This window comes from Bacillus sp. FSL W8-0645, assembly GCF_038007905.1.
In the GTDB taxonomy this organism is placed as follows: domain Bacteria; phylum Bacillota; class Bacilli; order Bacillales; family Bacillaceae; genus Bacillus; species Bacillus pumilus.
Genome location: NZ_JBBOYC010000001.1, coordinates 1499273 through 1556943, shown reverse-complemented (window position 1 = coordinate 1556943; position 57671 = coordinate 1499273). Strand labels below are relative to the sequence as shown.

Sequence of the window (57671 nt, the reverse complement as noted above, 5' to 3'; positions counted from 1 at the left end):
CTCTGTTGCTTGTACCTTTGATTGAAGACTATATAATTCTTTTTCGAGTTTCTGATTTGCCTTTTCTTGCGTTGTGAGCTGACTTTTCAGAGAGTATTCTTTTTTCCATTGCTCTGTTCGAATGACATCTGCCTGATGCTGCTTTGTATATTGGTATGAAAAAGAAATCAGAAAACCAAGAACAAGCATGACAATCGAGAATATAACTGTTTTGCCTCTCAACGCTCATCTTCCTTTTTCTTAGATTTAAACGCTTCGAAATACGTAGCGACTTCCATATGGATTGTGCCTTTTTCAGATGATGAAAGTTCTTTTACAATGGCTGGATAGGTTTTCATTTTATCACCGAACGTTTTAATTGATGCAATCACAGTGTTTCCGTCATTCATATAAAATTTAACTAGCCAATTGTTTGAATTTGTTGGCACATAATATACTTCTGAGATGAGTTCCTGAATAGAGGCTGGCAGTTGATTTAAAGATTTAACAGTTTGCTTCAGCTTCTCCTTATTGTCCCAATCGACAAAAATAGGACCTGCATGACTCGGTGTCACTTCTTCTGGTAAAGCGGTCCCATTTTCAAGAAGCTCATAATATAGATTTCCCTTTTGAAGATACGCAATATTTGCATATTCTTTGACAGCAATACTCACTTTATTTGGGAAATGCTTTTTGATACTGACACTTTTAATCAGTTTATTTTGTTTCATATGATCTGCTGTTAAATCTTTATTTAAATTCCAAAACTCTGTTTCGCCTTCTTTAATTTGTGAAAGTTTAACAAGCTGTTTTGTTGAGACATGCTCATTACCTGTGATGGTTAAAGAAGAAATTTTGCTGATAGGTGTCTGCAAATAAATAATAATTAAAACCATGATAAAAAACAGTAGTATAAAAGAGATCAGTCTCCGATTCGCTTTTTGCTTCCTTTGTTCTTTAATTTTAGGAATTCGCTCTTCTATATTGACGATCTTTTCATTTTCATGATCAGGCCGCATATATACTCTTCACCTCATTCAAAGCTGCTTGTCCACATCTTTGGGTCATCATTTTGATGAGAAAACAAACGGCATTCTTTCATGCCGTTTGTTTTCCTCTGATGTCATCATTCATAAAAACTACCTGTTAATTTTCTTCACCGATAATTTCTACTTCTGTATGCATCTCTACGTTGTAGTCTTCTTTAATTTTCTTTTGGATGAACTGAATTAAGTCCAACACGTCTTGAGCAGTGGCTCCACCAGCGTTGACAATAAAGTTGCCGTGCATATCAGAAATTCTAGCTCCGCCGATTTGGTATCCTTTTAAATTCGCTTTTTCTACAAGCTGTCCTGCATATTCAGGCAGCGGATTTCGAAAAATACTGCCGGCACATGGCCGATTATAAGGCTGGGTTTCTTTACGATAATCTTTATTTTGCTGCATCTTCTTTGTGATTTTCTCGCGGTCATCCTGCTTGAGCTTAAACACAGCTTCTAGAACAATGCCAGGTCGTTCCTTTTGTAGGACTGACGTTCGATAGCTAAAATTCATTTGTTCATTTGTGAGCCACTCGATGCTTCCATCTTCAAATAAGATTCTGGCTTTCACAAGAATCTTACTGATATCAGATCCATGTGCACCTGCGTTCATATAAACAGCGCCGCCAATAGATCCCGGAATACCAGCTGCGAATTCCAGTCCTGAAAGACCCTGTTTACTAAGTGATGTCGCGAGCCTTACGACAGAGTAGCCGCCGCCGACTGTAATTTCTTCATCATTTACAGTTAGGTGATCCAGTCCAGCACCTAGCTTTAGGACAACTCCTCGAATTCCTTTATCAAGGACAAGTAAATTCGATCCTCTTCCAATGACCGTCCAATTTGTATGGTGTTTTTTCACATGATCCATGATGGTTTTCACTGCATCGATATCTTTTGGGATGATCAAAAGATCTGCTGGTCCGCCTATTTTCATTGTTGTATGATTCGAAAGCGGCTCATTTTCAAGTACTTTACCAACTTGCGCTTCTAATAATTCATTCTTCAAGTTCTCCATATTACCCTCCGCCTTACCTAATATCATTCCATCATGTAGTCGTTATTTCTTTTAACACATTATATAAACGTGTAGCCGCATCTGGTACTCCGAGTTCTTTCGTTAAACGGCTCATTTGGTTGAGTTTTTCTTCATTACCAGCAATTTCATCAATGGCATGCAGCAAACGATCCCCTGAAAGCTCTGATTCTCTTAAAACAATCGCAGCATCATGTTTTTCAAGTGATCTTGCATTGATTTCCTGATGATTTGCCGTCACGTATGGGCTCGGAATAAAAATGGTTGGGATTCCAAGAGCCGTTACTTCAGCAATTGTTGTAGCTCCTGCTCTTGCAACAATCACATCGATCGATTTCAGGTACTCTGGCATTTGATGCAAGAAAGGTTTTGTGATCATGTTAGGTGCTGCACCTTTTTCCTTTAGTTCATTCAACACTTTTTCATAATGAACCTCACCTGTGATATATAAAAGCTGGTAGTTTTTAGCCTTTAAATCATCTTGCATTTCGATCACTGCTCTATTGATAGGAGCAGCACCTCGACTCCCGCCGAAAATAAGAACTGTTTTTTTCTTTTCATCGAGCCCGAATTCTTTAAGAGATTTCCCCTCTTTTATAGAGACGACTTCAGAGGCTCTAGGGTTTCCCGTAAATACAACCTTTTCAGAAGGAAAATGTGCCTTTGCTTCATCAAAGCATACGGCTACCCTATTAACATATCTCGCTAGGAACTTATTTGTAATACCAGGCAGGCTGTTTTGTTCGTGTATAATAGTCGGGATCTTCAGCTTAGAAGCCGCATAAACAACAGGCCCACACACATAACCGCCTGTTCCAATAACCACATCAGGCTTGAATTCTTTTAAGTAAGATTTGCTTTTTTGAACGCCTTTCAAAAATCTCATCACCGTTTTGACGTTATCAAAGGAAAGCTTTCGCTTAAAACCTGAAATTTCTATCGCCTTGAAAGGGATATTTTCTCTTTCTACAATTTTCTTTTCAAGTCCATTTTCAGTACCGATATATAAAAATTCCACATCAGGATGCAGTCTCTTCACTTCTTTAATAAAGGCTAAGGCCGGATAAATATGGCCGCCTGTTCCGCCTCCACTGATTACTATACGCATTATACCATTTCCCCTCAATTTTTTTCTGCTCTGAACAAAGTATAAACCCTGTTTTAAACAACAGGGCTCCGTTAAAACCTGTAAAGAAGAGTCAAAATACACGTTTTCGAAACAAAAACTGTCATTTTCACTCTTCAAATCATTTTTTTATACTTTTGCAAAATAAACGTCAACATGGTTTCATTAGCTTCAGCACGCTAATATCTTGCGTACCTGCTTACATTCAGAAGTACGCCAATCGCCATCAGCATTAATGTCAATGATGAGCCGCCATAACTAAGGAATGGGAGCGTGATACCTGTCACAGGAATAAGTCCAGTGACAACTGCGATGTTAATCATTACTTGAATGGCAACCATTGAAATAATACCAACTGCTAGGAAACTCCCATATAAGTCTGGGGCTCCAAGTGCTATTCGTATGCCTCTCCATAATAGAACACTAAAGAGGAGTAAAATGAGTGATCCTCCTATAAAGCCAAGCTCTTCAGACAATATCGCAAAGATGAAGTCCGTTTGGGGCTCAGGTAAATAGAAGAATTTTTGTCTACTTTGACCAAGTCCCATTCCGAACAGACCACCTGGACCAACAGCGTATAAGGACTGAATAATTTGAAACCCACTGCCTAGTGGATCTTCCCAAGGATTTAAGTATGATGTAATTCGTTTTATTCGGTAGGGTGCTGATAAGACAAGTGCAGCAAACCCGCTGAGCCCTATAAGACCGAGAAATATAAAGTGAGTTATTCTCGCACCTGAAACAAATATCATAATAATACAGGTTCCAACCATCACCGTTCCTGTTCCCAGATCCGGCTGAAGCATGATGATGGCAAATGCAGAAAATACAATGCCTAAAGCTGGGGCAAAACCTTTGCGAAAGGATGTGATATTTTTTTGTTTTTCAGATAAGAATTTTGCAAGAAACGCAATCATCGCAAGCTTCATAAATTCAGAGGGCTGAATACTAAACGCACCGACACCAATCCAGCTTCTTGATCCATTTCTCTCCATACCAATGCCAGGAATAAGTACAAGCAGCAAAAGGAGAAAACAAACAGCAATCAATATCTTTGACCAAGTCCGCCACGTCCAATAATCGACTCGCATAATGAAAAACATTGCGATAACTCCGATTCCGGCAAACAAAAGCTGTCTTTTTGCAAAATAAAACGAATCATCAAATTTATACGATGCCCACACAGCACTAGCGCTGTACACCATAATTAAACCAATCGTCAATAAAAGTAACGTAATGACAACAAGCAAAAAATCCGGAGAAGTTTTCTTATTCGTCAAGAGACCGACACCCCAAGCATAATTTCATTTGGGCTGTCAGTCATATGAGAGACAAGCCCTTATTTAAGCATATGCACGGCGTTTACAAACATGTCTCCACGTTCTTCAAATGTTTTATGTTGATCCCAGCTTGCACAAGCCGGAGATAATAAAATCACGTCTTCTTCTTCAGATATGTTAAACGCCGCATGTACTGCTTGTTCAACATTATCGACATGTTTTACGTGATGTATTCCAAGCTCTTCACCAAGCTTCACAAACTTAGGTGCAGTCTCACCAAATGTGATAATTCCTTTTACATGTTTCATAAAAGGTTTCAACTCATCAAATTCATTGCCTCGATCAAGTCCACCTGCTAATAAAATAGTTGGTTGTTCGAAGGCTGACAATGCTTTACTTGTTGCCAAAATATTGGTTGCTTTACTATCGTTATAAAATTTCCGACTCTGAATTGTATCTACAAATTGCAGACGATGCTTCACTCCACCAAATGTCGTGAGAACGTGAACGATTGCTTCATTTGAGCAGCCTGCATTTTTCACAACACAAATAGCTGCCAGAATGTTTTCTTGGTTATGCTCACCAGGAAGGACAACATCCTTTACATCAATGATATGTTCATTCATGTAGTAAATTGCACCATGTTGAATAAACGCACCATGTTCTACTGGCTCTTTCACTGAGAAAAATACTTTTTTTGCTTTTGAACCTTCTGCTAGTTTTACAACGGAAGGATCATCTAAGGTAATTACAGCAATGTCATCTTCATGTTGATGTGCGAATACTTTCTGCTTTGCTTTTTCATATTCTTCACGAGTGTGGTGATAGTCTAAATGTGCATCAAAAATATTTAATATTAAGCTGATTTTAGGTCTAAATTCAACTGTTCCCATTAACTGAAAAGAAGACAGTTCCGTTACGATCCACTCATCGCCAGCTGCATTTGCAGCGACTTCACTGGCAACTGTTCCAATATTACCCGCCACTAATGTTTTTTGGCTGTCTTTTTTCAGCATTTCATAAATCAATGTCGTGGTAGTGGTTTTTCCATTCGATCCAGTAATCCCAATAAAAGGAGATGAGGTTAAATGATACGCTAATTCTATTTCCGTCCAAACTGGAATTTGGCGGCGAAGCGCTTCTTGAACCATCACATTTTCATATGGAATTCCTGGATTTTTAATTAAAATTGTAATGTCTTTATCTTCGAATATACGAAGAGGATGACTGCCACAAATGACATCAATCCCCTTTTCAGAAAGTAGCTGAGCAGGTTTATTTTCTTCAAACGGTTTTTGATCATTTACCGTCACATTTACTCCATGTTCATGAAGAATTGAAGCTGCCGCATATCCGCTTTTAGCAAGACCTAATACTAGTACATGTTCGTTTTTTAACATTTGCATCTTATTCAATTATAACCACACCTCGATGTAAATTCCTAAAACAGCAAGTAATAAACCAGCTGTCCAGAAGGTGACAACTACTCTCCACTCTGACCAGCCAACTAACTCATAGTGGTGGTGAAGCGGACTCATCTTAAAGATTCTTTTGCCGGTTGTTTTAAAGGAGATGACTTGAAGAATAACGGATAACGTCTCAACAACAAATACTCCACCAATAATGACAAGTAAAATTTCAAGCTTCGTTAAAATCGCAATTGCTACAATGGCTCCGCCTAATGCTAGAGAACCTGTATCCCCCATAAATACTTTTGCAGGATGTGCGTTAAACACAAGGAAGCCAAGGACGGCTCCTGCAACAGCTACTGAAAAGATCGCTACATCATACTGGGATTGATTCCAAGCCAGTATAGCAAATGCTCCGAAAGCAATAGCAGCGGTTCCAGATAAGAGACCATCCAGTCCATCCGTTAAGTTCACAGCATTAGAACCTCCGACAAGCATGAAAACAACAAGGATAAAGTAAGCCCATCCTAAATCAAAGCTGACGTCTGTTCCTGGAATGCGAATCGTTGTTGCAAACTGATAATAATGGAAAACTGCATAAAAGATCACAGCGATCACAATTTGACCGATTAATTTCTGTTTCGATGTTAATCCAAGATTTCGTTTCATCGCTACTTTAATATAATCATCTAAAAATCCTAATAGGCCGTAACCAAGTGTGACAAATAACAGTAAAAACATTTCTGGACTAATCTCAGAAAATTTGTTGATCATCACAATTGTTGTAATAGTGATAGAAAAGATAATCATGATGCCGCCCATTGTCGGTGTCCCAGATTTCTTTTGGTGGGACTGCGGGCCCTCTTCTCTAATACTTTGACCAAATTTTAGTCTTCTTAAAAACGGTATAAAAATCGGGGATAAAAGAACACTGATTAAAAATCCCATTATGATTGTAAACAATATCACCTGTTCAAGCATCGTTCTTTACTCCTTCCGAATTTCCAAAGCCGTTTTCCATCAGAAAATTGCATTCATTATTATGGTATTCATTCACGTTCTTCGTATGTTGTTTTTGTACAAAATGCTTCATTTCATTACACTCTTTTCATCATTTTAAGATTTGTTTAGATCTAAAATAGCGTCAATAGCAACCTTTGCATCATCAAAGTCATAGACTTGATCACCAATAATTTGATAGGTCTCATGGCCTTTACCCGCTATTAAGACTGTATCGCCTTTTTTCGCATTGGCAATGGCAAAGAAGATCGCTTGTTTCCGATTCACAAAGCTATGATAATATGCGTCTGGCACCCCGTGTTCCATATCTTTTAAAATGGCTGAAGGATCTTCGCTTCTTGGGTTGTCTGATGTAAATACAGGTTCATCTGCATATTTCACAGCGATTTGAGCCATTTGAGGACGCTTTGTTTTATCACGGTCGCCGCCACAGCCAATTACACAGAAAATTTTGCCCTCTGTTAATTCTCTACATGTTGTGAGGACATTTTCTAAACTATCAGGTGTATGTGCGTAATCGACGATGACAGGGAAGTCTTGATCGCAGTTTACAAGTTCAAATCTGCCCTTGACTCCTTCCAGCTCTTCAATCGCACTCACGATCGTCTCAAATGTTAAGCCAGATACGATCCCAACTGATACAGCTGCGAGGATATTATACACATTGAACTTTCCGACGAGGGCAACCGTCACTTTCTTGGTGCCGATTGGAGTGACCAAATCAAATTGAGTTCCCTTTGGCATGATTTGAATATTTTTTGCCATGACATCTGCTTTTCGCTCTAGGGCATACGTCATGACTTCAGCAGCTGTGACTTTTTCAAAATAACTCGAAGCCTCATCATCTGCATTTAAAATCGCATGCTTCGGTTTATTATGATGAAAGGCACTTCCGAGCTGAGAAAACAGTAAGCTTTTCGCATGTTTATATTCTTCCATTGTGTTGTGGTAGTCAAGATGGTCCTGCGTAAGATTTGTGAAAACAGCAATATCATAATCACACCCATGCACCCTGCCAAGATGGAGGGCATGTGATGATACTTCCATGATGGCTGTGTCTACATCTTGATCAAGCATCTGTTTAAACGTTTTTTGAAGTGTGACACTTTCAGGTGTGGTGTTTTTCACGTCGAGAATGTCATCATTCACCTTCATATACATCGTACCGATTAAGCCTGTTTTCTTCTCGGCTTTTCTCATCATTTGTTCGATCATGTGTGTTGTTGAGGTTTTTCCGTTTGTGCCTGTGATCCCGATGAGATTCAGCTTATGAGTGGGCTGTTCATAAAACGCATCAGCTATTCTTGCAAGTGCTCTTTGAGAGTGTTTCACAATAATGACTGGTACCTCTGTTATGTTAAGAGGGTGTTCTGCTACAATGGCAGCAGCCCCGCTTTTCACCGCTTTTTCAGCATAATCGTGTCCATCTACTGTATAGCCTTTTATACAGACAAAAAGGCTTCCCTTTTTCACCTCTCTTGAATCCATTTCAATGGAAGTGATATCAGGATTTTCGTTTATCAATTCGTTGTTTTCACTTTTAAAGTATGTAAGCAGTTCTTGTAATTTCATTTTCATATCAAACCTCTCAAATTCGTTCACGTGCATGTCTTGTGAAAAAAACACACAGTCTATATTTTATCGTAAAAAAAAGGATACATCCAGCGTATTCCTTAAGTTTCTGTTGGAAAAAACACACTTTGGACTCTTTTTTTCAAACTGGCCTTCTCTTTCAACAAAAAGAGGCAGCCAAATGAGTGCGGCTACCCTCTGTTCATTCTTTATTATTCGTCGTTTAAGTATAATCTGATCGTGGAGCCTTCTTTGACCTTTGTCCCAGCAGCAGGTGATTGCTTCACTACTTTACTGCCAGTTCCTGAGGCATCGATCTTTAGGTTGATCAAGAGGGATTCAAGATCTGAAACAGATCCTCCTACAAGATTCGGTACTTCAATGGTTTTTGTGTCCAGCCACTGATACTTCTTTTCAATTTGGCCTTTTCTTTTTTTCACACCCATCTCAGGCAGGCTATCCCGCATAATATGACCAACAATTGGTGCGGCAACGGTACCACCAAATTGAATGGTGCCTTTTGGGTTATCCACAGCTACATAGACTACGATACTTGGGTCATCTGCAGGCGCAAATCCGATAAACGACACAATGTGGTTATTCTCCATATACTTTCCGTCCTTTACCTTCTGTGCTGTTCCTGTTTTTCCGCCGACCCGATACCCTTCAACAAATGCATTTCGGCCAGTTCCTTGAGCGACTACACTTTCAAGTGCATACCTGATTTCTTTAGATGTCTCTGTTGAAATCACTTTCTTTTTGGCAATCGGTGATTGCTTTTTCACGACCTCTTTTGTGATTGGATCTATCCATTCTTTTGCAATATAAGGCGTGTAAAGTGTCCCGCCATTTACTGCAGCTGCTACTGCAGCTACTTGCTGAATTGGCGTAACAGATACACCTTGACCAAAGGCCGTGGTCGCCTGCTCTACAGGACCTACACGATCAAGCGGGAACAAAATTCCCCGCCCTTCTCCTTGAAGGTCAATTCCGGTTTTTTGGCCAAATCCGAAATTTTTGATATAAGAAAATAATTTTTCTTTACCAAGACGATCTCCTAGCTCTACAAAGCCGGGGTTACAGGAATTTTGAACTACTTCCAAGAATGACTGTGATCCGTGCCCGCCTTTTTTCCAACACCTGAGTCTTGCACCATCAACTGTCACAGATCCGCTGTCAAAAAATGAATCGCGTTTTAAATTCACTTTCTTCTCTTCTAATGCTGCTGCAAGTGTAATAATTTTAAATGTCGAACCCGGCTCATATGTGCTCCACACCGGAAGATTTCGGTTAAACACTTTTGAGTCAACTGATTGATAGTCAGCTGGATCAAAATCTGGTCTGCTTGACATCCCTAGCACTTCACCATTTTTCGGATTCATCGCAATCGCGATCATACCATCTGGATTATACTTTGCCTGCGCGTTGTCTAATTCCCGTTCTATGATGGTTTGTACTTTTGCATCGACTGTTAATTTCATATCAAGACCATCTTTAGGCGGAGTATAATCGTCTGCTTCATCTGGCATTTTCTGCCCTTTTGCATCGGAATAAAACTTCACAGACCCTTTTTCGCCTTTTAGGTCATCGTCATAGTAGGCTTCAAGTCCAAGTAAGCCTTGATTATCGATTCCAGCAAAGCCCAGTACATGTGAAAGAAAGCTGCCAAACGGATAATGTCTGATGCTGTCTTCTGCTACATACACGCCTTCTAAATCAAGCTCTCTTACTTCTTTTGCTTTTTCATGAGATACCTTTCTGCCCTCAGGAGAAATTCGTTCAATTGATGTTTTCTTCGTGACGTGCTTGTACGCTTTCTCTTCAGACATATTCAGCACAGCTGCCAATTTCTTGCTTGTTTCGGCGGGGTCTTTAATTTGCCGAGGGACGACCAAAATAGATGGAGCACTTTTGTTCGTCGCAAGCTCTACCCCATTCCGGTCCAAAATATCTCCTCGTTCCGGTTCGAATGGAAGGTTTCGGCTCCAGGAATCTTTTGCTAAGCTTGTCAGCTTCTCACCCATAATAAACTGCACATATCCTAATCTAGTATCTATGATGAAAAAAATGATCACCCCAAACAGTAGCACGAAAAGCAATCGTTTTCTCACGGTTACACTCGACACTCGCACGCCCGGTTCACTCCTTACATATGGCTTGTTTTCATCATATGCAGGCCCGTCCTTTTGTAGAACGCACCGTGATATTCTGCTGGCTGGAGCAAAAGAAAAAACCTAGCAAGTGATTTGCTAGGTTTACAGTTAATTTGGGCTTTTAAATGTCACAGTGACGACTTTGTCTGAAATCTCTGCTCCACTTTTGACACTTTGTTTCACAGCATATCCTTGTCCATTTGTTTCTATATGCACACCGGCAATCGAAGCATATTGAAGGACTTCCCTTCTGGACCAGCCTGTCATATCAGGCATCTTAATGGTTTTCCCTGCTGTTTTCAAGAACACTTTCTGGCTTTCAGAGAATTCAGAGCCCGCACTCGGCCACTGGCGTTTAATGGACAGACCGTCCCCGATGACAACAGGTGTTAAGTGTTTATTTTTGACTTCTGTTTCTGCCTGCTTCACTTCTAAATCCAGGAATGAAGGCATCGTTTCTTGTTTCACTTTTTGTTCGCCTGATTTTTTATCGTCTGCTTTTGTTGGTGCAATATTTAAATATAGCAAACTATTTTTCATGACAGGGTTAAAGATCTGAGAAACTGGAGCTGACCCCGTTTCTGTTTCAGACAGCTGCGGCTGCTGAACAGCCACATAAACAAGCAGCTTCGGATCATCTTTTGGCGCCATTCCCATAAATGAAAAGACGTAATCGTTTCGTCCTTGGAGGTAACCGCCGGCACCGCCAATTTGTCCCGTTCCTGTTTTTCCAGCAACGTCGAAGCCTTTGATTTGATAAGGCTGACCTGTTCCAATTTTCGAGGAAACAACCTCACCTAAAATATCACGAACTTGCTTCGCTGTATCAGATGAAATCGGTTTTCCTGCTGCTGTTGGTTCGTGCTGCAAAATCGTTTTGTTTGTGTTCGGGTCTGTAATATGATCAATGACATATGGTTTCATCATTGTTCCGCCGTTTGCTATCGCAGTGGCTGCTTCGATTTGTTGAATCGGTGTGATGGCTGATGCTTGACCATAAGCTGTCGATGCTTTGTCATATTCATATCTAAAATTGATTTTACTAGACGCTTCGTTCGGCAAATCAATCCCCGTTTTGTCATAGAAATGGAACTTCTGCAAATATTGTTCGTATCGTGTGAAGCCTAGTTTTTCTTTTGCCAGCTTTGCAAAGGCCACATTTGACGAGCGAAGAACTCCTTGATGAAAGTCAATTTTCCCCCAGCCATTTCCGTTGTTGTGGTCTCGCACAAGGCCGCCGCCTACTTTATAAGTACCAGATTGATATTTTTCACTGCCTTGGTAGACCCCTTCTTGGATCGCCGCAGCGAGGGTAAAGATCTTCATCGTTGAACCTGGTTCAAACGCATATGAAATCACATCATTGTTATAATTCGTAATGTCTAGTTCATTTAAATTAAAGCTTGGCCGCTGCCCCATCGCAAGAACCTTCCCAGTTTTCGGATCAACGACTGTGGCAATGATTTTCTTCGGCTTATACTTTTTGGCAACCTGCGTCATACTTTCTTCAAGAAACGCTTGAATTTTCTGATCGATGGTCAGCGTGACATTTTTCCCGTCTTTCGGGGCGACAATGTCTTCTTTACTATTCGGCAATGCCCATCCGCTTCTGTCACTGTTATATGTCACATAGCCGTCTTTTTCTTTTAAAAATTTGTTCAGTGCCTTCTCAAGTCCCATTGCACCTGACATGTCCTTTGTCGCCTCATTTAATCTGGCATAACCGATTAGGTTAGAAGCAAACATGCCGTTTGGATAATATCGCTTCGTGTCTTTTTCAAAAGCAACACCTGGAAGCTTTAGCTTTTCAATTTTTTCCTTCGTTGAAAAACTAATATCCTTCCCCGCTTTACCAAACTCCACTTGGAATGCATCTTTTGTATTGAGACGCTTTAAAATTTCGCTTTCACTCATATCGATGACTTTCGAGAGCTCTTTTGCTGTCTTTTCTTTATCGACGACATGCATTGGATGCTTAGGGTCCACTGTCATTTTCTTGCTCATGACCGCAATGAGCTTATACACAGATGTATCCTCAGCAATCACATTCCCATTCCGGTCTAAAATAGATCCTCTTTTGGCTTCAAGTGTTTTCTTCGATTGATATTGTTCATTTGCCTTGGCAGCTAATACTTGTCCATCAACTGTTCCTGTAATTTGAATATAGATAAAACGTGCTAGGATGATAAAGAAAAACAGGGCGAAGCAAATACTTGCAATTGCCGCGCCTCTGTTCATCATTTTATTCTTTTTAGGCATCGCCATGTTAATCGACCTTCTTAACATCTTTCGAAATAGTTAAGCCTGCTTTTTTCGCAGCATCAATGATTCTTTCTGGTTCACTCAGCAAATCTTTTTCCTTTTGTAGCTCAGTGATCTTCTTCGATTCTAAAGATACTTGCTGTTCTAGCTTCTGCACTTCGATATTGGCGTGATAGACAGCAAAGGCTTTAGAAATGATGAGAATCGAGCTGCACATAAGAGCCATGACAAACATGACAAGTAAGATTTTTTCACCAAGTGTGATAGAACCTCTTCTTTTAATGAAAACCGATTGGCCTTGCTGCTCTGTTTGATGTTGCTTCACTTCTCTTTGATAAGCCAAATTACTCATAAGAAACCTCCTTTTTATCATCATCTATGGTGTCGTTTTACTTTTTTTCTGCAATTCGGAGCTTCGCTGAACGGGCACGGTTGTTATGTTCCAGCTCTTGTTCTGATGCAACGATCGGTTTTCTCGTGATCAGCTTCAGCTTAGGTTCAAGTCCTTCTGGAATCACTGGTAGTCCGTGCGGAAGTTCTGGAAGAGAAGACATTTCTCTAAATGTACTTTTACAAATCCGGTCTTCAAGTGAATGGAATGTAATGACAGAAATTCTCCCCTTCGGATTGAGTAACTCTATTGCTTGTTCTAGTGCTTCTTCAAATACTTTCAATTCATCATTTACGGCAATTCGGATCGCTTGAAACACTCTTTTCGCTGGATGTCCGCCAGTTCGTCTTGCAGGTGCCGGAATTCCTTCTTTGATAATGTCGACAAGCTCACCCGTTGTTTCAATTGGCGCTTTTTTTCTTGCTTCTTCAATTTTGCGTGCGATTTGCTTGCTGAACTTTTCTTCCCCATATTTGTAGAAAATCCGAACTAGATCTTCAAATGGCCATTCATTCACCACTTTTTTTGCCGACAATGCGGCTGATTGATCCATTCGCATGTCAAGAGGTGCATCATGGTGATAACTAAAGCCTCTCTCTGGTGTGTCGAGCTGAGGAGATGATACCCCAAGGTCAAAAATCACACCGTCTACACTTGTAATACCTTGTTCATTCAGACGTTCTTTTAAATATCGGAAGTTGCTTTTTATGAAAAGAATGTTCGCTTTAGAATCCGCGAGCTTCTCTCGTGCATGATCCAGTGCAGCATCGTCTTGGTCAAATCCAATCAATGTTCCTTTTTCTGATAATTGAGATAGTAAATATGAGCTATGACCTGCTCCGCCTAGCGTGCAGTCCACATATGTACCGTCTTCTTTTACGTTTAAACCGTCAACTGTTTCTTTTAATAATACTGTCTCATGTTGAAACATGATGTTATGGTCCCACCTTTTTCAAATAGAAATGAATGTGTAGAAAGCTTGCTGCACAAGGGATTATTATATATCAAATCCAATCATGTTTTCAGCAATTTCAGCAAAAGAATCTTCTTGCTCTTCTGTATATTGTTCCCAGATCGACTTACTCCACAACTCAATTCGATTTGAAACGCCGATGACCACACATTCTTTTTCGAGTTTTGCATATTGGAGTAGGTTTGATGCGATGTTAATACGCCCCTGCTTGTCCAGATCGCATTCGACTGCGCCAGAGAAGAAGAACCGGGTAAACGCACGTGCATCTTTTTTCGTTAGCGGTAGTGCTTTGAGTTTCTCTTCGATTAGTTTCCACTCACTCATAGGGTAGCCAAATAAACATTGATCAAGCCCTCTCGTCAGCACAAACTGTACTCCGAGACCGTCTCTAAATTTAGCAGGGATGATCATGCGCCCTTTTGTATCAATCGTATGTTGGTATTCACCCATGAACATGATAATCAGAGCCCCACTTTCTCACCCATACTCTCCACTATCCACCACTTCTCTCCACAAAACTTATTCTACACTGTTTCTACATAAAAAAAAACCCTGAACTAGTCAGGGTTCATTAAAACTTTATTTCAAAGTTTGACAATTTGTTGCTTGTTTTGAAATGAAAATGGCATATTTTTGAATGTTTTGAAGAATTCTGGACCATATTTGTTTAAAAAGTACATGATATTCCAAATTCTTTCCTGCGGGGCATCTAGTGGTTTTAAACTATTTTCAATCCGTTCAAAGTCCCGAAGGATGTATCCTTCCTTCTCCTCCACACGCTGCGCCACCTTTTGATACACAAATTGAAGCTGGTCTTCAATAAATTTGGCATTTTTATCTAGCAGCTGCTCGAAGTTTGGTTCAATCTCCAGTGCTTCTTGTCTCATCACACCATGAGCATTTGCTAATTCTCGTTTGGCGTGTTGAACCGCTTGAACAAAGCTGTCTGGAAGACTTTGCTGAAAGTGCGCTTCTTTCTTTTCTTTTACTCCATTTGTCAGCACTTCTTCTACCGACAGTTCTCTAACTGGCAGTTTCTTGTCGATGTGCCTTTCAAGAAGGGTTACATGCAGTCTCGGAAGAACAGGCGCCATCTTTAATTTAAAATGCTCAAAGATTCCTTTCAGCTCTCCCCAATAGTTAACCTCACCGTGTCCTGCCATAAAGGCAAGTGTCGGGAGAAGGGTTTCCTGCATCAAGGGACGCGTCACCACATTGTTGCTAAACCGTTCTGAGTGCTCCTCCACTTCCTGCAAAAGCTCTTCCTTCGTCCAAGTAAGCCCCACTTCTGATATAGAAAACCGGCCGTTCTCTTTTTCAATCAGGAAACGTTCCTCATCATATTCGTAAAACAGATTCGCCTGATTGTCACCAGCTTCAATAATTGGCTGATATCCTGCTCGTTTCATAGCAGCTTGCGATTCATTTAAGCGAGCAGTAACCGCATCATTTGTCTCGACAATGTGCTTGAATAACGCACGCTCAAGCGGTTTGACACCTAAGTCACCTGAATTAAATAAAAGCAGTCCATCTTCTTCAAAGAGGTCACATACAATCCATTCAAAGAAATCAGTAAACGTTTGTGATTTGCGTAAACATCGAAGAAGCTGTTCAAGCAAGTCATTGGTGTATGCAGATTCTTCATACGTTGAAAACACATCACGGAGCCATTTTTCAGTTTTTTCTTGATCAAGCGGGATTCTTTTCGCAGCCGCTTTTTTGACGTTATGTAATGACAGCTTTTGTTTCACTGGCCCCTTTTCGCCAGATGTGTACACAAAATTAATTTCATCTACGTCATGATCCTCACCAGCTACCCAAAAGACCGGAATCACTGGGACGCTAAGCTCTGTTTCTTTTTCTTTTGCAAACTGAATGATGGATATGATTTTATGTATGGTATAAAGCGGTCCTGTTAATAGACCAGCCTGCTGTCCTCCGACCACCATGACACTCCGTTCATCACGGATCTTTTCAATGTTCTGGCGCATCGCTTTCGATTCAAACTTTGCATGGTACGCGCTCATATAATCCGCTAAAGCCTCGCGCGGGAAGCTCATTTCCATGAGATCGTCGTATCTCTTTTTCCATGTGTGCTCAGAATGTATATCATAATCAAAAAAAGTCGTCATCTCTTTTTTTTCTTCTATATAATCACGTATGAATAAATTCTGACTTCGGATGGAAAGTTCAGTCAATTGCATGTTTAGAACTTCCTTTCTTCAATAAATAGTTAGTTTCCCGAAAAAAGTATAGCATGTAAATGAGCTCACTCAAAAGATTTTGTTTGCTTTTTTTCCAATACTTCCAAGCTTCGATCAAAGAAAGTGAGATGTGGCGCCGCAACGCTGTGAGTTTGAGCCTTATTTAAAAGATAGCCAAGGATGGCTTTTCTTTCGGTTTGGCGGCCTTTCACTATATCTTGAAGCATAGACGACTGATTCTCAGCCGTTTTCTCACAAACAGAGACTACATAAGACCAGAGCCGCTCTTTTTCATGTAAGCTCAAGATGGAAACTGCTTCTTCAAATGCACATTTCATCATGTATTCATATGAAGGGTTTGCGATCAATTCCCCATTTCTCACATGCAGCAAAGCCGTGAGCGGATTAATACAGACATTGACAAGCAGTTTTTCCTCCAGCACCTTTTTCCATTCATCCGTATAGATCATCTGAAAATGAGATGATGTCTCATTCAATGCTTCTTTTATACCAGCTGCTTCTTCATGCTGAAATGCCCCCCACTTGATGACACCGATACCTGTATGGTTCACTGCATGATCTGACATCTTCATAGCTCCGTGCTCTACCGCACCTATGTATAATGAATGTCCCGTTTTCCAATTCTCCAAATCTAATAAGTGAGCCATTCCGTTCTGTAAGAATAAGATACGATGAGGAGGTAATGTCGATAGTTCACCAAGCACATCTTGCAAATGATGATATTTCACTGTCACGATGAGCAAATCAAATTCTCCTATTATTCCTGTCTGTGCATGAACAGCCGCCTGGCATGTTTCTCCTTTTACTGTTCGCTCAATGCCTACTGCTCGAATCTCTTCTGCCTGTTCGTTTCTTCTTGTAAAGACTGTGACGTCATGATGCTGCGTTAAATAACTAGCACAGAGCAGACCAATCGCACCGCCGCCAATGATTCCAATGTTCAACTGCCGCACATCCCTTTTTCGTTTACTTCATGATATCAACTATTTTAACAGGTTCATGTCGTGATGCAAAAAGCAGATGGCGCGCTATGATTGAATTTTTTTAATTTAAAAACTATAATAATAAGTGTAAAAACTTTTTGAGGCAGATGGGATGAAAACGCCTTCAATGACATCACTGTCGACATTATGTGTGTAAGGGGGAAGATCATATGGCACAAGTAAAACGACTTCTAATTAATTACAAAACGTTAGAGGAATTTAAACAATTTAAGGAATACGGCATACAAGAGCTATCCATGCTCGAAGACCTTGAAAGCAATATGATTGAAAATGACAGCAACTCTCCATTTTATGGGATTTATTTTGGAGATAAGCTAGTGGCACGTATGAGCCTTTATCAAGTGGACGGCTCAACGACAACGTATTTTAACCACAACCATGATTATTTAGAGCTGTGGAAGCTGGAAGTACTTCCTGGGTATCAGCGCAAAGGGTACGGCGAAGCACTTGTTGAATTCGCTAAATCGTTTGGATTGCCAATTCGGACCAATCCGCGCGTCAAATCTGCCGGTTTTTGGGATAAAATGGGCTTTGAAGCAGTCAAATATGATATGGAGCGCGATAAGGGTGAAAATCCACTCATCTGGGAGCCTGCACATATTCAAAAAAATACAGGTGAGTCCGCTTAAAGGCTGATCACAAAACGCCCCTCCTTTCTCTGTGAGGGGCGTCTCTTTATTTAGCATATTCTTTTAAGCTGATATTCTGTTTGACTCTTTCAACAATACTTATGAGTGCCCGGTAATCTTCTTCTGTCATTTTTAATTGCCGCTTTAAGTGTTCATTTTCTTCTGTAAGTGACTTCAATTGATGCTGTGCATCTGCCAGTTCTTCGCGTAAATGAGCAGGTCCATCAGGTTCTTTTTCAAGCTGCTCTAAAAACTGAATCACTTCTCGAAGGGACAATTCAGCCTGATTTGAAGAAGTCTTCTCTTCTATGGTTAACGCATGCTGTGGTAAACCAGAGGAATGAATACCTATTTTTTTACGCAATTCTTTCCGCTGTTTTTTTGCCAGCTCTATGCCTGCCTGATATTGTTTTCTAACATATGAATTCCACCTGAAACCACATGCTGCCGCTGTTCTTGACAATGCTTTCCCGACCTCCTCAAATGCGGAAAGCTGCGTCCCTCCATCTCGAATGTGCCTTAAGACAACTTCTGCTAAAAGTAAATCTTCATCCTGTGTCCATGCGTCCTGCCTTGTAATTGTCAATTGATCATCCCCCCTGAATCTGAATACCACATCATATGCGCCTACTAGAGTAGATAGACTATTTGCAGAGGAGAAACCTAAAAAATAGACAAATAAAAAAACGCAAGGGAAGATTCCCTCACGTTTTTTTATCAAGCATTAGTTGCTTTTTACGTCTTTGCCTTTGTATGTTCCGCAAGATTTGCAGACACGATGAGAAATTTTCATTTCACCGCATTCTGGGCAAGCTACCATACCAGGTACTTGTAGTTTGAAATGCGTACGACGCAATCTTTTTTTCATTTTAGAAGTTCTTCTAAAAGGTACAGCCATTATTCCCACCTCCTTAAAGAGTTAAGTTAAGATTCATTATTTTCTTCTAAGAGCTTCTTCAAGCCTTCCAGACGCGGATCAATTCGGTTTTGATGTGCATCTTCCGAAATGACCGCCCAGTCATTTCCTTCTTGTGGTGCAGCATCTTTTACGTCCGTTTGGTCGCAAAAGATTTGCATTGGCACTTCAAGAAGAATTTCTTCCTTGACTAAAGGCGTTAAGTCGATGATGTCGTCTTCTACAATAGAAACGTCTTCATCTTCTATGTCGTCTGTCTTATGAAGTACAAATAGTTCTTTCGTTGAAATCGCAAATGGATAATTTACATCAACAAGCGTTCTTGAACAAGGCAATGTCATTTCACCTGTGATGGTTAAATCAAATGCGACTTGCTTTGATTCGATCACTCCAGTCCCTTTCACCTCTACCGGTGAAATGCGACGTATATCTGAATGAAGGCTAGTAAGTTCATTTAAGTCAACCGTCTCATGAAAATCGAAGCTGTTTTTAGCTTTTTGATGTAACTGATAAACTGTCCATTTCAATTGTATCACCTCTAAGAGCAACAAACATGATTATAGCTTTCCTCATGTTATTTGTCAATATTTTTTCTTTACAGTCCTTTGTGATGTCAGAGCGTTGTTTGACATCAGTTCTCGGAATGCCTACACTGAAAAAAATGGGCTTCATTTTTCCCTTATGCTACTGTAGCATAGACCATTTAACCATAGCAAGAAAGGCGGAACATCTATTGAAAGCAACAGGAGTCGTTGTCGAGTATAATCCATTTCATAATGGACATGCCTATCATGTTCGTCAGGCGAAAACACATACCTCCTCAGATGTTGTCATTGCCGTCATGAGCGGTTCCTTCCTCCAGCGCGGTGAGCCTGCCATCGTCTCAAAATGGGCGCGGACAAAAATGGCACTGCAAAACGGTGTAGACATTGTGTGTGAGCTTCCATACATATACGCAGTGCAAAAGGCAGAAACCTTTGCAAACGGTGCTGTGGCGATTCTAGATGCTTTAAAATGCCGCTCCCTTTTTTTCGGCAGCGAGGATGGTGACATCAAAGCATTTGAGCGAACGGCTCGTGCTTGGCATGAGAAAAAAGAAGAAATTGACCTTTTCACAAAAGGAAAAGTAAAAGAGGGCCTTAGTTATCCAGCTGCTGCTGCTGCTGCGTTTCAAGAGGTGATTGATCCTAAGCACTTACTGGATCTGTCTCTGCCCAATAACATTTTAGGTTTCCATTATGTCAAAGCCATCTTGGAGAGATCCCCTCACATACAGCCCTTTACCTCTCAAAGGATTTCATCTGGTTATCATGATGAAGAACTACCTGAAAATCAGAAAATCGCAAGCGCAACAAGTATACGAAAAGCGTTAAAAGATCATGGTACATTTGAAACAGTCGCCCCTTATCTCCCAGAAGCTACGCTCAAGCAATTACATGACTATCATTCTTCATATGGTCTTCTACATACACAAGAAGCCTACTTTAGCTTCTTAAAACACGTCTTTCACACAATGGATACGGCAGAACTAGAAGGCATCTATGAAATCGAAGAAGGCATTGAACACCGCATGCAAAAGGCGATTACACATGCGTCCTCCTACGAGGAATATCTATCACTTGTGAAAACAAAACGCTATACGTGGACAAGGCTGCAACGGATGAACACACATCTCTTAATGAGGGTGAAAAAGAGTGCCATGCATGAGCTGCTGAAAGAGAAAAAAGCGCCTTATATTCGTTTACTTGGTATGTCAAAGAAAGGGCAGCAATACTTATCTCTTGTGAAAAAAGAATTGGATGTGCCGCTCGTTAGTAAACTGTCTGCCTTTTCACATCCCGCACTTGATCTTGATATTCGCGCATCCCGCGTCTTCAGCCTGCCCGTTAGTGAGCCGATGCAAACGAACTTAACGGAAGCGGAATTTAAAACCTCACCGATCCGATATGATGAAGAGACTGGTCTCTTCCAGTCTTAGCAAAAAGAGCAGCCTTGCGTAAGGCTGCTCTTTTTGATTAAGATGCTTTCTCTTTTAATTTGTTTAAATAGTTCAGCGCATCTTGCATTGTATCTACAGGCACAATTTTCATATTACTTTTAATATCTTTCACTGTTTTGACAGCATTTCGATAGTCTGAATTTGGATCACCTTTATCATTCGGTGCAAAGAATATATCTTTTCCGGCTTTATCTGCCGCCACGACCTTTTGATCGATTCCGCCAATTGGACCGACCGTTCCATCGGCGTCAATTGTTCCCGTTCCTGCAATCGCATAGCCATGTGTTTCGTCTTCTTTTGTCAGCTGGTTATAAATTTCAAGTGACATCATAAGACCCGCTGACGGTCCGCCGATATTTTCAATATCCACCTTAATAGAAGGTGAGACTTTCACATTTCGGTCTGTAAATAATGATACGCCAATTCCAACTCGATTCGGCTCTTCTTTAAATGGTTTTAACGTCACTTTCTCCGTCATGTCTTTGCCATTTCGTTCAAGGACAAAACGGACAGATGTACCTGCTTTTTTGCTGCTGATATACGAAACCATTTTATCAGCAGAATCATAGGTCTTGCCATCAACGCTTTTGATTCGGTCGCCCACTTCAATTTTGCCGTAAGCAGGCATTCCTTTCATCACGTAGCTTGCATATACGCCGTTAAACGTATAATCTACTTTTTTACCTGCTTTTGTATATGCTGCAATCATGGCATTTTCTTGAGAGCTTTTCATCAGCTGAAGCTGCCTTTTCATATAATCTTGATCCGACTCCCCGTCTGCTTTCATATTTTCTTCTGGGACGATTTCGTCATATTTATTCATTTTCGCAAGCAAATACGTATACGGATTGGCTGGACCTACTTTAATTGTCATAAGAGAGAAGCTGCCCTTCTCGCCATATCCGCCGTCTACTTGAATGTGGGGAGCAATCTCGGTTGCATCACCCGGCTTTGTCACGTAATATGGCAGTTTGACAAAGGTTAAGCCACATAATACAAGGATAACGACAAAAAAGCTGAGCCAGCGAATATTTAATTTTTTCATTCGATTAACACTCCCATTTATCAATGACATCTTTCAGTTTACCTGTTAGTTGATCTGCGGCAAGCTCACCTGCTTCAATCATCTCCTGCACCTGCGCGAACGCACTCGAGCTAAATGTTTCAAGTTTCGGTCGGATCATGACATCAGCGTGAATGGTTTGATGACGGACCAATTCATTTTGAAGGATGTCCAAACTTTGCATAATCACATCCGATAATCTCGTCGCCTTTTCTGTTTTTTTCACCCTTGATACATCAGAGGCGATAATGAGGTCTGCGCCCATATCTTTTAAAACAGACACAGGAATGCGGTCCACAACCGCTCCATCGACTAGCTGTCTGCCGCCCATTTCATGAGGAACAAACACGCCTGGAATGCTGATGCTTGCTCTGACTGCTTGTGAGACAGACCCTTTTTTAAACACGACCTTCTCCCCTGTCTCGAGGTCACAGGCAACCACCGCAAGGGGCATTCTTAATTCTTCGAATTTTTTCCCATATGTAAACGTGTGAATCAGCTGCAAAATTCGATTTCCTTTTAAAAGACCGATTTTTGGCAGTGTATAGTCAGCATAATACTTTTTTCTGAAGACAAGTGCAAGTTTTTTCATTTTTTCTACATCCTGTCCTGCCGCATAAAAGCTCCCAACAAGTGCGCCAATACTGCTGCCAGCGATCATATCTACCTGAATACCTTGTTTCTCAAGACTAGATAAAACCCCGATATGTGCCATTCCCCTCGCACCCCCAGAGCCTAACGCAAGCCCGATGACTGGTCGCCTCATGAAAATCCACCCTCCTCTTTTCTATGCATATATACGAATCTATTGGTCTAAACATGCCCCTTCTGCTCGTATAGTAATAGAAGACAGGCTCGGCTAGTTTCTTTCTTTTTTGATCACGAGCTCGCCAATAGATCATAACGGCAAGGGGCGAAATCTCCATGAAAAAATGGAACACTCTGTTCATCGCTGCTTTTTTTATCTTTTTAACAGCCACTGTGATTACACATCCACAAGCCTCTTTGCAAGCGTCTAAAAATGGACTTGCAATGTGGTGGGAGGTTGTATTTCCATCATTGCTTCCTTTTTTTATTTTGTCCGAGCTATTAATTAGTTTCGGGATTGTCAGATTTGTCGGGGTATTATTAGAACCATTTATGCGCCCTATCTTTCGAGTACCTGGTGTAGGCGGATTTGTCCTAGCGATGGGAATGGCATCAGGCTTTCCTTCTGGTGCTAAATTAACCACAAGACTCAGGCAGGAAGGACAACTGACACAAATCGAAGCAGAGCGCCTCGTTTCTTTTACAAATTCATCGAATCCATTGTTTATTTTCGGTGCGGTGGCTGTTGGTTTTTTTCATCATCCAGCTTTAGGAATTGTTTTGGCCTGCGCACATTATTTAGGGAATCTCGCTGTTGGGGTGACGATGCGGGGATATAAAGCACGGCATGATGCACATCTGAGGAGCCGTAAGCGATTTTTATTCCCACCGTTTCAAGAGGCATTCAGCGCTCTTCATACAGCAAGACTCGCAGAGAAAAGATCGCTCGGCCAAATTTTAAGTGATGCGGTCATGTCATCAGTCCAAACACTCTTTATGATTGGCGGCTTTATTATCTTATTTTCTGTGTTTAGCAAAATGCTGTCAGTTGTTCATGTGACGGACCTCTTATCCATAGGGATCGGATATATGCTGCAAACGATGCATCTTCCGCCAGAATTAGATCTTGCGATGATTGCTGGTTTATTTGAAATCACATTAGGAAGTCAGCTGACAGGGTCACAGGAAGTCACCCTTCTTGCTAAAACGATTGTCGTCAGCTTTATATTAGGATTCAGCGGGTTTTCTGTTCAAGCTCAGGTCGCTGGCATTCTGGCGGCAACAGATATACGCTTTAAACCGTTTTTCTTCGCTCGTTTGCTTCACGGGATTTATGCAGCTGTTTTTGCCTTCTTATTGTTCAAGCCTCTTTATGTCTCTCGATCTGACATGGCTCTCCCAGCAGGTGCCTTTGAAGCAAGCCAGCAGGTCGTCATGTACAGCAGTGTGCTTTGGAATCAGCTTGTGACAGCTGGCCCTTTGATCACGCTATGCAGCTTGATCTTGTATACGGCGCTATACTATCAGAAATTAAAAAAAGGATGAGTACACGGCGCACTCATCCTTTAAATTTTTCTATCAGCGCTTCTTCTACCTCTTTTGGCACAAGGTCTTTGACTGAACCATCATATTTCGCTACTTCTTTGACTATGCTGGAGCTTAAGAAGGAATACTGATTGTTGGTCATCATGAAAAACGTTTCAATGTCATCGTTTAACACTTTATTCATTGATGTGCCTTGCATTTCATATTCAAAGTCTGTCACAGCTCTTAATCCGCGTAAAATGACTTTGGCTTCTTTTTGTTTCGCATAATCAACAAGCAGACCGTGAAAGGATTCGACTTTGATATTTGGTAGATCCTTCGTCGCTTGGCGAATGAGCTCACACCGTTCTTCAACGGTAAACAACGGTTTCTTGGATGAGTTATTTAGTACACATACATACACTTCATCAAAGATCTTTGCACCTCTTTTGATGATATCCAAATGGCCCAATGTGACTGGATCGAAGCTACCCGGACAAACGGCAATGTTCCCCATGCTTTAATTTCCCCGCTTTCTATAGATCGTAATACCAGTCAACCCGTACAGTTCCTGTCTTGATATGTAAAGCTGTCCAGCTTCCTCTGGCAGTATAACGTCCTTATCATGCTCACACACGATCACGCCGTCATCTGTTAATAAGGCATGCTCGTCAATCATGTCAAGAAGTGCTTTCAGCTGTTGATCTTTGTAAGGCGGATCAAGAAAAATCGCTTGAAAGGATTCCTCTCGTTTCACAACGGCTGCGAGTGCACGCTTTGCCTCGTTTCGAAACACTTCACTTTGATCAATCAGCTCCAATTGATTGAGGTTTCCTTTTATCGTTTGAATCGCCTTCATATCTCGATCAACGAATATGCAATGATCGAATCCTCTAGAAAGCGCTTCAATCCCTAAACCACCGCTTCCCGCAAATAAATCAAGGGCCCATCCGCCATCAAAATACGGGCCAATCATATTAAATATCGATTCTTTTACTTTATCTGTCGTCGGTCTTGTTGATTGACCTGGTACCGCTTTAAGTGTGCGGCCTTTTCTCGTTCCAGAGATGACTCTCATTTTTCCACCACTTTTTCTGCTTGCTTCTATTGGTTATTGTGTATGACAAAAAATCCAACATTATCTTACCACAACACTCCGCAGGGGACAATGCGCGGACTTTCATTCATTTTCTATGTATAGATCAAGGAAAGCGGGGTCATACTACTTATAACAGCATCTGATGTGGTGCTGTTGCCAACCGCGGAGAAGACTTACGTTTCCCCATAAGTTCTTCCTCCGGTTTCTCCTCTCCCTTTGCCTTCTCCTTAATGAATCATTAAGAATAGAAGGACCCCGCGGGTGATGCCGCGGGGGTTTTTTTTGTGTCTTTAAAAGCCCACTTTATAATCATACTCTTTTGCTTTGTCCAATTTGGATTCGTACTCTAATTTAATAAAAGGTTTATATGAAGGCTCAACACGCTTCACAAATGGCAATGAGCTGAGCTTAGCCATATGGCGCTCGAGATCATTCATATCACAATAGATCACTGCATATTTCATTTTCCTTGAAATATAGTGAACATTTCCAAATTTTCTTAGCGCCTTTGACTGCTTTAACGAATGCAGCCAAACGACCATCCCTTGACGTTTGGTTTCCATCTTTTCACCTGCCGCTTTTTCAATTCTTTTCAGTCATTATGTAAAAGACGAGACATTCAAGTCTCGTCAAGATACTTTACAGCCACAGCTGCCACCAGATCCACAGCCACCGCCGCATGATGATAGACCATCAAAATATGGGTTCCCTGTTGGAACTTTGATATATGCTGATACAGCTTGACCGATTTCAATACTAATCTCATCTAAGATGGATTGAATCGCTGTTTCTGCTTTTTTGAAATCAACCACTGTATCGTGGAGATCTATCTTTCTTTTGACCTCACGCATTTCCTTTGAGATCGTTCTATAGTCCGGATGGTATTTGCCGAACCGCTGCACATCCTCATATTGCTCTTTTACTTTTGTAAAATGGGCAATAATTTGTTGGGCTTCTTCGTCTTGCTGGAGACGCTTAAAGCAGTTGCGGTAATGTTCAGCCTCCTCCGACTGAAGAATCATGGCAGCCAATTGATTCGCTTCCTCTTGGAGCTCCACAGATTCGATTGTCGCATACATAAATGATGCACCTCCAATTCATAGTTTACCACGAAACCTATGGATCAGAAAATGCTTTTACGTCACAAATACATCCCATGTCTCTTTTTTCTGCCTATATTCTGGATGACGAGAATTGAGCACAACGGTCATTTTATGCTTTCCTTTTGAGAGATGCTTGACCACAAATGCAGCAGTATATTCATTGCCTGCACGTTTTCCGTCTACATACACTGTAAAATATCCCGCCTTCTCATCCTTTTTTAGTTGCGTAGGCTCAAGATGAAAATCTTGCAGTGTACTTTCTATATAAACAGAAGACCCCTGCACTTTGTATTTTAAAAAGCCTTGCTGCTTCATTTCACTCTGGGCTTGCTGCATCACGGGTACAGCTGGATCTTGCTTCATGACTTGCTTCTCTTCATGTTGACTTTGACACCCGGTGACAAGAAAAAGCAATGCGCATATTGACAGCATCCATTTCATCATCTGATTCTCCTTTCATCTACTTTTATAGGATGCTCAGGAAATGGACATCTTAATCAACTCAAAAAAGCCTCATCCGGCTCCATTTTGATTGCGCATTGCTTGGAACATTTGAATCATCATTTCAGCCATTTGGACACTGTTACTCAACTGACTCACACGATGAGGAATGGTTTTTTCGTAAAAATTCATTTTATCTAATTCAAAGGACGATAGCTTATCAGGATGTCGAGTCAGCTGTCTGTACCAGAGAGGACGCTGTCTGATGAATTTGATTCGATCCTCTTCGGCCATGACAAACTCCTGTACTTCTTTCCGCACCAAAAGCATCCCCTTTCACTTAATCTTTCCTGAAGGAGAATGGGTGCTGACTGCCTCCAGATGAACCTTTCTTTGAGCCATTTGATGAAAATTGTCCGAGTAAGCTTTGTAAAGAGGAAATAGACTGGCTCATTTTGTTGATTTGTTCATTCATTTGATCAGCGTCCATTTTTTTCACAGCAGAAACCATTTTAGACATAAAATCGGCTTTTCCCGCTTCACTTGGCTTAGAGGCTTTTTCTTCTTTCACGTCTTCAGATTGCGTTTGCCGGTAAGGAGACCACATCTCATCTTCTTCACCAAACATGACCCAATTTTCGTATACACTTTGCCAGCTTTTTTCTTGCGTTTGCACTTCTTGAATTAACTTCGGATGGCGTCTGACGAATTGTTTAAATTCATCAATGGATGTTTGTTTTTGCTTGTTTGTCATATCCTCACCCCCCATACAAATGCCTACTATACTATATACATCAGCAGTTATTTTGGTGAGCCTCTTTTTCAATCAAAAAAACAGCTGTGATGGTGCAGCTGCTTTCGTTTAAGATGTTTTTTTGATGAAGTTTTGGGTGTAGTATTTTTCTTTCACACCGACGCCAAGGTGTGTGTAATCTTTATTTAATAACGCCTTCCTATGACCTTCACTATTGAGCCAGCCTTCTATCGCTGCAGGTCCATCTACATAATTATAGGCAATGTTTTCACCTGCAAGCTGAAATGCCACCTCGCCTCTTTCTAATCGGTCTTTCAGCGTACCGTATTTTTTAGATTCATGGGAGAAATAATGATTCTCTTTCATGTCCTCACTATGCATGAATGCCACTTCAGAGGTTTCATCATCCCACTTTAAGATTGGCAGTTTGTACTTATGACGAATAATATTGGTCATATCAAAAATTTGTTTTTGACTGGAAGCTTCGATCTCTTTCCATTTTTCACCCGATATTGCCTCTGGTTCTATCAATTGACCACGATAGACGACCTCGTATGGCTTTTGTTTCACAAATGTATCTGCGTTAAACGCCCTGATACTTGAAAGGGTGCTTTCAAACTTATCCATGTAAAGCTGAACATATACATCATCGTCCACTTTCACGGTGGGTCTTGTATTCATATCATCTTCTGAGAATTCAAAGCGGTATGAATTTTGTTCATCCTCTACATGAATGTAAGGTGCAATTTGTGTTTTTTTAAATACCTCACTTGTGGCTTGACCGATTTTAAACGGTTCAACATTGAGCCCGTCTCCTGTTGCAAACAATGTCACCACTTTACTATCCTTTACCCCTACTTGAATATAGTGCTTCTTCGATTGATTGTATATCCACCAGTCATAATCATATGCGGAAGGATCAATGCGATCTGGTTCTCCCAGCTGTTTAAGCACTTCGTTTGAAGATTTCCCCATAAAGGACATGAGCCCCTTTTTCGGGATGTTGATCGGCTTATCGCTAGATGTTTCTTCATTAGACACCTTCGGTTCATTGCTGTTTTCTTTTTCTGGTGAAGATCCATATTGAATAAACAGAACGTACGTTCCAGATATAATCAGGAGGATGAGGAGTGTTTTGAGCACAGTTTTCAAATAAACACCTCCGTTAAATTGGCAAGGTACAAAAAGTACCTTCTACTGTCATTTAAACAAAACTCGCTCTATTTATCAACGACAATACAGCCTATTTAACACGAATTTAAAATATGCCCCTCTTAATGAAGAAATCCTTGCCCATGATCTTGATCCTGCTGAGAGATTTCTGTCAGTGCATCCCCTGCGCGATCATTCGATAAATCTTCGACGGATAAATCTCCAAGAGCGACAATCCCTGTTAATGCACCGTTCTTCACAACAGGAATGCGGCGAAGCTGGTGCTCTGACATCAGCCGGACAATTTCTTCAAGCGTTGCATCTTCTTCTGCTGTCAGTACTTCCTTCGTCATCAGCGAGCCTACTTCCTGTGAGTTTGGCTTTTTTTCTGCAATGCCTCTGAGTACAAGGTCACGGTCTGTCACGATACCAACGAGCTGATCTCCGTTAACCACGGGAATGGCTCCAATGTCTCCGTCTCTCATTTTGACTGCCGCTTCATACGTATTGTCATCTTGCTGACATGTCACTACTTTTTTTGTCATAATATCTTTGATTTTTTTCGTTTTCACGTTGATTCCTCCATCTGTTATTTTCTTTATTACTGTAACCAGGTTATAAAAGAACATACCTTTCACAGTTGAAAGTTTAACGCTTTCATACTATGATTGTCAGTAAAGGGAATTTTTATAAGGAGGGGTTTTGGGTGAAGTTTGAAGGTACGGGGATTGAAAAGGTAGTAGCTGACTTAAATAAATTAGATTTCATCATGGAAAGTGAAGGATTTGTACGAGCCGATCAATGGGATTATGAGCGTGTGACGTACGACAGAAAGTTTAACATGGTAGAGGGAACCTTTTATTTACGCATTTCCGGCTACGCCACCGAAGGGGATGTTGGTTCAAAAAGAGCACACATACAGCTTCTCACACCTTTACTCGGAAAACATTATTATCCGCACGGTGTTGAATACGGCGAAGGCGAAGATTTCCCTAAGTCTCTCATCCAATCAAGCAAAAAAACGCTTGAACAGCTGAAAGAAAAACTAGAAGCAATGACTGCAGAAGCATAAACGAAAGCACAGCCTTATGGCTGTGCTTTTTTCATTCATATTTTGGAATCAGGGCATCTGGTACGGCATCTTTCGCTCTTTCTTTTCTTGCCCAGTCAAAGAAGACAACAGCAAGGATCGAGCCGTACACAATCTCCTGAATAATTTTCATCAAAATCGCGCCTAGCTGCTGGTCTTCTAGCAGCGGCAAGGTATGGAACATTTCAGGACCAGTGAGCGCAAGACCTGCCAGCGTATCACTTGGTACGCATAGATGCAGCGCCTGTATCCAAGCACCAGCATCAGAATAGGTTGCATAGATCGGTGCCTCACTAAACATGATAAGTGCACACGCAGGAGTCATTAATATCCCGTCTGCCATGATATAACCAAGCTTTAAAATGCCTGTAATCTGAGGCTGACTTTGGACTTTATGAACGAGCGGCCACCACATGAAAAAGGCAGCGATAAAAATGACCACTGTCATCAGCGCATGATAAAACGGATCTGTTTTCACAAAGTCAAACACAAGCGGAATATGGTACATCGAAAACAAGCCGTTAAACCCAAGCAATGCAATTAAAGGCTTGGAAAACAAACGAAACATCTGCTGAATGCCTGGTGTTTGTATGATCCGCTCCCAAATGGCCGCAGGTAATCCTGTAATAAGGAGAGGCGGAATGACTAAATAGAGCACCGCCATTTGCGCCATATGTGCACTAAACATAATATGCCCCATTAAATCAATCGGGCTTCCTTTTACGGCGTATAACAGAACAAGCCCCGTCAGAAACAACGTTTTCTCTTTTACCGTCGCACGATGCTTCCCCTTTGTCACAAGAAGCAGATAAAGAGCAGCTGCTATGACAATACTAGTCAAATAGTAAGGGCTCCATAATGCCCGAAATCCGAATATTTCTAAGTTCTCCATTGCTGCGCCTCCTTCAAGGGCAAAGCGGGCTTACCACCAAATAATGGTCAAAAAGGCTAATACGGTAATAAACGCGACAAACACACCTGAGTAAAGAAACAATGCGGGTGTTTCATGCCCTTTTTGGTTCATGTGCATAAAATAATAAAGCTGAAAAGCCACCTGAATAACGGCAAGCAGTAAAATAAATGGTACTGCGAACCAGTTTCCTACGTCTTCAGAAGCGATTGTTAAAAAGGCAACAAAGGTTAATCCAATCATCAAGCCGAAAGAAATGAGCTGATGCTTCATTTCTTCGGCATTTTTCTTTTTACGGTATACAAGATCGACTTTAGACTGATTTGTGCTTTTATTTCCCATTCTTATCCCACCATTCCCATTAAATATACAACGGTAAAGATGAAGACCCACACAACATCAATGAAGTGCCAATACAGACTTGCCACATAATATTTCGGCGCATTGTATAAATCGAGTCCGCGTCTCATATTTCGAATCATAAGAGCGGTAATCCAGCAAAGTCCGAAGGCGACGTGAGCCCCGTGAGTTCCTACAAGTGTATAGAAGGAGGAACCAAGAGCTGAGCTGGTAATGGTAAAATCATACGCATGCACATAATGATAGAACTCATAAATCTCAACCCCTAGAAATGATGCACCTAATAGCACAGTCACGCCAAGCCAAAGCTGCATCTTTTTAAAGGCAAAGTTTTTCATATGATACATTGCATACACACTCGTTAAACTGCTCGTCAAAAGAAGCATCGTGGCAATAAAGACAAGTGTGAGATCAAACATATCCGTTGTTTTTGCTCCGCCTGCATTAGAGTTTTTCAGCGCCAAATACGTGGCAAATAGCGATGCAAACAAAACGGTTTCTCCCCCAAGAAACAACCAGAACCCGACGAACTTATTCTTTCCTTCTAACGTGGCTTTCTCAGGAGAAGCCGGAAAAGTTTCTGCTGTCATTTTTTGTGGTTCCATTATGCTTTCACCCCTTTATCATCGTCATCGGTCAAATCTTCTTTGTGAATATGGTACCCATGATCGTCTTTAAGAGAGCGAACCAGCATGGTCGCAAATGTAATGCCAAGACCAATGAGAATCACTGGAAGCCCCCAGCTATGCTCTTGACGATACATGAAGCCAAACGCTGACACAAATAGACCGAATGAGATAATGACAGGTAAGATGGAATTATTCGGCATGTGAATATCATCGAGCGGTTCAGATGCTGTCATTCCTTTTTTGCCATCCATTTTTTCAATCCATAATGGATCTAGTCCTCTGACAAGTGGAAGCTGTTTAAAGTTATATTCTGGCGGAGGTGAAGACACTGCCCATTCAAGCGTTCTTCCGTCTCCCCAAGGATCGCCCGATACACGCTCTCCTTTTGCTGTCGTCCAGATGACGTTAATCAGCAGAATGACAACAGCTACAAACATAAACAGCGCCCCAATCGTACTGACCAAGTTCCCAAGGTCTAACCCTTGACCTGGCAGGAATGTAAAGACTCGGCGCGGCATGCCCCAAAGACCTAGGAAATGCTGAATAAAGAAAGTTAAATGGAAACCGATGAAAAATAGCACAAAGCTAATTTTCCCAAGCTTCTCATTCAGTATTTTTCCAAACATCTTCGGCCACCAGTAATGCACACCAGCTAAAATACCGAATACGACCCCGCCGATGATGACGTAGTGGAAATGCGCCACGACAAAATACGTATCATGGAACTGATAATCTGCTGCAGCTGCTGCAAGCATGACGCCGGTTACCCCGCCAAGTAAAAACGACGGTATAAAGGCAACGGAATACAGCATCGCCGTTGTAAATTTCACATTACCGCCCCATATGGTGAGCAGCCAGTTAAATACTTTAATTCCTGTAGGCACCGCGATTGCCATTGTCGCTACAGCAAAGATCGCATTGGCAATTGGACCAAGTCCTGTTGTGAACATATGATGCGCCCACACCATGAATCCAAGGAAACCAATCAATACAGTCGCAAACACCATGGACGAATAGCCAAACAACCTTTTTCTTGCAAACACTGGAATGATTTCAGAAAATATTCCGAATGCTGGCAGGATTAAGATATAAACTTCTGGGTGTCCGAAAATCCAGAACAAATGCTCCCAGATGATTGTATTACCGCCGAGCTCAGGATTGAAAAAGCTCGTATCAAACATTCTATCAAGCATCAGCATCGCAAGCCCTGCTGTAAGTGGCGGGAATGCGAATAAAATCAGTGCTGAGGCGACAAATGTCGTCCAAGTAAAGAGCGGCATTCTCATATACGTCATCCCAGGCGTTCTCATATTAATAATCGTTGCTAGAAAGTTGATTCCGGCAATTAGCGTACCAATACCCGCTATCTGCAACCCTAAAATATAGAAATCCATGCCGTGTCCTTCTGAATTCAGCGTGAGCGAAGCGTATGCAGTCCAGCCTGCATCAGGTGCCCCGCCCATAAACCACCCAAGGTTTAAGAAAATTCCTCCGAAAAAGAACAGCCAAAAACCAAGTGAATTCACAAATGGAAACGCTACGTCACGTGCACCAATTTGAATAGGTACAACCGCATTCATTAATGCAAATAAAAGCGGCATTGCTGCAAGGAAAATCATCGTTGTTCCATGCATCGTCATGACTTCATTGTAAAACCCTGCACTTACAAAATCATTTTCAGGGATGGCTAGCTGAATACGGATTATCATCGCTTCCAGGCCGCCAATTAAAAAGAAAAATCCCCCTGCCACTAAATAAAGTACGGCAATTTTTTTGTGGTCAACCGTCGTCAAGTAATCCCATAAGACAGCGCCAAACCCCCGCTTTTTAGCTATAGTACTCACCATGAAATCCCCCTCTTATCTCCCATTTGCCCCTTTTCATATAGATGTCTATTTTAACTTTACACAGACTGTGTCTGACAGATGGCTATTTCTTGGTTGTAGAGACATATTCGGGAGCTTTTAACAAAAACTTCACATCGATTACATACCCTTTTACACATGCTTATTAGAAATTACTCGATTTTAAGTCCTTTTAAATACTCATAAAGTGCATCTGCTTCTGAGTCATTTAATTTAGGGTACGTCCCTGTCATTTTATTCCCTGGTTTAAAGCTCTCTGGATCTTTCAGCCATGCTTTTACGTTTTCTTTGTTCATGTCTTTAATTCCAGCTACTTTCGTTCGCTCTCCGAAGGTTGCAAGGTTTGGTGCTGTCCTTGCCGCTTCCGGCCGTTCATCCCCAGGCTCAACTGCGTGACAGCTCAAGCAGTTTTTCTCTTTAAATAATTTTTCACCTTCAAGGGCGAGATCTTTTGTGGATGTAGGCTTCTTGTAATCAGCCATTTTTTTCGTCCATCCTAAAAACTCATCTTGAGAAAGCGTTTTAACTTTAAAGTCCATTAAAGCATGTGAGGGACCGCAAAGCTCCGCACATTTCCCGTAGAAATATTCTCCTGCATCTTTCGTTCGTTTTGAATCAAAGGTTAAATAAAACTTGTTTTCATTGTCTGTGTTTGTATCAATTTTACCGCCAGCCGATGGAACCCAGAAAGAGTGTTTCACATCAGATGCTTTCAACTTAAAGTAAACCTTTTGATCTGTCGGTACAATCAATTCCTGACTTGTGACAATCCCATAATCAGGGTATTCGAATTCCCACCAATATAAACTGGCTCTTACATTGACAACAAGTGTCTTTTCAGGATCTCGTTTTTTCTTATCCATAGCGCTTGTATCCCCAAGCTCAAGCGTGTATGCCACGACAGGCACAACGAGAATAATGAGGAGAAGAATCGGAATCGCTGTCCACGTAATTTCTAGGTTACGGTTCCCTTCCACCTGCTTTGGAATCGTATCTTCTCCCACTTTAGAACGTTTGAATTTAATGATGACGTAAAAGAAAATGATCGATACAACAATGACGACAAGAACCATAATGAGTGTACTCAGTACCGTTAGGAAAAATTGTTTATCTGCTACTTCCCCAACTGGTTTGAGTGTTGATAAGTATGGTTCACCACAGCCCGCCAAAACGAGCGTCAATAAGAGAAACAGTGAATAAACACGCCATTTTCTTATCATAATTTGTCCCAACCCCTTTTGCTTGATCTCCTTTGCCTTTCGCTTTTTACCTCTTATTTATAAAATCACTTTTCACCCATCCATAACCCCCGCCTCTTATAAAAGCACTTACATTTCCTCTTTTCATAAAAAAATGATGTTTTTACTCAAAATACCATCTATGTATAAACAGAAAGCCGCCTAAATAGAACTGAATATCAGGCGGCTTTCATAGTTGTTAGAAAATGTTGTGTTATAAGATATAGCCTTGTTTTGATGTGATCAAAGTGTATTTTACTCTAGAATAGTGTAATAATAATCATCGAAACGAAAAAGATGGTTAAGTAGTTTAATGAATAAACGAACATGAGCGTTGACCACTTCATGACGTCTTTCATTTTAAAGCCCATAAGGCCAATGGCAAGCCATCCAATATTCAGCAATGTGCCAAGTGCGACAATCGGCCATCCTAATCCACCTAGGAAAAATGGAAGTGGGAGAAGACATGCTGTCCAAATGATAATTTGGCGTTTCGTGACTTCAAAGCCATAAACAACTGGCAGCATTGGAATACCTGCCTTACGGTAATCTTCCGTTTTCTTAATTGCAAGTGACAGGAAGTGCGGGATTTGCCAAATGAACATAATCATAAACAAAACCCAAGCCGTTGTATCGATTGTACCTGTGACAGCTGTCCAACCGATTAATGGCGGCACCGCACCAGATACACTTCCAATAACGGTATTAATGGTGTAATGACGTTTAGACCACATGGTGTAAAGAACCGCATAAGTAAAGACTCCGATAAATCCAATTACTGCTGATGTTATGGTTGTCATCAGAAGCATGATGAGTCCAAGTACTACAAGCAAAATACCAAATGCATACGCTTGCCCCGGCTGAATTTTACCTGTGACGGTCGGTCTTGTTTTTGTTCTTTCCATAACTATATCAATATCACGGTCAAACGCATTATTAATGGCGCATGAACCGGCAATAATAAGAGAAGAACCAATCATTGTTAACAGAACAATATCAAGATTCCCAAGGAAACTCATCCCTGTAAAATAAAAAGCAAGCCACATTCCAGTAAATGTTGTAATGAAGTTGGAATTGACGATGCCCATTTTAATAAGTGCAAGAAAATCTTTCAAAGCTGTTGTTTCTTCTATTTGTCCATGAATAGCTGCTTCCGCGGCTGTTTTGGAATTTGCCAATGTGTATAACCTCCCTTGCCCAAACCTTCAAACTAACAATAAAACGTAAAATCGTTACAACTCTATCATACAAGATAAAGAGCTGTAAAAAAACATCCTATTAAATAATAAACGACAAACTTGAAGTTATTTGTGAACGTTTCGTGAATTTATTAGGATATACGTGTGTTCAGAAGGCGGTGCAATATGAATTATTCTCTCCTCTATTTCTATCAGACTGTGAAAGAAAGATCAAGCACTCTAAATCTGTAAACTTTGTGAACTAACATATCATTTTTTTGTGAACTTTGGTCTTTATGAATTGCAACAGAACACGCATTTGGCTTAAACTTGAGAGCATGTGAGGTTTTTCATTTAGATCAGAAGATTTTTAGAGAAGGTGAAATAATTTGATGAAATTTGCTTTAAGGTTATTGAGCGTGATCACAACGTTTGTGATGCTGATCGTTTTGATTGGTGGTGCGCTTGTGACGAAAACCGGCTCGGGTCTTGGCTGCGGCAGGCAGTGGCCCCTTTGTCACGGTCGTTTCTTCCCTGAAATGAACCCTGCTTCCATCATCGAATGGAGTCACCGCATGTCAACAGGGGTTTCCACCATTCTTGTACTGGCACTGGCGGTCTTATGCTGGAAAAAGATTAGTCCAGTATTCCGTGAAACCAAATTTTTGGTCATCATGTCGATTATATTCTTACTTCTACAAGCGCTGTTAGGGGCTCTTGCCGTCGTGTTTGGTTCTAACGCACTTGTGATGGCACTGCACTTCGGTATTTCACTGATTTCTTTTGCTTCAATCTTACTGCTTGCCCTTCTTGTGTTTGAGGCAACCAGATCTGAAACAAAGCTTGTGAAGCCGCTCCATATCGGAAAAAGAATGCAGTTCCATATTTATGGCTTGATCACATATACGTATATTGTGGTGTATACGGGTGCTTATGTGAGACATACAAAATCAAGCCTTGCTTGCTCTGTTTTCCCGTTTTGTTCAAAAGACGGTGCACTTCCAGCATACTTTAATCAGTGGGTCCAAATGTCTCACCGAGCAGCAGCACTTCTTTTATTCGTCTGGATATTTGTTGCGATGTTCCATGCCATGAAACATTATAAAGATCAGAAGCAGTTGTATTATGGATGGATCATTTCAGCCATTCTGATTACACTTCAAGCGATTTCAGGTGTGATGTCTGTGTATTCTCAGCTCGCACTAGGTTATGCGCTGGCTCATTCATTCTTTATTTCCTGTTTGTTTGGAGTACTCTGTTACTTCTGCTTACTCATTGCCCGGTTTAAATATGAAAGCAAAGAACCATTCAAATAAGAATTTGTATCCCCCTTTCTTGCGGAATGGGGGATTTGTTTTATTGTTGTTTTGCTTCTTCAAATAGCGAAATGGCTTTTTTGCGTCTTTCCTGGTGGTCAACTGACGGCAGCGGATATGTATCACCTAGCACACATCCCGATTTCAATTGCTCATCAATCGGCATTTTACTTGGTTCATGAATCCATTTTTCATCGACATGCTCTAGCTCTGGTACATATTTTCTAATAAATTCCCCGCTCGGATCAAATCGCTTTGACTGAGTGGTCGGGTTGAAAATACGGAAGTACGGCACCGCATCTGTTCCGACCGAGGCTGCCCACTGAAATCCTCCGATATTTGACGCCTCATCATAATCAACAAGTTTTTTTTGCAAAATACGCTTCGCCTTTTCTCCAATCAATCAAATAATCCTTTGTTAAAAATGAGGCTGTAACCATTCGCAAGCGGTTATGCATCCAGCCCTCCTCATTTAACTGTCTCATCCCTGCATCAACGAGCGGAAAGCCTGTTTCTCCTTTACACCAAGCTTCAAACAGCGTCTCATCTTCTTTCCATTTCATCTCTTGAAACGCCGAATTGATTTCTTTTTCTTTCATCTCAGGATAATGCGCATAAATCATATGATAAAAATCGCGCCATGCCAGCTCTTTGATAAAAGTCTCTCTGCCCTCGTCTTCATAGAGTGCTTCTTCATATATCGCATGGAAGATCATTCGAATCGAAATAGTGCCTGTTTTTAAAAAACGCGACAGCTTGCTCGTTCCAAAAACTGACGGAATATCCCGTTTTTCATGGTAACGCGTTAATCTTTTTTGGATAAAGTGATGAAGCGTGTTCATCGCTTTGTCTGAGCCGATTTGATCAAACTTCCTTGAGCAGCCCTTTATCAATTCTCGCAGTTTGTCATTTCCTTTTTGCGAAAGTGACTCATCACAAATCGTATGCTCGCTGCTGAAAAATGATTTGTCAACTTTTATCACAGGCTGCTTCTCTTGCTTCCGCCATGATTGATAGTATGGGGTAAACACTTGATAATGTGACCCATCTGCTTTTAAAATATCCCGCGCCCCGTGAAGGTGTGTATCTTGCCATGTTGACACATGAATGCCCTTCTTTTCTAAAAAATCGGTTACTTGCTTGTCACGCCTTTGGCCCATACCCACTTCATCTTCATTAAAAAAGACGGCTTTGATGTCATACACATCCATGACCTGCTGAAAGGCGCGTAGGACATCATCATGGAGAAGGTGAACATACACTTGAGATTCTCTCGCTTCCTTGACGAAATGCGCCAAGTTTTGAAAGAAATGTTCGTTGTTGATATCCATTTCCATTTCAGTAAAAAATGGATCTAGATGATATAGAGCCAATAATTTGTACTCATGTTTTTTTGCATATGTGATCGCTTTTGATAAGGCGATATGATCATCCAATCGCATATCTCGGCGAAACCAAATCACGACAATTTCCAACTTTCTTCACCTCAATCTATAGTGTAATCACTCTCGCAGGCTGCTGCACATTTTAATGCGCTCAAAAAAGACACATCACGATGGATGTGTCCCACTTATTATTCAGGCTTTAAAACAATCAGCAGATCTCCGGTTTGAATCGGTTCTCCATTTGTCACATGTATTTCATCTACGACCGCAGTGAATGGGGCTTGTACAGTCGTCTCCATTTTCATGGCTTCATTGATCATCAAATGCTCACCTTGCGAGATTTTCTGTCCTTTTTCCACGAGCACTTTGATGACAGTGCCTGGCATTGATGCGGCAATGTGATTTGGATTTGAACGGTCCGCCTTCATTTTTTCTTGAACGGATGATTTGATGCTTTCATCCTTAATCACGACTTCACGCGGCTGTCCATTTAGCTCAAAGTAAAGAACTCTTGTGGCATCTGGATTCGGTTCTCCAATTGACACGAGTTTAACAATGAGGGTTTTTCCTTTTTCAATTTCTACCTCTATCTCTTCACCAAGCCTCATCCCGTAGAAGAACGTTGGTGTGTCAAGAACAGAGATGTCTCCGTAGCTTTCTGCTGTTTGGACAAATTCAGAAAAGACTTTCGGATATAAGGCATACGCAATCGCGTCTTGCTCTGTCAGCGTCAGGTCATGAGATTCTTTGAACTGCTGCTGAATAGCTTCAAAGTCAACTGGCTTCAGCTTTTCACCAGGTCTGACAGTGAGCGGTTCTTCTCCTTTTAAAATCAGCTTTTGCAATTTTTCAGGGAAACCGCCATGCGGCTGGCCTAAATAGCCTTTAAATAGTTCCACAACAGAATCCGGGAAGTCTAAAGTTGCTCCTTTTTCATAGACATCTTCCTCTGTTAAATCATTTTGCACCATATAAAGTGCCATGTCTCCGACTACTTTAGAGGATGGTGTCACCTTCACAATATCACCAAACATGTCATTCACACGTCTGTACATTTCTTTTACTTCGTTCCAGCGGTCGCCAAGTCCGACACCTTTCGCCTGCTGCTGCAAGTTACTATACTGACCGCCAGGCATTTCATGGTCATAAATTTCTGTATGCGGCGAATTCATGCCGCTTTCGAACTCATGATAGTATTTTCTGACAGAATCCCAGTATTGAGAAAGGTGTTCGACAGATTGGACGTTCATGTCTGGCTTTCTCTCATGTCCATCTAAAGCATAGTACAGTGAGCTCGCACTTGGCTGCGATGTGAGCCCCGCCATAGAGCTAACGGCCACATCAACAATATCAACACCTGCATCAATTGCCCTTGCATAGGTGAACAGTCCATTTCCACTCGTATCATGTGTATGAAGATGGATAGGGATGGTCAGTTCATCTTTTAAAGCAGATACAAGCTCGTAAGCTGCCTGCGGCTTTAATAATCCCGCCATATCTTTAATACCTAAAATATGTGCACCGGCAGATTCAAGTTCCTTCGCAAGAGAAACATAGTATTTAAGGTCATATTTCGGACGAGATGGATCAAGAATATCCCCCGTATAACAAATAGCTGCCTCAGCCACTTTGCCTGATTCACGAACAGAATCTATGGCAAGCGTCATGCCTTTGACCCAGTTTAAGCTATCAAAAATACGGAACACGTCAATGCCTGCCTCAGCCGATTCCTTTACAAATGCTTTAATTACATTATCTGCATAGTTTGTATATCCGACAGCGTTTGATGATCTTAAAAGCATTTGGAACAAGGTGTTCGGAACTTCTTGACGAAGCTCTTTCAGCCTTTCCCAAGGATCTTCTTTTAAGAAACGATACGCAACATCAAATGTAGCGCCGCCCCACATTTCCATACTGAATAGCTCTGGCCATAACCCTGCTGTTGGCTGGGCAACTTTCTTTAAATCGCGAGTTCTGAAGCGGGTCGCAAGCAGAGACTGATGCGCGTCCCTAAAGGTTGTATCTGTTAAAAGGACGCTCTTTTGTTCTTTCACCCAATTGGCAAGGCCCTCAGGTCCATGCGCATCTAACAATTGTTTAGTCCCAGATGGCATCTCTTGCTTGAGAGGAAGCTTCGGTACAATAGGCTTGTCAAAATGAGGCTTCTTTTTCTCCGCAATACCAGGGAACCCATTAATGGTCACGTTACCAATATAAGTCAGCATCTTCGTTCCACGGTCTTTTTGTTTAGGGAAATTAAATAGATCTGGGGTTGAATCGATAAACGACGTATCGTATTCCCCTTTTAGAAACTTCTCATGCTTTGCCACGTTTTCAAGAAACGGAATGTTTGTTTTAATTCCGCGAATCCTGAATTCCTGTAAATTACGGACCATTTTAGCAGCAGCCTGATCAAATGTGAGCGCCCATGTGGACAGCTTGACCAATAATGAATCGTAATAAGATGTAATGACCGCACCTTGGAAGCTGTTCCCAGCATCTAAACGTACACCAAATCCCCCACCTGAACGGTAGGCCATAATTTTTCCTGTGTCCGGCATAAAGTTATTTAAAGGATCCTCTGTCGTGACCCTTGATTGAATGGCAAATCCATGTGTGAAGATATCTTCTTGCTTTGGTATTCCGACTTCATTGCTATGGAGATCATGGCCCTTTGCGACAAGAATTTGGGTTTGTACGATATCGACACCTGTGATCATTTCTGTGATCGTGTGTTCCACCTGTACCCTAGGATTGACTTCAATAAAATAAAACTCACCATTTGCGACTAGGAATTCTACAGTCCCAGCGTTAATATACGACACATTTCGAGCCAGCTTAACAGCCGCTTCGCAGATGTCCTCACGTAATTGATCTGTAAGAGATACACTTGGCGCAACTTCAATGACCTTTTGATGACGCCTTTGGACAGAGCAGTCACGCTCATATAAATGAATGATATTGCCGTGATTATCACCAATCACCTGCACTTCAATATGTTTCGGATTTTCAATCAGTTTCTCAACATATACTTCGTCATTTCCAAAAGCAGCTTTCGCCTCTGACTTTGCACGGTCATAGCCTTCATTCAGCTCCTCTTTTGATCTGACAATCCGCATACCTCGGCCGCCGCCGCCTAGTGAAGCTTTAATAATAAACGGGTAACCGTATTCTTCACCGAATTTTTCGACTTCTTTGACCGAATCAACTGGTCCGTCACTTCCTGGAATGACTGGAATTCCAGCTTTTTTCGCTTCTTCTCTTGCCTTTACTTTATCTCCAAACATATCTAAATGCTGAGAAGTTGGACCGATAAATTGAATGCCTTCCTCTTCGCATCGTCTTGCAAAATGAATATTTTCAGATAAAAATCCGTAACCTGGATGGATCGCATCCACATCATTTCGTTTTGCAATTTCGATGATCCCCTCGATATCAAGGTAGGCATCAATCGGTTTTTTTCCTTCTCCAACTAGATATGCTTCATCTGCTTTATAGCGATGATAAGAGCCCGAGTCTTCTTTGGAATAAATGGCTACTGTACGTAAATTGAGCTCCGTACAGGCCCTGAAGACTCTGATAGCAATTTCCCCTCTGTTTGCAACTAGAACCTTTTGAATTGTTCTCTGTGACATTTCTCACTCCTCCATATCCCTTAAAATTTTATATGTACTCTATAATAAAGGAAGAAATGAAAACTGTACACTTTTGTTTTCTAAAGATTCAAAGTTTTCTGCAATCCATTTTTTTGAACTGATGGCTTGCTCATTGATTTTTTCTTTTTGTAACGCTCTTTATATTCAGTAAACATGCTGATATTCAGCAATATTCCCATACAACCGCTCAGTAAAATGATGGACGATCCCCCGTAGCTAATAAACGGAAGAGTGACCCCAGTAATCGGAATCAGACCTGAAACACCGCCTAAATTAATGCATGTTTGGATCGCAATCATGGAGGAAATTCCTATTGCAAGCAAACTTCCAAATGGATCTTCACACTTTCTTGCAATATAAAAACCTTTCACGACGATGAAGCCAAGGAGAGCGAGTACAAAAAATACTCCGAAAAAGCCAAGCTCTTCTGAAATGATGGCCATGATAAAATCTGTGTGCGGCTCTGGAAGATACCCGTACTTTTGAACGCTTTCTCCTAGACCCAGTCCAAAAAAGCCGCCTGATCCAATGGCGTAATAGGAATTAATCAATTGATGTCCAGTATCCCCTGCATCTTTAAAGGGATCTTGGAAACTCTCAAAACGCCCAAGGCGATTTTGCGTGAATATTTTATCCCAGAACAGAATAATAAATGGGGTTACGATGACCATCACGGCACTAAATAACGCCAGCAACTTAGCAAGTGTTTTCCCGCTAAAACCTGAGCATAAAATCATGGCAAGAGCAATCATGCCAATGATAAAGGCTGTCCCATAGTCTGGCTGCAAAATGATAAATCCGCATAAGATCGAAACAATCACGATTGGAGGTGTGACTCCTCGTAAAATATGATCAATATAATGCTGCTTTTTTGCATACACAGCAGCAAGATAGATAATAACGACAATCTTCACAAATTCCGCCGGCTGAAGACTGAACGGGCCTACTTTAATCCAGCTTCTTGCGTTCCCTGCAATATGACCGCCAAAGTACACATAGATGAGGGAAAAAACGGATAGCAGCAGCATACCGATTTGAAATTTCTTATTTGAAAACAGCTGATATGGAACGAGTGCCGTAAAGAGCAAGATGACCGCTCCAACGATCATAAATAAAAGCTGTTTCTTAAAAAAATTATCTGGCGCGGCATCGTATCTAATCACAGATGTAATCATACTTGAGCTATACACCATGACCAAACCGAATGCGCTAATTAAAATAATGGCGAACAATAATGAGTAGTCATACGATTTTAGCATTCTCTTTAACATATAATCCTCTTCCTAACGTCTGTTTCTACTGCTTGATATCCTCTTAGCTGTTTTTATTCTACTACATTTTCTCTGTTTGATCTCGTTTTACCTCTTTTATATTGTTCGTCATTCATGAAAGAATCAAGTCCGTTTGACATGAAACAATGAAAAGAAAATAGAGGACAAAAAAACTCAAACTTATGTTAAGGAAGTTTGAGTTTTCAATCATTATTTTTTTGTGAACGCATCATGAAGTGCGGAAAGCTCTCTCTCAAGTTTATCGAGTAGTTTCTTACCTTCATGTTGATCAACTAATCCAAGCCGGACAGCAAAATCAATTTCTCTCGATAATCCGAACATTTGAGTATCTAAAACCTCTTCATAAAGAGGACATTGCGGCATCGTTAAGTTGTCCATTTGCACTTGGATCAATTTTAAAATTTTATCTGCATCCAATTTTAATAAAGACAGTGCTTTTTGCCGATGATCGACTAAAATTTCTGACGCCAAAAGTATCCCTCCGTTCCCCAGGCGAGTACCTAATTCTTCTATTTATCATAAAGCGAAACGCCCAAAATTGCAAGCAGATTTGTACAGTTCGCTTTGTAAAAATAAAAAGAAGCCCTCCTTCATTAAAAGATACTCATCTCGTATTTTTCACTCATCAGCTCAAGCAGCTTAATCCCAGCAATACTATTTCCTTTTTCATCCAGAGCCGGACCGAAGATACCGATTCCAAAATCATATGGTGCAGCTCCCATAATCCCTCCTGAGACACCGCTTTTTGCAGGAATTCCGATGTTAATGGCAAATTCTCCGCTCGCATTGTACATGCCGCACGTCACCATAAAGGTTTTACAAATTCTAGCGACATCTTTCGAAAGAATTTGCTTCCCCGTTTCTGGATGTCTGCCGTCTAATGAAAAAACACAAGCAATTTTCGCCAAATCCAAGCTGTTCATCATGATGGCACATTGTTTCGTATAGACGTCCATGACTTCCTCTACGTTCCCTCTAATAATATGATATTGCTTCATATAATAGCACATCGCCCGGTTAATCATCGATGTCTCAAATTCGGAGGCTGCTGTTTCCTTGCAGTATGTAATGCTTTTGTCATTTGCAAGCTCTCTAATGAAGCTAAGCAACCGGCCCAGCTGATCTTGCGGAGTCGCTCCTCTGATTAAACTCGTGACTGCGAGCGCCCCTGCATTAATCATTGGATTCAGCGGTTTATTCGGACTCGCTGTTTCCAGTTTGATCATTGAATTAAACGGGTCACCTGTTGGTTCTTGTCCAACAAATTGAAAGACTTTTTTTGGCCCTTCTTCTGAGAGCACAAGCGCCAGTGCTAATACTTTTGAAATGCTTTGAAGGGTAAATCGTTTATCTACATCTCCAGCTGAGTGGCACGTATTGCTCACATGATACACAGCCACAGATAAATCCGTCTGATCCGCTTTGCCGAGAGCGGGAATATAGGATGCTACTTGACCATCTTTGGCCACTTTTTTTGCTTCTTCTACAAATCGCTGAAGCTCTTCATTGTCGCGACATGCCATGCCTCATACACTCCCTATCGTTCATGTACGATTAGTGTGTACAAGGTGCAGCATGTTTATGAAAGTGACAAAGCGGGAGAAAACTTCTATAATTTATGTTGGAAAGGGGTTGTCTTGAACATGAGCATCATTCAAATCAAGGGGAACGTACAGTACAAGATCACCATTGATCCAAGTGTATGGATTTTTGATGACCGTAAATTTTTAATGGATTCATTCTTTGAAAAAAATGCAGCAAGTGAAGAGAAGCAGCTAGATCAGGAGCTTGACCAAGAGCGGGTTATAAGAGAAGGTCAAACTCTTCCACCCACGTTAAAAACAGAGAAGAAGTACGAAAAGGAAAGACTCGTCACAGGCAGCTTCGGGATGAAGCTTGGCGATATGCTAAAAAATGCTGAGCCGCTTGAACATGCGGATACATGCGAATTTGTCACAGAAACAGGTACAATTGCTGTGCCGCTTTCTCAGGCAATGGAAAGCATTGCTCATTTCAGCCAACATGGTAAGCCAATCACAGAAGAAGGACCAATCCACGTCTATTTCGCGGATCAGTCCAACCTCACTCAGCCGATAAAAGGTGTCAAAGAGCTCATCATTACATAAGAACAGAGGGTCTGGACTATAGCAAATCAGCGGCAAGCTGTGCAAGTCCAGACCTTTCTCCTTTGACAAGCTTGACATGTCCAGATATTTGCTGCCCTTTGAACCGTTCAATCACATACGTCAGCCCATTATTTAAGCTGTCTAAATAAGGGTGATCAATTTGCTCTGGATCTCCCATCAGCACAATTTTACTTCCCTCTCCGACTCGCGTTAATAATGTTTTCACCTCGTGCTTAGTTAAATTTTGCGCCTCATCAATGATAATAAATTGATCAGGTATACTTCTGCCCCGAATATATGTCAATGCTTCGACTTGAATAGATCCAATTCCCGCCAAAATCGCATCAAGCTCGCCCGGCTTTTTTGTATTAAATAAAAACTCTAGGTTGTCATAGATCGGCTGCATCCATGGTCTGAGCTTTTCTTCCTTTTCTCCAGGCAAATATCCTATATCTTTCCCAACAGGCACGATGGAGCGCGCCACGATCAACTTTTTAAACATACCAAGGTCCTCTGTCTGCATTAACCCGGCAGCAAGTGCAAGCAATGTTTTACCAGTCCCCGCTTTTCCAATCAGTGTCACGAGCGGAATATCACGGCGCAAAAGCAACTCGAGTGCCATCGTCTGCTGGACATTCTTTGGACGGATTCCCCAAATATGCTCTTGATCATAAACGAGACGTTTCACTTGATCTGCCTTTTGATCAAGCATTCCTAAAGCAGAACCGCCTTCATTTCCCTTCATGATGACAAATTGATGTGGGTTGAATGGTGCACTTGTGACCTCTTTTATTGGTAATTGATTTTGCTTATAAAATGTATTCAATTGCTCAGTCGGAATGTAGAGCTCATGATAGCCATTATCGATGTCTTCATTTTGCAAAACACGGTCACTTAAAAAGTCTTCTGCTTGAAGCCCTATAGCATCTGCCTTTACCCGCACTAACACATCCTTGCTGACCAAAATAACAGGCCTGCCATGAGGCTTTGTTTCTTCCTCTAAGCTTAAATTTTTCGCGACTGCCAAAATTCGATTATCGTTCGTTTTTTCAATAAAAATTTCTTGAAGCTCATGAAAAGAGCGGTGATTCAGTTCAATGCGCAACGTCCCATTTGACTCTAGTGTAATTTTTTCATGCAGTTTCCCTTTCGATCTTAAACCGTCGATTAGGCGTGAGACGCGCCGGGCATTTTGTCCAACCTCGTCCATATATCTCTTTTTTGAGTCTACTTCTTCTAACACAACGGCTGGTATGACGACCTCGTTGTCTTCAAATGAAAAGATTGAATTCGGATCCTGTAATAACACATTTGTGTCTAATACATAAATTTTACTCAGGTCCTTCGCCTCCTGATCGGGGTTTCATTCATCCTTGTCTTTCCCAAAACGATTGTTAAAATATATGTTTTCATGAATAAAGTTAGAAGGTTAATTCAACAATAAAATAAATCATGCAGTTTGTGAAGGAGGGAATACAGATGCGACTATTTTTGACATTATTCATGTGTCAAGCCATCATTCTGTTGGGCGCTTGCCAGCAGCAGGAAAAGAGAGAGGCACTAGACAAGCAAGATGGTCGCCAGCACGTAGTACGGGTGTCAGACTCAACGAAGAAAAAGACCAATCAAGACCGGTCATCCACAGATGTTGCACAGCATCTTGTCAAAGTGACAGAGCACGTAGCAGATGTCAATGATGCAACGGCGATCGTCATCGGCCGCTATGCTGTTGTTGGTATTGATGTAAAAGATGATTTAGATAGAAGCAAAGTAGAAACCATTAAATATTCTGTTGCAAAAGCACTGAAAAATGATCCAGAAGGTGCGAATGCTGTTGTGGTCGCTGATCCGGATACAGTCAGCCGGCTAAAAGAAATGGGCAAAGAAATACAAGCAGGCCGTCCTATCAGTGGGATTATGGATGAACTAGCCGCCATTGTCGGCCGCGTGATGCCCGAGATGCCGAGAAATGAAATTGATCGCCACGAAACAGATCCGACAAATGAGCCGAATGATCAGCTCAAACAAAATGATCAAAAGCAGTTAGACGAACATCAAAACGATCAATCAAACCATCATATGAATCAGAAGAAATAAAGAAAACGGCTTATATCTCCTGTGATATAAGCCGTTTTCTACGCTGATTTTAAGTAGCTGGAAAACATGCTATAATAAATGCAATAAGTGAGGTGAAAAGGATGAGAGTGAAGTGCTCAATATGTGAGAAGCTTGAAACCATTGATGATGATACACTCGTTGCTAAGCGGTTAAGAAATCGACCGATTCATACATATATGTGCGATGACTGTCAGGAACGTATTAAAGTAAAGACAGAAGCACGCATCAAGACTGGCAGATTCTCTCTTTATCAAGATCCTGCGACAAAAGAGAAAAAGAAGAAAAAAGGAAAAAAAGAACAAAAGACATAAAAAAAGACCTGACACAAGTTCAGGTCTTTTTTTACGTATTCACTGTTCCTTCTTTTTTCGCACGATGCAGCCTGATTTTATAAATAATCAAAATGACAGCTGCCACGACTAGACCTTCCGCTACTGGCAGGAAGATTCCTAGAAATGTGAGAAACGTGCAGCCAAAAATCAAAAACAAGTAAATCACGAGCGCTTTTAAAATCGGTAAACGTCTAGCAAAGCCGAGCTTAAAAACAATAATCGCTAAAACAAGGATGGTGCCATATAGGAGCCACATCCCTGTTTGCGGATTTTCATCGACACGAAACAGCATCGCGAAAAAGGATAGATTTTCACTTACTTCCTGATCATTCAAAAAGATTCCCTCCCCTTATCTTTCAGGGTTCTATCTCTTTAATTCTTCATGGAATTAAGATAATCCTGCTAGCTTTTTCTTCTTCGCTGATTTCTCACGTTCGTTTTTATCTAAAATTTTCTTTCTTAAACGAATTGATTCAGGTGTAACCTCACAGTATTCGTCCTCATTCAAGTACTCAAGAGATTCCTCAAGTGACATAATACGTGGTTTTTTCATGCTCACCGTTTGATCTTTCGTCGCTGACCGTACGTTTGTTTGTTGTTTCATACGGCTAACGTTGACAACAAGATCGTTCTCACGGTTATGCTCACCAACAATCATTCCTTGGTATACTTCAACACCCGGCTCAACAAAGATCACACCGCGCTCTTCAACGCCTTGGATTCCGTAAGCAGTCGCTTTACCTGTTTCCATTGAAACAAGTACTCCTTGACGGCGTCCGCCGACTTGACCAGATTGCATTGGCTGGTAGCTGTCAAACGTATGGTTCAAAATACCAAAACCACGAGTTAATGAAAGAAATTCAGTTGTATATCCGATTAAACCACGTGAAGGCACTGTAAAGATCAGGCGAACTTGACCATTCCCATTATTGATCATGTCAATCATTTCACCTTTTCGTGCGCCCATTGATTCCATGATAGAGCCAGTGTGCTCTTCTGGTACATCAATTTGAACGCGTTCAACAGGCTCACATCGAACACCGTCAACTTCTTTTACAATAACTTCTGGCTTCGATACTTGTAATTCAAATCCTTCACGTCTCATATTCTCAATAAGAATGGATAAGTGAAGCTCTCCGCGTCCAGATACAACCCACGCATCAGGTGAATCAGTTGGATCAACACGAAGACTAACGTCTGTTTGAAGCTGCTGCTCTAAGCGCTCTTCAATTTTACGTGATGTTACGTATTTTCCTTCACGGCCTGCAAATGGGCTGTTGTTCACAACAAACGTCATTTGAAGTGTTGGCTCATCAATACGGAGGATTGGCAAAGCCTCTTGGTGTTCAACAGGACAAACCGTTTCACCTACGTTAATGTCTTCCATTCCAGAAACAGCAACAAGATCTCCTGCTTTCGCCTCATTGATTTCCACTCGTTTTAACCCTTGGAAACCAAAAATCTTCGTCACACGGAATTGTTTCACACTGCCGTCAACTTTCATTAAGGCTACTTGCTGTCCTACTTGCATTGTTCCTCTGAATACACGACCAATCCCAATTCTTCCAACATAATCATTGTAATCAAGTAGTGCCACTTGGAATTGAAGCGGCTCTTCATGGTTATCAACTGGGCAAGGGATATGGTTAACAATGGCTTCAAACAAAGATTCCATGTTTTCATCTTGCTTGCTCGCATCGTTACTTGCTGTACCATTGATTGCTGATGCATAGACAACTGGGAATTCAAGCTGTTCTTCTGTTGCATCCAATTCAATGAACAAGTCAATTACTTCATCGACTACTTCAGCCGGGCGAGCAAAGTCACGGTCAATTTTGTTGACAACAACGATTGGTGTTAAGTTTTGCTCAAGTGCTTTTTTCAGCACAAAGCGTGTTTGAGGCATACAGCCTTCATAAGCATCCACAACGAGAAGTACACCATCTACCATTTTCATGATACGCTCAACCTCACCACCGAAATCGGCGTGTCCTGGTGTATCTAAAATATTAATGCGTGTATCTTTATAATGGATCGCAGTATTTTTAGCTAAAATCGTAATACCGCGCTCTCGCTCTAAATCATTTGAATCCATGGCTCTCTCAGCGATATTTTCATTCGCACGGAAAGTACCAGCTTGATGGAGCAATTGGTCAACAAGCGTCGTTTTACCATGGTCAACGTGGGCAATAATTGCGATGTTGCGAAGATCTTTTCGAAGTTTCACATTTTCATCTCCTAAAATAATTAGATAACTTTCATATTATATCACAATCCCCTTTAAATGCCGATCGTTTTTCTGTAAACTTATATTAACTCTAAAAAAAGGGATGGAGAAAAATGAAACAAATCAAATGGCTTCTATTATTATGTGCATTACTTGCGGTTGTCAGTATGGCGTTTATTGGGGTAACTCTTGCAGAAAAAAACGTGCTGGGTATTTGTCTAAGTATTGTGTTTGCCATGATTTTCATGGGTACAGGATTTACATTAAAAAGAAAATTAAACGTGCAATCATAAAATTTCTCAAAAGCCTTTTACATTCTATATGTAGAAGGCTTTTATTTTTGGTAAAAACAAGACCAACCACCTATGAAAGGTCGGGTATAAAGACAGAACATATCATTTAGGCTTGGCAAAAGTAAGCATTCTGAACCTCTTCATTTTTCGACAAGAACTTTTATAGTTCTCCAAAATCAAACACAAAGTTACAATTTTCCTATTCTTCCACAAACTTTCTCATGGTATGCTGTTCTTGCAACAAAATTTAACAGAAAAGGGAGAGAAAAGAAGCATGAAGAAGATTTTGAGCAAATCGCTCAGCTCTGTTGTATTTTTCGCTTTAGCTATTATTCTTACTTTCACAACAGTAGCTCCTGGGCAAGCAAGCGCTGCAACTTTCAAAGGGATTCCTTTCGAGCAGCAGCAAGTCATTAAAGAATTATTGGAGAAAAACGAGCGTGTCATCAACATTCTCATCAACTCATTTGTTGAGGAAGACAACAACTACACATTTGATGTGAAAAAAGCTGTTGAGCTCGGACTAACTGAAGAAGAAGCGGCGACTGCTGAGAAATTCTTAGATCGCGCAGCTGTTCTGACAATCGTTTTCAGTGAAAGCATCACTAAAAACGAAAAAGGAAAATTGGTTTTTGATGCAGCGAAAGCTGTTGAACTTGGTCTTACAAAAGAAGAAGCGGCTAAATTTGAAAAGCTGTTGAAATCAGTGATCAGAATTGCTGATCTTGCTGGTGAGGCACTTGTTTTAGACAAAAAAGGTAATGTTGTCATTGATTCAAAAATCGCTAAAGGTATTGGATTCAGCTCTACTGAATTACTTGTTTTCAACCAAATGCTGAAGAAAATTCCTCAAGAGCAATTAAAATCGGTCTATGATGCAATTCAAATTGCTAAAGAAAAATTAAGCTAAGCTCGAAAACCCCCATCTGGATCGCCCAGATGGGGGTTTTTTTATTTCAGCCAATAAATAATGATCATCATCACATACCCTAAACCAAACACGATGCTTGCTCGGTATATTAACTTGCCATAATAGCGCTTCTCGAACTTTCTTTTTTCTTCCTTTTCATCTATATATGGCATGAGGTGAGGTGGCTGGATAAGAGTGATTGGTTCTTTCATTTCTTGATAAAGTTGCCGGCAGCTCTCGCAGGTTTGTAGATGCTCGGCTATTATTTTATTGGTACCCGCACTTGTGTCTCCCTCTATATAAAGGGGTAACAATTCTTCGATCAAATAACAGCTCATGTATTGAACTCCTCACAATGTAGCATTCGCTTCAGCTCTAATCTCGCTCGATGAAGGGTTGTTTTGACTTTAGATAAAGTCCAATTCAAAATTTCAGCTACTTCTTCATATGACAATTCCTGAATATCTCTTAAAATAAGGACCTCTCGGTATGAATCCTTCAGCTGATTGATATGATGCCACAGCCTTTGAATGTCAGCTTGTGTTTCGACGTGGTCCTCTGGTGTCAAAAAGGACTGCTGCTCTAAGTAATCAACCTCTTCTACATTCGTAAATGTCCATTTGATTTTCCGGCGATAGTCATTCACAAATGTATGATAAGCAATGGTATAAAGCCATGTTTTCACACTAGAATGTCCTTTAAAAGAGGATAAACCATGTAGAGCCTTCATAAATACATCTTGCGCAAGATCCTTGGCCGTTTCCATATTCCCTGTCCGCCGATATAGATATTTGGTGATTTCCTGAAAATATTCTTCATAGATTTTTTCAATTTGATCAGCTGGTCTGGACATTAGAAATAAAACCACACAGTCATCCAAATCGATAAGACAATGAAAAAGAAGTATAACGAGTAAATAAACCCCTTCATGCGTTTTAACTCATTATAGTCATTCTGATCTTCAATCAGTGCTGAACCTTGTTTATTCCCTATGACAACATGCTGAAATTGCTGCTCATGTGACTTCATCCAGCTGTATGCTTCGTCACCCAGCTCCCCTTCTTGATACAGTTCATATAAGTCTTGAAAGATGGCTTGTTTTTCTTTATCTGTCAAAACGGTGCACCTCTTTTGTTCGTCCATTTACTTCATAAATTTTACGCTCATTTGATCCAAAGGTTTGAATGATGACTAGCCATGAAATGTCCATTTCCCCTTCTTTGTTGATCATTCTAACTGGTTTTATTTGTTTTTTATAAATCATAGATGGTTTCTCATTTTTCAATACTTGTTGATAGACTTCATCACGATCTTTATACGATACAACATCCGGTATAGAGGACACTGGTTCCAGCCTCAGTTCAATTCCATCATGATCTCTAAACACACGCAGTAGATGAGAGGATCGATTAAATGTATACTGTTTGGTTTCATTAGTACCTGTCTTTTTCTTCACGTCTTCTGGCTTTTTCTCTATGAGCTTTAACAAATCTTCATCGCTGACGTTCTCTTTTTTCTGTTGAAGAAGCGTTTTTGACAACTTGAAGCTGATGATATCTTTTGTTGAGCCATTAAACAGAAACTCCGATTGATCTTTTGTTGTGACCCTCACTTCATGCTGCCAATCCAAATAAAAATCATCAATACCTGTGATTTGATAAATTGGCAGCTTTAGGTTTAAATGTTTATAAATACTGTTGATCCTGTTTTTTATCTCCATTTCTGTTAAATGGATTCCGTCTGTATCCTTTAATTGAAAGATGGCGTTTACGTATTGCGCTTGTCGAAGCGTCCCTTTTTCCCAGGTGGCAAACGCTAAACTGTCCTCTTCATTCTGAGACATTTTTGGCAGAAGAAGAACGTCCGTCTCTCCGTCCTCTTTTTTTACAGCTAATTGAATGCGCTGTAGATCGATTGACCGCCCGCTTCTTTCAAAAAATTCAATGGTTTTTTTTCTATATTCTTTATCGGTTAGTTCCTTTCCCTCTAAACGACCTCGATAAGAATAACCGCTTAATTCGCCTGTAAACGCAGAAATATTCACTTCATACTGATCATCTGCAAACACGTAATGATAAGGGCTAGCATTTAAATACAGCGATTGATCCTCTGGTACAAATTTTGAAGCGAATGCTTTTGCACTTACTGCTGATAAAGGGCGATATTCTTCTGAAAATGTATCTACCAGTTCCGTTTTGGTGAATTGGAACATGGTATGAGGAATATTGACAATCGGATTGAGTAATAGCAGAAAAAAGACAGCTATACAACCAGCACCCCACTTCCTTAATCTCACCTTGTCCCGTAGTAAAGCAGATAACAAATAAATCGTCATAAAGCTTCCTGCTGCTGCTACTAAAATGACAATCGATTTAAATGTAGATTGAAGCTCATACTTCGAAATAGAAGGATAAAATATATAAAGCAAGGCTGCAAAAATCAAACCATAGAATAAAATCAGTTCCTTCCACTTCCAGTGCCAAAACAAGCGAAAGAAAAGGTGCAGCAGCAAAGCGGCAAAGCAAGCCATAGCCAAAATGGTGATCATATCTCTCCATACTAGCCCCGTATCACCGCTAAGAAAGAACTTTTTGCTTTCAGCAAACACAATAAACACTGTTTGACATAAAGGCAGAAGTAATACAGATAAATCAAAAGCAAAAAACATACCTTTATTTTTTAAATAAGGAAGAGTAATAACATAGTACAGTGATGCAAGCAAGACATACCCATAGATAAGAAATTGCATGAAATCCGTCAGCACTTCAAATGTTTCAATCGTATACTGTCTAGCTAGAACTTGGTGGCTCATTTCAAGTGTCATTCCGCCTAGCAGGACTACTCTTAATACAAGCCCAGCATAAAATACATAACCACTTTTCTTTTCTTTCCATATAGGAAGTGTCATAAAAAGGACAAATAGTCCAAGTACACACCATTGAATGATGCGAATACTGTACTCGTTTAAAATAAAATACCTTTCAAAATGGAGGGATAAATCACTAAACAAATCTAACATTAAAACACAATCCTTTACATCAAATTAAGGCCTCGTTCGTATAGACATTTCTCTTTCCAAAAAGTTTCATCAAATACAAAAAATCACTTCATTCTCATGAAGTGATTTGGTTTATTTTTTATTTCCACTGCCTTTTATGTAATCGTGCAAGATTTTTTTACAAACGGATCGATTTCCGGCGACGATACTGTTTTTGTCTAAAAACGTTAGGCGTTCTCCGTGTATATTTGAGTAGACTGCCCCTACTTCATCAAGAAGCACACAGCCTGCTGCATAATCCCACGGTGCAAGCCTTAACGTGACGTATGCGTCACTTCTGCCGCTTGCGATATAAGCGAGCTCCAGGGCAGCTGATCCAATCGTTCTCGTCCCTCTCACATCACGCACAAGGCGGGCAAACGGTTTAGCATCAAAATAAGGGCTTTCGATCGCCCAGGTCGGGTTAATGCCGACAATGGCTTTTTCAATCGCTACATCTTTTAATGGCGGAAGCAGGGTATCATTCATATAAGCCCCTTCTCCTTTGACCGCATGGTAAAGCTCGTCATGAATGACGTCATATATGAGACCGATTTTCCCAATGCCATTTTCAAATATCCCGATTGAAATGGCAAAGTTGCGTTTTTGATGGACAAAGTTCATTGTGCCATCGATTGGATCAATGATCCACACGATCCCATCCAGTGAGGTCACCTCTTCCCCTTGTCCCTCTTCACCTAAAATATGATGATCTGAAAATGTCGATTGTATCTTTTCAATGAAAAAACGTTCTGTTTCTTTATCGATATTTGTGACAAGATCATTTGGATTTGATTTTGTTTCAATTGATAGACCTTCCTGCATGGATGCTTTAATACGGCTTCCTGCTTCTTTTACCCAAAGCTTTGCAAGACGGTCAATTTCCACCCAGTTTGTCATCAGACTGTAAACCTCTTTTCTATGTAATACCTATTTGTAATAGCATACTGATATTATGTGCGTAAAAGCAAGAAAAAAGCAGCTTCATACAAAAACGAACCGATGAATTGGTTCGTTTTTACCTCACCTTGTTTTACCCTTTAAGCTGCTCCCATTCTTTTCTTAGGCGCTCAAGCTTTCGTTTGCTGCGTTCGATTTGGATGTCATCTTTTTGCTCGATGGCTTCATGAAGCGTAGAAAGCTCATAGTCCACCTCTAATCTCCACACAGCGATGCGATTCTTCTTCTCCTGTCTATACCCCTGCTTCACGATTTGCTTCATTTGGTCAACGCCCCTTCCAGAGAATGATTCATTCCTTGTCAGTTTTCATTGATAAAAAATTCAATCGATAAGAGAATTGGTTCTTGCTTATATCGTATGAAGCGATCGCATAACCGCAACGACATTCTGAAAATTGTGTTTTTACCTATTTGTTATGTACCACAAAATCGTTGTTTTTAAACGCTGCCCTTCTTCCTCTACAATCTTTGATCCGACGGTGCATCTTTTTTTGAGCTTAACCCAAGCTATGATAAAATATGATCAGCGAAAGAATACAGGAGGCATAATATGAGTGAAATGCGTTTTAGAGATGAAGATTTTGAGACATTTACAGTTGACGGTTTAGATGAACGAATGGTCGTATTAAAAGAAAGAGTCCGTCCAAAGCTTGAGGCGCTTGGTGAACACTTTGCACCACTTCTTTCTTCTATTACAGGAGACGAAATGTTTGTACACGTCGCAAAGCATGCTAGAAGATCAGTCAATCCGCCAAATGATACGTGGGTTGCTTTTGCGAACAGCAAGCGTGGGTATAAAAAACTCCCTCATTTTCAAATTGGGCTTTGGAAAACACATGTCTTTGTGTGGTTTGCTCTTATTTATGAATCTCCTGTGAAAGGCGAATATGGTCAGCTATTTGAAAAAGAACTAGACACCATTCAGAAGAAAATACCGCAAGATTTTGTTTGGTCTAAAGATCATATGAAACCAGATGTCATGCGTCACAGCGAGCTCGATGCAGAACAGTTGAAAACGCTGTTTGAACGTGTCCAAACGGTGAAAAAAGCCGAGCTCCTTTGCGGCATTCAGTTGCCTAGAGAAGAAGTCGTTCAAATGAATAATGAAGAATTTTTATCAAAAATCGAAGATGCCTTTCGCACGTTGACTTATCTATACCGCTTTACACAAAAACAATCTGAAACGAGCCCATCTAGGCTCGTTTCAGATTGTTGACAAAGGGCTAAAATGATCTTTATTTTAGCCCTTTGTCTTCTTTTCAGCGTGATAGAAAACCTTTGCAGTCTAGGAAGGGCGAGCACAGGAGCGGAGCGAATTTGACATTCGTGAGCACCGGAGCACAGTCCTGACAAAGAATGCGAGGGTTTGTCTACACGCTGAAACGAGCCCATCTAGGCTCGTTTTTTCTTACATACGTATAATGGCGGACTCTTCTGCCTCTCTTGCCGTTTTCACTGTACGATAAGGAGAATACCCGCTTTCCTTTTCAAACGCTGCACAATGCGTCTTTTCTTCTGCTTTTGATGGCACAATCTCTTTAAAGCGTTTATAAGTATCTAATAACTCCTGTTTCGCTATTCCTTTTTCATAGGCTTTTTCAACAGCTTGAAAAAACGAAATAACCGCAATTTTTTCCTCTGTTGTCCAGTCGACGTCCATTGGATATTGATATTCCATTTACTTGTCCCTCACTTTAACACTCATTTCTTATTTGAACTTTTATTATAGCATCTGTTCGATCAGAAACCGATTGATTTTATGCTTTACATTCCGATCAGTTCATAATATAATTCTTTTGTTTTATGCAATGAAATCTGTCGTTATTGGCACAATAATAGCAGGTATTTCGATGAAGGTGGGAAAGCAATTGTCACAACATGATACACCCTTATACACTGGACTAAAAAAACACGCAGCAACCAATCCAGTTCAATTTCACATTCCTGGCCATAAAAAAGGAGCCGGAATGGACCCTGAATTTAGAGCATTCATTGGCGACAATGCACTAAG

61 protein-coding genes and 1 pseudogene (2 of these 62 running past the window's edge) are annotated in these 57671 nt (G+C 40.8%); 12 read left to right on the top strand and 50 right to left on the bottom strand.

From position 1 onward, the window contains the following. The 15 genes from NST39_RS07840 to NST39_RS07770 form a co-directional block, all read right to left on the bottom strand. Window positions 1-222, bottom strand: the beginning of a protein-coding gene (locus tag NST39_RS07840; protein WP_003211621.1) for a DUF881 domain-containing protein. The gene continues 468 nt to the left of window position 1, outside the view; the window shows 222 of its 690 coding nt (coding positions 1-222); the start codon lies at window positions 220-222; its stop codon lies off the left edge, out of view. After that, window positions 219-998: a cell division protein FtsQ/DivIB gene (locus tag NST39_RS07835; RefSeq protein WP_326287032.1), complete on the bottom strand. Its 780-nt coding sequence runs from the start codon at window positions 996-998 to the stop codon at window positions 219-221. The genes NST39_RS07840 and NST39_RS07835 overlap by 4 nt, the downstream gene beginning before the upstream one ends. 127 nt (window positions 999-1125) lie before the next feature. Beyond that, window positions 1126-2037, bottom strand: a complete 912-nt coding sequence (gene murB, locus NST39_RS07830; protein ID WP_268484734.1) for a UDP-N-acetylmuramate dehydrogenase — start codon at window positions 2035-2037, stop codon at window positions 1126-1128. Window positions 2038-2068: 31 nt separating this feature from the next. Continuing rightward, window positions 2069-3163 (bottom strand): undecaprenyldiphospho-muramoylpentapeptide beta-N-acetylglucosaminyltransferase, encoded by a 1095-nt coding sequence (gene murG, locus NST39_RS07825; RefSeq protein WP_341027785.1) that lies wholly within the window; start codon window positions 3161-3163, stop codon window positions 2069-2071. A gap of 197 nt (window positions 3164-3360) precedes the next feature. Continuing rightward, complete coding sequence (spoVE, locus tag NST39_RS07820; protein ID WP_044141993.1) at window positions 3361-4461, bottom strand: stage V sporulation protein E; 1101 nt, start codon at window positions 4459-4461, stop codon at window positions 3361-3363. Window positions 4462-4520: 59 nt separating this feature from the next. Continuing rightward, on the bottom strand, window positions 4521-5867 hold the full coding sequence (gene murD, locus NST39_RS07815; protein ID WP_445662394.1) for a UDP-N-acetylmuramoyl-L-alanine--D-glutamate ligase: 1347 nt from the start codon (window positions 5865-5867) through the stop codon (window positions 4521-4523). Between the two features lie 9 nt (window positions 5868-5876). Continuing rightward, entirely contained in the window at window positions 5877-6851 is a 975-nt protein-coding gene (gene mraY, locus NST39_RS07810; protein WP_003211854.1) for a phospho-N-acetylmuramoyl-pentapeptide-transferase, read from the bottom strand. 135 nt (window positions 6852-6986) lie between these two features. Further along, window positions 6987-8462: a UDP-N-acetylmuramoyl-L-alanyl-D-glutamate--2,6-diaminopimelate ligase gene (locus tag NST39_RS07805; protein WP_341029954.1), complete on the bottom strand. Its 1476-nt coding sequence runs from the start codon at window positions 8460-8462 to the stop codon at window positions 6987-6989. A gap of 212 nt (window positions 8463-8674) precedes the next feature. Next, entirely contained in the window at window positions 8675-10594 is a 1920-nt protein-coding gene (locus NST39_RS07800) for a stage V sporulation protein D (protein WP_339162035.1), read from the bottom strand. 129 nt (window positions 10595-10723) lie between these two features. Then, entirely contained in the window at window positions 10724-12874 is a 2151-nt protein-coding gene (locus NST39_RS07795; RefSeq protein ID WP_221885086.1) for a penicillin-binding protein, read from the bottom strand. A gap of 7 nt (window positions 12875-12881) precedes the next feature. Continuing rightward, complete coding sequence (gene ftsL / locus NST39_RS07790) at window positions 12882-13229, bottom strand: cell division protein FtsL (protein WP_126741218.1); 348 nt, start codon at window positions 13227-13229, stop codon at window positions 12882-12884. A gap of 37 nt (window positions 13230-13266) precedes the next feature. Further along, a complete protein-coding gene (gene rsmH / locus NST39_RS07785) occupies window positions 13267-14199 on the bottom strand; it encodes a 16S rRNA (cytosine(1402)-N(4))-methyltransferase RsmH (RefSeq protein WP_003210993.1) in 933 nt (310 codons plus the stop codon). 66 nt (window positions 14200-14265) lie between these two features. Continuing rightward, the gene (mraZ, locus tag NST39_RS07780; protein WP_341027775.1) at window positions 14266-14697 is read right to left on the bottom strand and encodes a division/cell wall cluster transcriptional repressor MraZ; all 432 of its coding nucleotides are present in this window, start codon (window positions 14695-14697) and stop codon (window positions 14266-14268) included. Window positions 14698-14825: 128 nt separating this feature from the next. Next, the gene (bshC, locus tag NST39_RS07775) at window positions 14826-16445 is read right to left on the bottom strand and encodes a bacillithiol biosynthesis cysteine-adding enzyme BshC (protein ID WP_341027773.1); all 1620 of its coding nucleotides are present in this window, start codon (window positions 16443-16445) and stop codon (window positions 14826-14828) included. A 65-nt stretch (window positions 16446-16510) separates the two neighbouring features. Further along, complete coding sequence (locus NST39_RS07770; protein ID WP_341027772.1) at window positions 16511-17410, bottom strand: 2-dehydropantoate 2-reductase; 900 nt, start codon at window positions 17408-17410, stop codon at window positions 16511-16513. Window positions 17411-17619: 209 nt separating this feature from the next. On the opposite strand from NST39_RS07770, the gene NST39_RS07765 reads away from it, so the two are divergent. Further along, a complete protein-coding gene (locus NST39_RS07765) occupies window positions 17620-18099 on the top strand; it encodes an N-acetyltransferase (RefSeq protein ID WP_003211702.1) in 480 nt (159 codons plus the stop codon). Between the two features lie 46 nt (window positions 18100-18145). On the opposite strand, the gene gerR is transcribed toward NST39_RS07765, so the two are convergent. The 3 genes from gerR to NST39_RS07750 form a co-directional block, all read right to left on the bottom strand. Beyond that, complete coding sequence (gene gerR, locus NST39_RS07760) at window positions 18146-18685, bottom strand: sporulation-specific transcriptional regulator GerR (protein WP_044141997.1); 540 nt, start codon at window positions 18683-18685, stop codon at window positions 18146-18148. A 138-nt stretch (window positions 18686-18823) separates the two neighbouring features. Next, complete coding sequence (rpmF, locus tag NST39_RS07755; RefSeq protein WP_008354700.1) at window positions 18824-18997, bottom strand: 50S ribosomal protein L32; 174 nt, start codon at window positions 18995-18997, stop codon at window positions 18824-18826. A 26-nt stretch (window positions 18998-19023) separates the two neighbouring features. Beyond that, entirely contained in the window at window positions 19024-19542 is a 519-nt protein-coding gene (locus tag NST39_RS07750) for a YceD family protein (protein ID WP_341027771.1), read from the bottom strand. Between the two features lie 206 nt (window positions 19543-19748). On the opposite strand from NST39_RS07750, the gene NST39_RS07745 reads away from it, so the two are divergent. Then, window positions 19749-20993 carry a nucleotidyltransferase gene (locus NST39_RS07745; protein ID WP_341027769.1) on the top strand — a complete coding sequence of 415 codons (1245 nt, stop codon included), beginning with the start codon at window positions 19749-19751 and terminating at the stop codon, window positions 20991-20993. A gap of 37 nt (window positions 20994-21030) precedes the next feature. Here the strand turns inward: NST39_RS07745 and NST39_RS07740 are convergent, their stop codons facing one another. Together NST39_RS07740 and NST39_RS07735 are read right to left on the bottom strand one after the other, a co-directional pair. Beyond that, a complete protein-coding gene (locus tag NST39_RS07740; protein ID WP_341027767.1) occupies window positions 21031-22059 on the bottom strand; it encodes a SepM family pheromone-processing serine protease in 1029 nt (342 codons plus the stop codon). A 4-nt stretch (window positions 22060-22063) separates the two neighbouring features. Further along, complete coding sequence (locus NST39_RS07735; RefSeq protein WP_111911451.1) at window positions 22064-22843, bottom strand: patatin-like phospholipase family protein; 780 nt, start codon at window positions 22841-22843, stop codon at window positions 22064-22066. A gap of 158 nt (window positions 22844-23001) precedes the next feature. On the opposite strand from NST39_RS07735, the gene ylbJ reads away from it, so the two are divergent. After that, window positions 23002-24210 carry a sporulation integral membrane protein YlbJ gene (ylbJ, locus tag NST39_RS07730; protein WP_341027764.1) on the top strand — a complete coding sequence of 403 codons (1209 nt, stop codon included), beginning with the start codon at window positions 23002-23004 and terminating at the stop codon, window positions 24208-24210. A gap of 13 nt (window positions 24211-24223) precedes the next feature. On the opposite strand, the gene coaD is transcribed toward ylbJ, so the two are convergent. The 9 genes from coaD to NST39_RS07685 form a co-directional block, all read right to left on the bottom strand. Then, the gene (gene coaD, locus NST39_RS07725) at window positions 24224-24706 is read right to left on the bottom strand and encodes a pantetheine-phosphate adenylyltransferase (RefSeq protein ID WP_044142001.1); all 483 of its coding nucleotides are present in this window, start codon (window positions 24704-24706) and stop codon (window positions 24224-24226) included. Between the two features lie 3 nt (window positions 24707-24709). Continuing rightward, a complete protein-coding gene (gene rsmD, locus NST39_RS07720) occupies window positions 24710-25267 on the bottom strand; it encodes a 16S rRNA (guanine(966)-N(2))-methyltransferase RsmD (protein WP_003211265.1) in 558 nt (185 codons plus the stop codon). A 311-nt stretch (window positions 25268-25578) separates the two neighbouring features. Then, a complete protein-coding gene (locus NST39_RS07715; protein WP_003212137.1) occupies window positions 25579-25851 on the bottom strand; it encodes a YlbG family protein in 273 nt (90 codons plus the stop codon). Window positions 25852-25917: 66 nt separating this feature from the next. Continuing rightward, window positions 25918-26367: a YlbF family regulator gene (locus NST39_RS07710; RefSeq protein WP_003211139.1), complete on the bottom strand. Its 450-nt coding sequence runs from the start codon at window positions 26365-26367 to the stop codon at window positions 25918-25920. A gap of 57 nt (window positions 26368-26424) precedes the next feature. Next, window positions 26425-26832, bottom strand: coding sequence for a hypothetical protein (locus NST39_RS07705; RefSeq protein ID WP_341027759.1), 408 nt, complete (start codon window positions 26830-26832; stop codon window positions 26425-26427). Between the two features lie 72 nt (window positions 26833-26904). Next, complete coding sequence (locus NST39_RS07700) at window positions 26905-27153, bottom strand: YlbE-like family protein (RefSeq protein WP_044142004.1); 249 nt, start codon at window positions 27151-27153, stop codon at window positions 26905-26907. Window positions 27154-27172: 19 nt separating this feature from the next. Further along, the gene (locus NST39_RS07695) at window positions 27173-27586 is read right to left on the bottom strand and encodes a YlbD family protein (RefSeq protein ID WP_044142005.1); all 414 of its coding nucleotides are present in this window, start codon (window positions 27584-27586) and stop codon (window positions 27173-27175) included. A gap of 108 nt (window positions 27587-27694) precedes the next feature. After that, window positions 27695-28738, bottom strand: a complete 1044-nt coding sequence (locus NST39_RS07690) for a CAP domain-containing protein (protein WP_044142006.1) — start codon at window positions 28736-28738, stop codon at window positions 27695-27697. Window positions 28739-28860: 122 nt separating this feature from the next. Further along, on the bottom strand, window positions 28861-29283 hold the full coding sequence (locus NST39_RS07685; protein WP_341029951.1) for a CBS domain-containing protein: 423 nt from the start codon (window positions 29281-29283) through the stop codon (window positions 28861-28863). Window positions 29284-29444: 161 nt separating this feature from the next. Here NST39_RS07685 and NST39_RS07680 point away from each other — a divergent pair, with 161 nt between their 5' ends. After that, complete coding sequence (locus tag NST39_RS07680; RefSeq protein WP_341027755.1) at window positions 29445-29810, top strand: YugN family protein; 366 nt, start codon at window positions 29445-29447, stop codon at window positions 29808-29810. A gap of 31 nt (window positions 29811-29841) precedes the next feature. On the opposite strand, the gene ctaG is transcribed toward NST39_RS07680, so the two are convergent. The 6 genes from ctaG to cyoE form a co-directional block, all read right to left on the bottom strand. Continuing rightward, window positions 29842-30720, bottom strand: coding sequence for a cytochrome c oxidase assembly factor CtaG (gene ctaG / locus NST39_RS07675; protein WP_012009845.1), 879 nt, complete (start codon window positions 30718-30720; stop codon window positions 29842-29844). Between the two features lie 30 nt (window positions 30721-30750). Next, the gene (gene ctaF, locus NST39_RS07670) at window positions 30751-31080 is read right to left on the bottom strand and encodes a cytochrome c oxidase subunit IVB (RefSeq protein WP_044142009.1); all 330 of its coding nucleotides are present in this window, start codon (window positions 31078-31080) and stop codon (window positions 30751-30753) included. 2 nt (window positions 31081-31082) lie between these two features. Then, window positions 31083-31703 (bottom strand): cytochrome c oxidase subunit III, encoded by a 621-nt coding sequence (gene ctaE, locus NST39_RS07665; protein ID WP_003210862.1) that lies wholly within the window; start codon window positions 31701-31703, stop codon window positions 31083-31085. Continuing rightward, window positions 31703-33574 carry a cytochrome c oxidase subunit I gene (ctaD, locus tag NST39_RS07660; RefSeq protein WP_106065228.1) on the bottom strand — a complete coding sequence of 624 codons (1872 nt, stop codon included), beginning with the start codon at window positions 33572-33574 and terminating at the stop codon, window positions 31703-31705. The genes ctaE and ctaD overlap by 1 nt, the downstream gene beginning before the upstream one ends. 170 nt (window positions 33575-33744) lie before the next feature. Beyond that, on the bottom strand, window positions 33745-34812 hold the full coding sequence (gene coxB, locus NST39_RS07655; RefSeq protein WP_003212202.1) for a cytochrome c oxidase subunit II: 1068 nt from the start codon (window positions 34810-34812) through the stop codon (window positions 33745-33747). A gap of 278 nt (window positions 34813-35090) precedes the next feature. Then, the gene (gene cyoE / locus NST39_RS07650) at window positions 35091-36008 is read right to left on the bottom strand and encodes a heme o synthase (RefSeq protein ID WP_341027749.1); all 918 of its coding nucleotides are present in this window, start codon (window positions 36006-36008) and stop codon (window positions 35091-35093) included. 392 nt (window positions 36009-36400) lie between these two features. Between cyoE and NST39_RS07645 the strand changes: the two genes are divergently transcribed. Beyond that, window positions 36401-37324 (top strand): COX15/CtaA family protein, encoded by a 924-nt coding sequence (locus NST39_RS07645; RefSeq protein WP_341027746.1) that lies wholly within the window; start codon window positions 36401-36403, stop codon window positions 37322-37324. A 40-nt stretch (window positions 37325-37364) separates the two neighbouring features. On the opposite strand, the pseudogene NST39_RS07640 reads toward NST39_RS07645, so the two are convergent. The 5 genes and pseudogenes from NST39_RS07640 to glsA form a co-directional block, all read right to left on the bottom strand. After that, window positions 37365-38799 (bottom strand): annotated as a pseudogene (locus tag NST39_RS07640) (cryptochrome/photolyase family protein). A gap of 98 nt (window positions 38800-38897) precedes the next feature. Beyond that, window positions 38898-42344 carry a pyruvate carboxylase gene (gene pyc / locus NST39_RS07635; protein ID WP_341027744.1) on the bottom strand — a complete coding sequence of 1149 codons (3447 nt, stop codon included), beginning with the start codon at window positions 42342-42344 and terminating at the stop codon, window positions 38898-38900. 80 nt (window positions 42345-42424) lie between these two features. Next, window positions 42425-43636: a putative lipid II flippase FtsW gene (ftsW, locus tag NST39_RS07630; protein ID WP_044142014.1), complete on the bottom strand. Its 1212-nt coding sequence runs from the start codon at window positions 43634-43636 to the stop codon at window positions 42425-42427. A 210-nt stretch (window positions 43637-43846) separates the two neighbouring features. Next, window positions 43847-44128 (bottom strand): YlaN family protein, encoded by a 282-nt coding sequence (locus NST39_RS07625; protein ID WP_034318078.1) that lies wholly within the window; start codon window positions 44126-44128, stop codon window positions 43847-43849. Window positions 44129-44250: 122 nt separating this feature from the next. Next, on the bottom strand, window positions 44251-45180 hold the full coding sequence (glsA, locus tag NST39_RS07620; protein WP_003211229.1) for a glutaminase A: 930 nt from the start codon (window positions 45178-45180) through the stop codon (window positions 44251-44253). A gap of 120 nt (window positions 45181-45300) precedes the next feature. Here glsA and NST39_RS07615 point away from each other — a divergent pair, with 120 nt between their 5' ends. Beyond that, entirely contained in the window at window positions 45301-45783 is a 483-nt protein-coding gene (locus tag NST39_RS07615) for a hypothetical protein (RefSeq protein WP_050945113.1), read from the top strand. 16 nt (window positions 45784-45799) lie between these two features. On the opposite strand, the gene NST39_RS07610 is transcribed toward NST39_RS07615, so the two are convergent. Continuing rightward, on the bottom strand, window positions 45800-47122 hold the full coding sequence (locus NST39_RS07610) for a PhoH family protein (protein ID WP_044142017.1): 1323 nt from the start codon (window positions 47120-47122) through the stop codon (window positions 45800-45802). Between the two features lie 140 nt (window positions 47123-47262). Between NST39_RS07610 and NST39_RS07605 the strand changes: the two genes are divergently transcribed. Both NST39_RS07605 and NST39_RS07600 read left to right on the top strand, forming a co-directional pair. After that, a complete protein-coding gene (locus NST39_RS07605) occupies window positions 47263-47880 on the top strand; it encodes a YhcN/YlaJ family sporulation lipoprotein (protein ID WP_341027740.1) in 618 nt (205 codons plus the stop codon). Between the two features lie 101 nt (window positions 47881-47981). Further along, window positions 47982-48212 (top strand): YlaI family protein, encoded by a 231-nt coding sequence (locus NST39_RS07600; RefSeq protein ID WP_003210787.1) that lies wholly within the window; start codon window positions 47982-47984, stop codon window positions 48210-48212. 31 nt (window positions 48213-48243) lie between these two features. Here NST39_RS07600 and NST39_RS07595 read toward each other — a convergent pair whose 3' ends face one another. After that, window positions 48244-48525: a YlaH-like family protein gene (locus NST39_RS07595; protein WP_044142104.1), complete on the bottom strand. Its 282-nt coding sequence runs from the start codon at window positions 48523-48525 to the stop codon at window positions 48244-48246. Window positions 48526-48621: 96 nt separating this feature from the next. Next, window positions 48622-50460, bottom strand: a complete 1839-nt coding sequence (gene typA / locus NST39_RS07590; RefSeq protein ID WP_044142019.1) for a translational GTPase TypA — start codon at window positions 50458-50460, stop codon at window positions 48622-48624. A 113-nt stretch (window positions 50461-50573) separates the two neighbouring features. On the opposite strand from typA, the gene NST39_RS07585 reads away from it, so the two are divergent. Both NST39_RS07585 and NST39_RS07580 read left to right on the top strand, forming a co-directional pair. Next, entirely contained in the window at window positions 50574-50753 is a 180-nt protein-coding gene (locus NST39_RS07585) for a DUF5325 family protein (protein ID WP_003211596.1), read from the top strand. 274 nt (window positions 50754-51027) lie between these two features. Next, a complete protein-coding gene (locus tag NST39_RS07580) occupies window positions 51028-51663 on the top strand; it encodes a hypothetical protein (protein ID WP_065097214.1) in 636 nt (211 codons plus the stop codon). A gap of 41 nt (window positions 51664-51704) precedes the next feature. Here NST39_RS07580 and NST39_RS07575 read toward each other — a convergent pair whose 3' ends face one another. The 6 genes from NST39_RS07575 to NST39_RS07550 all read right to left on the bottom strand — a co-directional run bounded on the left by NST39_RS07575 (window position 51705) and on the right by NST39_RS07550 (window position 55922). Continuing rightward, window positions 51705-52001, bottom strand: coding sequence for an anti-sigma factor family protein (locus NST39_RS07575; protein ID WP_341027734.1), 297 nt, complete (start codon window positions 51999-52001; stop codon window positions 51705-51707). After that, on the bottom strand, window positions 51998-52516 hold the full coding sequence (locus NST39_RS07570; RefSeq protein ID WP_341027732.1) for a sigma-70 family RNA polymerase sigma factor: 519 nt from the start codon (window positions 52514-52516) through the stop codon (window positions 51998-52000). The genes NST39_RS07575 and NST39_RS07570 overlap by 4 nt, the downstream gene beginning before the upstream one ends. Further along, a complete protein-coding gene (locus NST39_RS07565; protein WP_126741232.1) occupies window positions 52516-52779 on the bottom strand; it encodes a hypothetical protein in 264 nt (87 codons plus the stop codon). The genes NST39_RS07570 and NST39_RS07565 overlap by 1 nt, the downstream gene beginning before the upstream one ends. Beyond that, the gene (locus tag NST39_RS07560; protein ID WP_341027730.1) at window positions 52769-54682 is read right to left on the bottom strand and encodes a hypothetical protein; all 1914 of its coding nucleotides are present in this window, start codon (window positions 54680-54682) and stop codon (window positions 52769-52771) included. The genes NST39_RS07565 and NST39_RS07560 overlap by 11 nt, the downstream gene beginning before the upstream one ends. A 111-nt stretch (window positions 54683-54793) precedes the next feature. Further along, the gene (locus NST39_RS07555) at window positions 54794-55600 is read right to left on the bottom strand and encodes an inositol monophosphatase family protein (RefSeq protein ID WP_217013106.1); all 807 of its coding nucleotides are present in this window, start codon (window positions 55598-55600) and stop codon (window positions 54794-54796) included. 133 nt (window positions 55601-55733) lie between these two features. Then, the gene (locus NST39_RS07550) at window positions 55734-55922 is read right to left on the bottom strand and encodes a hypothetical protein (protein WP_003211901.1); all 189 of its coding nucleotides are present in this window, start codon (window positions 55920-55922) and stop codon (window positions 55734-55736) included. 288 nt (window positions 55923-56210) lie between these two features. On the opposite strand from NST39_RS07550, the gene NST39_RS07545 reads away from it, so the two are divergent. Beyond that, window positions 56211-56876 (top strand): DUF1054 domain-containing protein, encoded by a 666-nt coding sequence (locus tag NST39_RS07545; protein ID WP_341027727.1) that lies wholly within the window; start codon window positions 56211-56213, stop codon window positions 56874-56876. A gap of 192 nt (window positions 56877-57068) precedes the next feature. Here NST39_RS07545 and NST39_RS07540 read toward each other — a convergent pair whose 3' ends face one another. Next, window positions 57069-57338, bottom strand: a complete 270-nt coding sequence (locus NST39_RS07540) for a UPF0223 family protein (protein WP_050945118.1) — start codon at window positions 57336-57338, stop codon at window positions 57069-57071. A 190-nt stretch (window positions 57339-57528) separates the two neighbouring features. Here NST39_RS07540 and NST39_RS07535 point away from each other — a divergent pair, with 190 nt between their 5' ends. Next, window positions 57529-57671 carry the 5' portion of an aminotransferase class I/II-fold pyridoxal phosphate-dependent enzyme gene (locus tag NST39_RS07535; RefSeq protein WP_341027725.1) on the top strand. Its footprint extends 1330 nt past the window's final position, so only the first 143 of its 1473 coding nucleotides appear in the window; its start codon is at window positions 57529-57531; its stop codon lies off the right edge, out of view.

Excerpts from the sequence above, each read along its gene's own strand:
- NST39_RS07835 (WP_326287032.1), bottom strand. The coding sequence starts at position 998 with ATGCGGCCTGATCATGAAAATGAAAAGATCGTCAATATAGAAGAGCGA.
- murB (WP_268484734.1), bottom strand. The coding sequence starts at position 2,037 with ATGGAGAACTTGAAGAATGAATTATTAGAAGCGCAAGTTGGTAAAGTA.
- murG (WP_341027785.1), bottom strand. The coding sequence starts at position 3,163 with ATGCGTATAGTAATCAGTGGAGGCGGAACAGGCGGCCATATTTATCCG.
- murD (WP_445662394.1), bottom strand. The coding sequence starts at position 5,867 with ATGCAAATGTTAAAAAACGAACATGTACTAGTATTAGGTCTTGCTAAA.
- mraY (WP_003211854.1), bottom strand. The coding sequence starts at position 6,851 with ATGCTTGAACAGGTGATATTGTTTACAATCATAATGGGATTTTTAATC.
- NST39_RS07805 (WP_341029954.1), bottom strand. The coding sequence starts at position 8,462 with ATGAAATTACAAGAACTGCTTACATACTTTAAAAGTGAAAACAACGAA.
- NST39_RS07795 (WP_221885086.1), bottom strand. The coding sequence starts at position 12,874 with ATGCCTAAAAAGAATAAAATGATGAACAGAGGCGCGGCAATTGCAAGT.
- ftsL (WP_126741218.1), bottom strand. The coding sequence starts at position 13,229 with ATGAGTAATTTGGCTTATCAAAGAGAAGTGAAGCAACATCAAACAGAG.
- rsmH (WP_003210993.1), bottom strand. The coding sequence starts at position 14,199 with ATGTTTCAACATGAGACAGTATTATTAAAAGAAACAGTTGACGGTTTA.
- mraZ (WP_341027775.1), bottom strand. The coding sequence starts at position 14,697 with ATGTTCATGGGTGAATACCAACATACGATTGATACAAAAGGGCGCATG.
- bshC (WP_341027773.1), bottom strand. The coding sequence starts at position 16,445 with ATGCAATTGACTGAACTTTCCATCCGAAGTCAGAATTTATTCATACGT.
- NST39_RS07765 (WP_003211702.1), top strand. The coding sequence starts at position 17,620 with ATGGCACAAGTAAAACGACTTCTAATTAATTACAAAACGTTAGAGGAA.
- rpmF (WP_008354700.1), bottom strand. The coding sequence starts at position 18,997 with ATGGCTGTACCTTTTAGAAGAACTTCTAAAATGAAAAAAAGATTGCGT.
- NST39_RS07740 (WP_341027767.1), bottom strand. The coding sequence starts at position 22,059 with ATGAAAAAATTAAATATTCGCTGGCTCAGCTTTTTTGTCGTTATCCTT.
- NST39_RS07735 (WP_111911451.1), bottom strand. The coding sequence starts at position 22,843 with ATGAGGCGACCAGTCATCGGGCTTGCGTTAGGCTCTGGGGGTGCGAGG.
- ylbJ (WP_341027764.1), top strand. The coding sequence starts at position 23,002 with ATGAAAAAATGGAACACTCTGTTCATCGCTGCTTTTTTTATCTTTTTA.
- coaD (WP_044142001.1), bottom strand. The coding sequence starts at position 24,706 with ATGGGGAACATTGCCGTTTGTCCGGGTAGCTTCGATCCAGTCACATTG.
- rsmD (WP_003211265.1), bottom strand. The coding sequence starts at position 25,267 with ATGAGAGTCATCTCTGGAACGAGAAAAGGCCGCACACTTAAAGCGGTA.
- NST39_RS07715 (WP_003212137.1), bottom strand. The coding sequence starts at position 25,851 with ATGGAAACCAAACGTCAAGGGATGGTCGTTTGGCTGCATTCGTTAAAG.
- NST39_RS07710 (WP_003211139.1), bottom strand. The coding sequence starts at position 26,367 with ATGTATGCGACAATCGAATCTGTGGAGCTCCAAGAGGAAGCGAATCAA.
- NST39_RS07705 (WP_341027759.1), bottom strand. The coding sequence starts at position 26,832 with ATGAAATGGATGCTGTCAATATGCGCATTGCTTTTTCTTGTCACCGGG.
- NST39_RS07695 (WP_044142005.1), bottom strand. The coding sequence starts at position 27,586 with ATGACAAACAAGCAAAAACAAACATCCATTGATGAATTTAAACAATTC.
- NST39_RS07685 (WP_341029951.1), bottom strand. The coding sequence starts at position 29,283 with ATGACAAAAAAAGTAGTGACATGTCAGCAAGATGACAATACGTATGAA.
- ctaG (WP_012009845.1), bottom strand. The coding sequence starts at position 30,720 with ATGGAGAACTTAGAAATATTCGGATTTCGGGCATTATGGAGCCCTTAC.
- ctaF (WP_044142009.1), bottom strand. The coding sequence starts at position 31,080 with ATGGGAAATAAAAGCACAAATCAGTCTAAAGTCGATCTTGTATACCGT.
- ctaE (WP_003210862.1), bottom strand. The coding sequence starts at position 31,703 with ATGGAACCACAAAAAATGACAGCAGAAACTTTTCCGGCTTCTCCTGAG.
- ctaD (WP_106065228.1), bottom strand. The coding sequence starts at position 33,574 with ATGGTGAGTACTATAGCTAAAAAGCGGGGGTTTGGCGCTGTCTTATGG.
- coxB (WP_003212202.1), bottom strand. The coding sequence starts at position 34,812 with ATGATAAGAAAATGGCGTGTTTATTCACTGTTTCTCTTATTGACGCTC.
- NST39_RS07645 (WP_341027746.1), top strand. The coding sequence starts at position 36,401 with ATGAAATTTGCTTTAAGGTTATTGAGCGTGATCACAACGTTTGTGATG.
- pyc (WP_341027744.1), bottom strand. The coding sequence starts at position 42,344 with ATGTCACAGAGAACAATTCAAAAGGTTCTAGTTGCAAACAGAGGGGAA.
- ftsW (WP_044142014.1), bottom strand. The coding sequence starts at position 43,636 with ATGTTAAAGAGAATGCTAAAATCGTATGACTACTCATTATTGTTCGCC.
- glsA (WP_003211229.1), bottom strand. The coding sequence starts at position 45,180 with ATGGCATGTCGCGACAATGAAGAGCTTCAGCGATTTGTAGAAGAAGCA.
- NST39_RS07615 (WP_050945113.1), top strand. The coding sequence starts at position 45,301 with ATGAGCATCATTCAAATCAAGGGGAACGTACAGTACAAGATCACCATT.
- NST39_RS07605 (WP_341027740.1), top strand. The coding sequence starts at position 47,263 with ATGCGACTATTTTTGACATTATTCATGTGTCAAGCCATCATTCTGTTG.
- NST39_RS07600 (WP_003210787.1), top strand. The coding sequence starts at position 47,982 with ATGAGAGTGAAGTGCTCAATATGTGAGAAGCTTGAAACCATTGATGAT.
- NST39_RS07595 (WP_044142104.1), bottom strand. The coding sequence starts at position 48,525 with ATGCTGTTTCGTGTCGATGAAAATCCGCAAACAGGGATGTGGCTCCTA.
- NST39_RS07585 (WP_003211596.1), top strand. The coding sequence starts at position 50,574 with ATGAAACAAATCAAATGGCTTCTATTATTATGTGCATTACTTGCGGTT.
- NST39_RS07580 (WP_065097214.1), top strand. The coding sequence starts at position 51,028 with ATGAAGAAGATTTTGAGCAAATCGCTCAGCTCTGTTGTATTTTTCGCT.
- NST39_RS07575 (WP_341027734.1), bottom strand. The coding sequence starts at position 52,001 with ATGAGCTGTTATTTGATCGAAGAATTGTTACCCCTTTATATAGAGGGA.
- NST39_RS07570 (WP_341027732.1), bottom strand. The coding sequence starts at position 52,516 with ATGTCCAGACCAGCTGATCAAATTGAAAAAATCTATGAAGAATATTTT.
- NST39_RS07560 (WP_341027730.1), bottom strand. The coding sequence starts at position 54,682 with ATGTTAGATTTGTTTAGTGATTTATCCCTCCATTTTGAAAGGTATTTT.
- NST39_RS07555 (WP_217013106.1), bottom strand. The coding sequence starts at position 55,600 with ATGACAAACTGGGTGGAAATTGACCGTCTTGCAAAGCTTTGGGTAAAA.
- NST39_RS07550 (WP_003211901.1), bottom strand. The coding sequence starts at position 55,922 with ATGAAGCAAATCGTGAAGCAGGGGTATAGACAGGAGAAGAAGAATCGC.
- NST39_RS07545 (WP_341027727.1), top strand. The coding sequence starts at position 56,211 with ATGAGTGAAATGCGTTTTAGAGATGAAGATTTTGAGACATTTACAGTT.
- NST39_RS07540 (WP_050945118.1), bottom strand. The coding sequence starts at position 57,338 with ATGGAATATCAATATCCAATGGACGTCGACTGGACAACAGAGGAAAAA.